19 protein-coding genes and 3 pseudogenes (1 of these 22 running past the window's edge) are annotated in these 57671 nt (G+C 71.9%); 12 read left to right on the top strand and 10 right to left on the bottom strand.

All coding sequences use genetic code 11. The annotated features are described in order from the left end of the window. From ACZ55A_RS35295 to ACZ55A_RS35310, 4 genes and pseudogenes are all read left to right on the top strand, one after another. Nucleotides 1-472: pseudogene (locus ACZ55A_RS35295) on the top strand (sugar ABC transporter substrate-binding protein); the annotation flags it as partial. Between the two features lie 52 nt (nt 473-524). Further along, the gene (locus tag ACZ55A_RS35300; RefSeq protein ID WP_468848985.1) at nt 525-1421 is read left to right on the top strand and encodes a carbohydrate ABC transporter permease; all 897 of its coding nucleotides are present in this window, start codon (nt 525-527) and stop codon (nt 1419-1421) included. Further along, nucleotides 1418-2290 (top strand): carbohydrate ABC transporter permease, encoded by an 873-nt coding sequence (locus ACZ55A_RS35305; RefSeq protein WP_468848956.1) that lies wholly within the window; start codon nt 1418-1420, stop codon nt 2288-2290. Before ACZ55A_RS35300 ends, ACZ55A_RS35305 begins: the two co-directional genes overlap by 4 nt. Before the next feature lie 261 nt (nt 2291-2551). Further along, nucleotides 2552-3019 (top strand): ATP-binding protein, encoded by a 468-nt coding sequence (locus ACZ55A_RS35310; RefSeq protein WP_468848958.1) that lies wholly within the window; start codon nt 2552-2554, stop codon nt 3017-3019. Between the two features lie 51 nt (nt 3020-3070). Here the strand turns inward: ACZ55A_RS35310 and ACZ55A_RS35315 are convergent, their stop codons facing one another. From ACZ55A_RS35315 to ACZ55A_RS35330, 4 genes and pseudogenes are all read right to left on the bottom strand, one after another. Next, entirely contained in the window at nt 3071-4936 is a 1866-nt protein-coding gene (locus tag ACZ55A_RS35315) for a peroxidase family protein (RefSeq protein WP_468848960.1), read from the bottom strand. A gap of 26 nt (nt 4937-4962) precedes the next feature. Further along, complete coding sequence (locus ACZ55A_RS35320) at nt 4963-5634, bottom strand: GMC oxidoreductase (RefSeq protein WP_468848987.1); 672 nt, start codon at nt 5632-5634, stop codon at nt 4963-4965. A 135-nt stretch (nt 5635-5769) separates the two neighbouring features. After that, nucleotides 5770-6957 (bottom strand): annotated as a pseudogene (locus ACZ55A_RS35325) (GMC family oxidoreductase N-terminal domain-containing protein); the annotation flags it as partial. Beyond that, nucleotides 6900-7343 (bottom strand): hypothetical protein, encoded by a 444-nt coding sequence (locus ACZ55A_RS35330; protein ID WP_468848962.1) that lies wholly within the window; start codon nt 7341-7343, stop codon nt 6900-6902. The gene ACZ55A_RS35330 and the pseudogene ACZ55A_RS35325, both read right to left, overlap by 58 nt. A gap of 232 nt (nt 7344-7575) precedes the next feature. Between ACZ55A_RS35330 and ACZ55A_RS35335 the strand changes: the two genes are divergently transcribed. Beyond that, nucleotides 7576-9024 carry a trypsin-like serine peptidase gene (locus ACZ55A_RS35335; protein WP_468848964.1) on the top strand — a complete coding sequence of 483 codons (1449 nt, stop codon included), beginning with the start codon at nt 7576-7578 and terminating at the stop codon, nt 9022-9024. Then, a complete protein-coding gene (locus tag ACZ55A_RS35340; RefSeq protein ID WP_468848966.1) occupies nt 9024-9620 on the top strand; it encodes a hypothetical protein in 597 nt (198 codons plus the stop codon). Before ACZ55A_RS35335 ends, ACZ55A_RS35340 begins: the two co-directional genes overlap by 1 nt. Before the next feature lie 21 nt (nt 9621-9641). Here the strand turns inward: ACZ55A_RS35340 and ACZ55A_RS35345 are convergent, their stop codons facing one another. Next, nucleotides 9642-10139 carry a hypothetical protein gene (locus ACZ55A_RS35345; protein ID WP_468848968.1) on the bottom strand — a complete coding sequence of 166 codons (498 nt, stop codon included), beginning with the start codon at nt 10137-10139 and terminating at the stop codon, nt 9642-9644. Between the two features lie 214 nt (nt 10140-10353). After that, nucleotides 10354-10572, bottom strand: coding sequence for a DUF5988 family protein (locus ACZ55A_RS35350; RefSeq protein ID WP_468848969.1), 219 nt, complete (start codon nt 10570-10572; stop codon nt 10354-10356). A 315-nt stretch (nt 10573-10887) separates the two neighbouring features. Here ACZ55A_RS35350 and ACZ55A_RS35355 point away from each other — a divergent pair. Further along, nucleotides 10888-11424, top strand: a pseudogene (locus tag ACZ55A_RS35355) (4'-phosphopantetheinyl transferase family protein); the annotation flags it as partial. A 192-nt stretch (nt 11425-11616) separates the two neighbouring features. On the opposite strand, the gene ACZ55A_RS35360 reads toward ACZ55A_RS35355, so the two are convergent. The 3 genes from ACZ55A_RS35360 to ACZ55A_RS35370 form a co-directional block, all read right to left on the bottom strand. Continuing rightward, nucleotides 11617-14496: an ATP-binding protein gene (locus ACZ55A_RS35360; RefSeq protein WP_468848970.1), complete on the bottom strand. Its 2880-nt coding sequence runs from the start codon at nt 14494-14496 to the stop codon at nt 11617-11619. 592 nt (nt 14497-15088) lie between these two features. Then, entirely contained in the window at nt 15089-15826 is a 738-nt protein-coding gene (locus ACZ55A_RS35365) for a helix-turn-helix transcriptional regulator (RefSeq protein ID WP_468848971.1), read from the bottom strand. Between the two features lie 446 nt (nt 15827-16272). Beyond that, nucleotides 16273-19095 carry a helix-turn-helix transcriptional regulator gene (locus tag ACZ55A_RS35370; protein ID WP_468848972.1) on the bottom strand — a complete coding sequence of 941 codons (2823 nt, stop codon included), beginning with the start codon at nt 19093-19095 and terminating at the stop codon, nt 16273-16275. A gap of 1026 nt (nt 19096-20121) precedes the next feature. On the opposite strand from ACZ55A_RS35370, the gene ACZ55A_RS35375 reads away from it, so the two are divergent. Next, nucleotides 20122-20844 carry a FadR/GntR family transcriptional regulator gene (locus ACZ55A_RS35375; RefSeq protein ID WP_468848974.1) on the top strand — a complete coding sequence of 241 codons (723 nt, stop codon included), beginning with the start codon at nt 20122-20124 and terminating at the stop codon, nt 20842-20844. Between the two features lie 48 nt (nt 20845-20892). Next, entirely contained in the window at nt 20893-21531 is a 639-nt protein-coding gene (locus ACZ55A_RS35380; RefSeq protein WP_468848976.1) for a TetR/AcrR family transcriptional regulator, read from the top strand. A 43-nt stretch (nt 21532-21574) separates the two neighbouring features. Here ACZ55A_RS35380 and ACZ55A_RS35385 read toward each other — a convergent pair whose 3' ends face one another. Then, a complete protein-coding gene (locus ACZ55A_RS35385) occupies nt 21575-22987 on the bottom strand; it encodes an NDP-hexose 2,3-dehydratase family protein (RefSeq protein ID WP_468848977.1) in 1413 nt (470 codons plus the stop codon). A 369-nt stretch (nt 22988-23356) separates the two neighbouring features. On the opposite strand from ACZ55A_RS35385, the gene ACZ55A_RS35390 reads away from it, so the two are divergent. The 3 genes from ACZ55A_RS35390 to ACZ55A_RS35400 all read left to right on the top strand — a co-directional run. Further along, the gene (locus ACZ55A_RS35390) at nt 23357-36205 is read left to right on the top strand and encodes a type I polyketide synthase (RefSeq protein ID WP_468848979.1); all 12849 of its coding nucleotides are present in this window, start codon (nt 23357-23359) and stop codon (nt 36203-36205) included. A gap of 46 nt (nt 36206-36251) precedes the next feature. Next, entirely contained in the window at nt 36252-51170 is a 14919-nt protein-coding gene (locus tag ACZ55A_RS35395; RefSeq protein ID WP_468848981.1) for a type I polyketide synthase, read from the top strand. A 268-nt stretch (nt 51171-51438) separates the two neighbouring features. Next, a protein-coding gene (locus ACZ55A_RS35400) for an SDR family NAD(P)-dependent oxidoreductase (protein ID WP_468848982.1) crosses the window boundary here: on the top strand, nt 51439-57671 show its 5' portion. The gene runs 5551 nt beyond the window's last position; only the first 6233 of its 11784 coding nucleotides appear in the window; it begins with the start codon at nt 51439-51441; its stop codon lies off the right edge, out of view.

Here is a 57671-nt window from a genome sequence, read left to right on the forward strand (position 1 = left end):
GGTCGGCTATGCGCCGGCGCCGGTGGAGCGCACCCGCAACGCGGGCTGGCTGTACACCTGGGCGTGGGGTGTGCAGAAGGCCAGTACGCACCAGGGGGCGGCGTGGAAGTTCATCCGCTGGGCCTCCAGTGCCTCCTACGAGCGGCTGGTGGGGCGGGAGTTGGGCTGGTCGAGGGTGCCCGGTGGCAAGCGGGCCTCGCTCTACCGCAACCCGCAGTACATCAAGTCCGCCCGCGCCTTCGCCGGTCCCACCGAGCAGGCGATCCGCTCCGCCCGGCCCGACGACCCGGGCGTGCAGCAACGGCCCGCGCCGGGGATCCAGTTCGTCGGCATTCCCGAGTTCGCCGATCTGGGCACCAAGGTCTCGCACGAGATCAGCTCGGCCATCGCCGGCAAACAGAGCGTGGCCGCCGCACTCCGGCTCGGCCAGCGCCTGGCGGAGGAGGTGGCTCGTGCCTACACAGGCCACTGAGGGTTCGGAGCACGGTACGGACGATTCCCGGATCCGCAGCCGCGCGGCCGCCATGGACCGGGTCAAGGCGCGGGCCCGTCGCGCTCCCCTCCTTCCCGCGCTGGTCTTCCTCATCGTCGTCACCCAACTCCCGTTCCTGGCGACGGCGGTGATCTCGTTCCTCCGCTGGAACGCGCTCGCACCCCAGAACCGCGGCTTCGCCGGCTTCGACAACTACCGGGCGGTCTTCACCGACCCCGCACTGCGTAGCGCGGTGACGACCACGATCGTGCTGACGGTGACCGTGGTGCTGGTCAGCCTGCTGCTCGGCCTCGGTCTCGCGCTGCTGCTCGACCGGAGCTTCCGCGGCCGCGGCATCGTCCGCACCGTGCTCATCACACCCTTTCTGATCGTGCCCGTCGCCGCGGCCCTGCTGTGGAAGCACGCCCTGTTCAACCCGTCCTACGGCCTCCTCAACGGCGGGCTGACCTGGCTGTGGAGCCTGTTCGGCAGCGACAACCCGCCGCAGCCGGACTGGTTGACCAGTGCCCCGCTGGCCGCCGTGGAGGTGTCGCTCATCTGGCAGTGGACGCCGTTCATGATGCTGATCCTGCTCGCGGGGCTCCAGAGCCGGCCCGCCGACGCCGTCGAGGCAGCGCTGGTGGACGGTGCCTCCGCCTTCGACATCTTCCGCTATCTGACCCTGCCGCATCTGCGCCGCTACCTGGAACTCGCCGCCCTGCTCGGCACGATCTACCTCGTCCAGAACTTCGACGCGGTGTTCACCATCACCTCCGGCGGGCTGGGCACCGCCAACCTCCCCTACACCATCTACCAGACCTTCTACCAGGCCCATGACTACGGACGGGCAGCCGCGCAGGGCGTCGTCGTGGTGCTGTGTTCGCTGGTCGTGGCCCTCTTCGCGCTGCGCACCGTCTCGTCCCTGCTGCGCGAGGAGGGCCTTCGATGACCCGCAGGATGCGCGCGCCGCACCGGCTCCCGGCCGCCGCCCGCCGCCGGCGTCGCAGGAACGCGTATCTGGGCCTGCTGGCCTGGCTGTGCGGGCTGGTCTTCTTCGTGCCCGTCGGCTGGATGGTGCTGACGTCCTTCCACAGCGAGACGGACGCCGCGACCAACCCGCCGAGCATCGGCGCCCCGCTCAGCCTGCACGGCTACCGCGAGTTCTTCGGCGCCGGCAGCGGGGCCAGCCCCTGGCCACCGCTCCTCAACTCGCTGACCGCCTCGGTGGTCTCCACGCTCCTGGTCCTCGCCCTGGCAATCCCGTGCGCCTACGCACTGGCCATCAAGCCGGTGCGCAAGTGGCGCGACGTCCTCTTCTTCTTCCTCTCCACCAAGATGCTGCCGCTGGTGGCCGCCCTGCTCCCGATCTACCTGGTCGCACAGAGCGCCGGGCTGCTCGACAACATCTGGCTGCTGGTCATCCTCTACACCGCGATGAACCTGCCGATCGCGGTGTGGATGATGCGCTCGTTCCTCGCCGAGATCCCGGTGGAGATCCTTGAATCGGCGGCGATCGACGGTGCGGGGCTGACCACCACGCTGACCCGGATCGTCGCCCCGGTCGCCCTGCCCGGTATCGCCGCAACGGCGCTGATCTCCTTCATCTTCAGCTGGAACGAACTGCTCTTCGCCCGGGTACTCACCGGTGTCGTCGCCGGCACCGCGCCGGTCTATCTGACCGGCTTCGTCACCAGCCAGGGCCTGTTCCTTGCCAAGGTCTGCGCCGCCGCCACCGTCATCTCCCTGCCCGTGCTCATCGCCGGGTTCGCCGCCCAGGACAAGCTCGTCCAGGGCCTCTCGCTCGGCGCCGTGAAATGACGGTGAGCGGCTGACCGGGAAGCGTCGCGCCAGTGCGTACCGTGACGAAGTCCGGCCGTATCTGCTCGTCTGAGCAGTATTCGCTCAAGTTTGAAAAGAGCCTCCCCAAACCATTGACATCCCACTTTGCAAATCTTTAATGGGAAGTAATTGCATATATGAGCTGAGAGTGCTCACCTGAGCAAAAGTTGAGCGGAAGCTGCACCTGCGGCCGTGTTGATGGCGCGCTCGCTTGCTTGAAGGGTTAAGGAAATGACTGCTGTGGCTGAATTCGCCATCCCCCGAGATGTCGAACTTCCCTCTGTCTCGCTCACGTTGCCGGCAGTCCTGCCCTCCGCAAGGCAAGCCCGGACCTTCACCACCGAGTCTCTGCGGCGGTGGGGGGAGAGCGAGGAATTCATCGAAGCGGCCGTGCTGATCGTCTGCGAACTGGCCACCAACGCCATTCGGCACGGCGCGCGCCTGCTCGCCGGACGCGGGCGCGAACGAGGGCCCGATGCCGCGGTCGCGCTGAGGCTGGCGCTGGAACCCGAGGCGCTGCACATCGAGGTGTGCGACGGGTCCGCGGTGCTGCCCGTTCAGCGTACGGCCGGCCGTGACGAGGACTGCGGACGGGGGATGATGATCATCGCTGCGCTCGCCGAGTCCTGGTCCTGCGGCCGGTGCCCGGACGGCGGCAAGTGGGTCCGCGCGACCCTCTCGCGTACGTCCGGCACCGTTCCGGACTGACGGAGCCGACGGCCTCGGCCGTGCCGCGTGCGGCGGGCCGAGGCCGGGTGCTCAGGCCCCGGTCGGGCCGCCCCGGGCCGTGTGCCACGGGACGAATGCGTTGTTCAGGCCCGCGAGGGCCGTGCGCAGTTCCGGGTGGTGGCGCAGCAGCACGGTGACCATGGAGTTGTCGTCGATCCAGGCCATACCGGCCTTCGAGTAGACCTCCGGCGTGTAGTACTCGGTGAAGAAGCGGTCGCTGTTCAGTCGCCGCGAGGCCATCAGGATGAAGATGCGGAACGCCGTGTCGCTGAAGGCGAAGCCGGCCGGAAGTTTCTCCGCGTACATCCCGACCGTCAGATCGACCTTCTCGATGTCGCCCTCATAGAGCCGCTCGATCTCCCTGGCCCACGCCGGGTCGTCGGTCAGCTCCTCGAAGCTCTCCGCGGGCTTCAGCCGCAGCAGCCGCCGGAAATCGTTGTAGCGCGGGACGCCCAGCTCCCGGCTGCGCAGGATGTCGGTGGCGGCGAGGTCCTGGAGATGCCCGTCGGGACGCTCGTACTCCTGAAGGAACTTGGGGAAGTTGTGCAGGGTGACCAGACCGGGGTGGAGGGTGCCGAAGCTGTAGAGGAGATCGGCCATGGGTGTGGTCGTGAGGACCTTCAGCGCCGCGGGTCCGGCGATATCGCGGAAGGTGCACTCGCTCAGCGTCTCGTTGTCGGCGGCGGAGCGCAGATGCCACTCGTCGCGGATCAGGGGGTGCATCCGGTACACGGCCACGAACTCCTCGGTGAGGGCGTACGGGATGCCGTAGTGGTCGGTCCTGCCGCCGGGGATGCCGCTGATGACCTCACTCTCGCTGATCCGGCCGAAGAGATTGTGGACGCGCTCGCCCGCGATGCCCCACCAGTTGGCGCGCAGGGCCTTGACGGTGGTGGGGTGGCTGATCACGGCGGGCGTCCACTCCACGGTGTGGATCTTGGCGAGCAGCGCGGCATTGACGAGCCGGGCGCGCTGGAAAAGCTCCTCGTCTCCCCAGGACGGGTAGGCGGTGTGCAGATGGTCGCAGATCGCGTTGTGCTCGTGGGTGAACAGGTTCTGCATCATGGCGAGGCCCAGCCAGAAGCCGGGTATGCGGGAGGGGTCGTTGGCCGGGTCCTGGAAGAACGGCGACCGGTCGTTGTGGTTGTTCCAGATGTGCAGCTTGCCCAACTCGCCCGTACGCAACTGGCGTTGTTCCTCTTCACTGGTCCCGTAGAGCTGCGACGCGTCCCACCAGTGGGAGGAGACATTGACGCGGGTGTCGGGCGTCCCGGCAGGCGCGTGGGGGTCCCGGGTCGGGTCGTCCGGTGTCCGCATGATCCGCATCGGGCGCTCCGGCCACGGATCGTCGTCCATGAGCGGCACGTCCCAGGGCCGGTCCTCCGGGCTCGTACCGTGGCTGAACCAGTCGCGGATCATGAACTGGAGCCAGGCGGCGACCAGGGAGTTGACCGACTCGGCAGCGGTCAGCTCGTGGCGGGTGAGGAGCGCGCGGCTGACCTCCCGCGGGTTCGGCCTGGACAGCACCGATTCGGGCGTGGCCGGGACGATGCGGTCCAGGGGGATGTTACGGCCGAAACGGGTTCCCGCCATGCCCATGCGCGGCTCGGCGAGGTCGTTGTGACTGCCGTCGGCGGTCCGGTTGACCTGGTGGCTCGCTGACGGCGGTGCGGGATCGGGAAGATTGACGGACGGCAGTACGCCGGTGTCGTGGAGGTTCTGCTGCCGGAGCCGGACGCGCAGCCCGAGGAGGGTCAACAGGCCCGGAATGACGGGCAGTTTGTCCCAGCCGAGGCGCCGGTCGAGGTACGTGGCGATGTCGGTGACGATCCGCCAGGGGAGGGAGGTGCGGTAGCCGGAAGGGGATCGCCGGGGGGTGCGTCGGTGCGTGCTCATCGCAGTGCTCCTTGCGTCGGTCCTGGTCATGTCGCCTGGAGCGACGGGGCCGTGCCGGTACCGGCACGTGCCGCGTCGCCGAGGATCACGTCGCTCGCCTTCTCGCTGATCATGTAGACCGGGACGGCGATGAAGAATCCGGGAATACGCGGGAAGACCGAGGCGTCGACGATCCGCAGGCGGTCCACACCGCGCACCCGGAAGCGGCTGTCCACGACGGCCGAGGGGTCGTCGGCCCGGCCCATCTTGCAGCTGCACGAGGCGTGGTGCCCCCATGCCTCGTCCCGTACGAAGCGGCGCAGATCCGCGCGGCCGCCGACCTCCTCGCCGGGCCACAACTCCTTGAGGATCACGGAGCCGGCCCGCCGGTTCATCCCGCGGACGAACTCCACCGCATCGGCCATCGCCTCAAGATCGAGGCCCTTCCGGTCCGTGCCCTCGGTGAAGTAGTGGAAGTTCACCAGCGGGGTGTCGCGGGGATCGGTGGAGCGCAGCCGCACCGTACCCGCCGTGTTACGGGTGCGGCTCTTGAGGATGGCCCAGGTGAAGCGGTCCCGGTGCCGTGTCAGGTCCTGCGCATAGCCGGGACGGTAGCCGCGGAAATCGAAGGGGCCGCCGAAGAGGAACAGGTCGGGGGCGTCCAGCTCCGGGCGGGACTTACGGGTGATGCCGACCACGGCACCGTTGGTCGTGTACACCCCCTCGCCCCGCTGCCACTCCCGGTAGCAGCGGTCCGGAGCGCGCCCGGGCTCCGGTGCGTGGAAGTCGCAGTCCTTGAGGACCGGGAACGCGCGGTCCATCTGGCTGACCACGCCCACTTCGTAGCGGTCCTGCAAATTGGCGCCCACACCCTGGAGATCGGCCCGCACCCGGATGCCGTGCCGCGCCAGCTCCGCACGCGGTCCGATACCGGAAAGCATCAGCAGCTGGGGCGTGTTGAAGGCCCCCGCGGCCAGGATCACCTCACGGGAGGCGAGCACCCTGCGCCGGGCCGGGGGCGGCAGGTCCTCCCCGCTGCCGGGGTCGGCCCGGTAGGCGTGCGCCTGGTCGAGGTAGTCGACACCGGTCGCCGCTCCGCGCTCGTCCAGCACGACCTGGGCCACCAGGGCGTTCGTCCGTACGACCAGGTGGTCCGGGTGGCTGCGCCGGACGGCCTCGACGCGCTCGCGGGCGGCGCTGCGCCGCCCGTCGGCCGTGGACAGGGGGATCTGCCACAGCCCTTGCAGAGCGTGGGTCTGCACCCGCCAGTCATTGGGATCGACAAAGGAACCGAACCCCTCCAGCGGGGACAGCGGCCGGCCGAGGAAGTCGGCGAGGGAGTCCTGTGCGGCGCCGAGGATCACCTTCAGCAACTGCCGGTCCTGGACGACCAGTTCGGGATCGGCGAGGGCGGTCGGCAGCCAGCCGTCGAATCCGTGCCGTGCGTCGTTACGGTAACGGGCCGAGACGAGGGGCAGATGCGTCAACAACGCGGCCAGCAGCGGATGCCGGGGCGGCTCCTTGGGCCGGGGACGGTACGTACAGCGCTCCAGCCGCTCGAAGTACCGGCGCATGGCCGTACTCCGCCAGGAGGCATCGCCGGTCTCCCTGGCGATGTCGTCCCAGTCGGCGTTGTACGGATAGACGCTGATCAGCGCATGGTGCGCGGTACAGCCGCCGAGCGCCCCGGCACGCGGATAGAGAATGCCCTCGTCGGGCACGAGCTTGCTGTCCCGCCGGTGCTGCTGCTCGTCCGCGTAATGCCGTACGAAGTAGTCCCAGCGCTGGACGGGGTCCTCGGAGGCGTCACCGTGGAAGGCGGGCACCACATAGTTGTCGTTCTCCTCGGCACCGCCCGCGTCGAGCAACAGCACCCGTCTGCCCGCGGCGGCGAGGTTGGCCGCCAGCGGTCCGCCGCCGGCGCCCGCGCCGACGACGACGTAGTCGAAGCCCGTCTCGACCGGGGGAGCGCCGGGCTCCGCGGTCACGTCCGCTTCCTCTTCCCGAAGGAAACCTTCCTGGAACACGCCTTCCTGGAGCACGCCTTCCCGAAGTCCGCGCCGGTGGCGGCCAGGACCGTATTGGTCGCCGAAATGAGCGTGGTGAGGACGGCGGTGCGCGGCGGCACTTGACCACGGATGCCGAGCATCGCCGCCGTGGCGGTGTCGCTGCCGTGGATGAGGACGCCCTCACGCAGGTCTTCCCGCAGCCGCTCGCCGCGGTTGGTCAGCAGATCGAGGCCGAGCAGGACCGTACGGATCCCGAAGAGCCGGAAGGCGTAGACGGCCGCCGGACTGAGCTCACGGCCGGGATCGAGACGCCGGATGAGCAGGGCGGGCGTCAGCAGGCCGGTGACCCCGTTGAAGAGCCGTACCCCGGCCAGTGCGTAGACCGAGGCAGGCCGGCGGGCCGCGCGTGGCTTGGCCATGGTGGGTCTCCTCGCGGGTGCTGCGGCCTCCGCGACGCTGCGAGGCCCCCTCAGCATCCGCACGTAGAGCGAGTTCCCCCTGCTAACACGTTATTCGGACGCCCGGGCACCCGCACCTCGGGGCCAGGACCCCGCCACCCGATTGCCCCCCTCCCTGTCGCGCCGTGCCTCCCGTTGCCTGCCTGCTGGAGAGGAGTGCAGGCGCAGGCGAGGACGGGAGCGGTGGGTTGCCATGGGAGTGACCGGTAGCACGAGCGCGGAACGACAGAAGCAGGCCGAGGCCGCCGCCGAGCGGTACCGCCGGACCAGCACCGAGCGGCGGACCGTCGAGCGGAAGCAGGACGAGGGGGTGCCGTTCCCGGACTCGCCGGATGCGATCGCCACCCGGGCGGCACGGCTGCTCGACCGCCACGGGGTGCCCGCCGCGGCGGCGGTGGAGAGCATCCGCGAAGCACCGCTGGCAGCGCCCGAAGCGTACGAACGCATCCTCGGCCTCTCCAAGGAGCTCCAGGCATGGAGCTTCCTGCCGCGCGGCACACGGGCGGCACGCACCGTCGCCCGGATCTCGACCCGGGAGAACGGCCGCGAGCTGCCCCTCGGCACCGGCTTCCTGGTGTCGCCGCGCCTGCTCATGACCAACCACCATGTGCTGTCCGACGAGGCGACCGCCCAGCAGTGTTTCGTCGAGTTCGACGCCCAGGTCACCATCGACAACGTCCCCGGTCCGGCCGTCCGGCTCGAACTCGACCCCGGCACCTTCTTCGTCGCCGACGAACGGCTCGACTTCGCCCTGGTCCTGGTCCGCCCCCTCAGCGACAACCGGCCGCCGGGCGAGGCCTTCGGCTGGAACAGGCTCAGCGTCCAGTTCGGCAAGCTGGTCATCGGTGAACCGGTGAACGTCATCGGTCACCCCATGGGCCACCTCAAGGAGATCGCCGTCCGTGACAACGCACTTCAGGTGCGGCTGGACGACTTCCTGCACTACAAGACCGACACCGAGCCGGGGAATTCGGGTTCGCCCGTCTTCAACGACCAGTGGGAAGTGGTGGCGCTGCACCACAGCGGGGTGCCGGAGAAGGACACCCAGGGCCGTACGCTGCGCAAGGACGGCCAGGTCTGGCGCCCCGGCGACGGTGACGACGCCATCAACTGGGTGTCGAACGAAGGCGTACGTATCAGCGCCATCCTGAAACACCTCGCGACCCTGCCGTTCGATCCCGCGCGCCGCACGCTCCTGGCCGAGATGGGCGCGGACTCCGGCCTCCAGGAGACGGTGACGGCCGGGCCACCGGTCCCCGCACCGCAGGCGGCGGCACCCGCACGCCTCGCCACCGCTGCACCGGCCCGCGAAACCGCCGCGGTACGCGCCGGCCTCAGCGCCAGGAAGACGGCCTTCGGCGGGAACCGGCACCTGGTCTTCCTGCACGGCAGGAGCCAGCAGGGCAAGGACCCCGAGGAGCTGCGCCGCACCTGGGCCGCAGGGCTCAACCACGGGCTGACCCGCGCCGCCCTCACCCCGATCGATCCGGCGGACGCCTGGTTCCCGTACTACGGCGACCGGCTCGTCCAGGCCATCCAGCCGCACGAAGCCGCCCCCGGCCCGTCGAGGCGATGGCCGACGGGTCGACGGCGGAGGCCTGCGCACCCGCCGGTCCGGCCAGAGGCACGTACGAGCAGCTGATGGCCGAAGCGGCGGAAGCCGCGGGAATGCCGCGCCAGGACCAGCTCGCCACCGAGCGCTTCGGCGGCTCCCTGGTGGGAGCCCTGCAACGACAGCTGAGCTGGCTGGCTGCCAGGACCGACCTGGACGAGCTGGTCATCGCCACGACCCTCCGGGACGTCGCCGCGTACCTGGACGATCCCGGCGTCCGCGACGCGGTCCTGGATGCCGTGCTCGCCTCGATGCCCACCTCCGGTGAACTCGTCCTCGTCAGCCACAGCCTGGGCACCGTGGTCGGCATGGACCTCATCGAACGGCTCGCGCAGGAACTGGACTTCGCCCTGCTCGTCACCGTCGGCAGCCCCCTCGGCCTGGACAGCGTGTACAGCCGGCTGCTGGCCGGCGGCCCCAAGCGTCCCGAGCGGGTGAACCACTGGCTCAATGCCTGGTGCCCGACCGACGCGGTCGCCATCGGATGTCCGCTGGGCGACAGCTGGCGCGGCGAACTGACGGAGCTGGCCGTCGCCAACGCCCGCGACCGGGCCCACAGCATCGAGGAGTACCTGTCCCACCCGGAGGTGGCCGGCACGATCGGCCGCACCGTCAGCCGCCCGTGACGCGTCCGGGGCCGCCCTGCGTCACTTGTAGGTGATGTCCCAGTGGCTGCTCTCCCGGGCGTAGATGTTGGCGCCGGACTTGTACATCGGCGCACCGTCACCGCGCCTGCCGACGTACCGGAAGGTGCGCTTGATGTACTTCGTGACGCACGGGGTCGGAGAGATGTCGACCTTGTAGCCGTTCCAGTGGCTGTACCGGCCGGCCGCATGACCGGTCTCGGTGCCGCCGGTGATGGTGACCGCGCAGTGGCCGGCCCGCTTGAAGGCGATGATCCCCTTGACCGTACCGGAGTTGATGCGGGTGAAGGAGGTGCAGCGGGGGTTGTTGCGGTTCGAGCAGTGACCGCTGGAGGTCCAGTGGATGCCGGCCGCCCGGAGCCTGGCGGCGGCCTGGGCGTGGGTCAGCTTCGAGCCGCTGGCGGCCGCGGCGTCGGCGGTGAGGACGGGTGCGACGACCGCGGCCGCGGTCAGCGCGACGGCGGCGAGGGTGCTGCGGGCGGACAGGTGTGTGGACACCATGGAGTTCCCTTCGTGACGACGGCTCGAGGTGGGCCGGCCTCGTGTGCCGGACCGCCGGTGCGGGCCGTACGTCGCGGCCCACCTCGCCGCCGAGCATTGCGACGGGCCGGCTGCGGGGGCACCGCCGTCGTCCGGGACGGGAACGCGTGGGACGTCATGGGCGCTGAGCTGCTGGGACGCCCGGACCGCTGAGGCGGTCGTGGGACGCCGGACGCTACTCGGCCACGTAGGTGCAGCCGGTCCACACGAACACCTGGAGCGTGTGGCCGTCCTGCCGGACCCGTTCCGACGTCGGCTCGAAGTGCTCATAGCGGTTGCCGCAGAGCAGCTTGATCGGGGAGGTCATGTCCGGTACGTAACGGACCCTCTCCTCGTCCGGGACGTAGGTGGAGGGACCTCCACGCAGCAGTGCGTTCATTTCGTTCATCAGCATGGCCAACTGCCCTTCTGCGAGCCCGCTCGACTGCGTAACGACCGGTGTGCGGGAAGCCGATGCGCTGCACGCCATTGGACCAGGGGCGCTGTTCGGGAATCCCCTAAAGGGACTGCGGCTTGCCCGGGTCCGACCGCCCGGAGAACGGCACCGGAAAGTCTGGTTGTTTCCCCGGTAGTTGGGGTATGAGGCCTGCTTCGGTGGTTCCGTCCGTGAACGCGTCCTAGTCTCAGCCCGTACAACACCGTGGGGTGTTGTGCTGCGCCGCCGACGTCCGGCGACGGGCGCGCAGGTGCACGGACAGGAGATACCGCAATGATCGACGCGTTACTGCCGGAGACGGTCTCCGCGGCCGAGCTCTTCGGCGAACCGCCGGCCGATGCGCTCCTGCCCGAGGAACGGCCCGTCGTCTCCCGCGCGGTCGACAAGCGGAAACGGGAATTCGCGGCGGGACGCTGGTGCGCCCGCCGGGCGATGGCGAAGCTCGGGGCGCCGCCCGTACCGGTCCTGCCGGGGCCACGCGGGGAACCGCGGTGGCCGTCCGGGCTCGTCGGCGCCCTCACCCACTGCGAGGGCTACGCCGCCGCCGTCGTCGCACGGTCGGCCACGGTGCTCGCCCTCGGCGCCGACGCCGAACCCGCGGAGCCGCTTCCGGACGGTGTCCTGGAGGCCGTGGCGCTGCCCGGGGAGCGCGCCGCACTGCCCCGGGCCGGGCGCGGCGCACCGCCGTTGCCTTGGGACCGGATCCTGTTCAGCGCCAAGGAGTCGGTGTACAAGGCGTGGTACCCGCTGACCGGGCGCCGGCTGGAGTTCGAGGACGCGTTCCTCTCCTTCGAGCCGGACGAGGGGACGTTCACCGCACGGCTCCTGGTGCCCGGATGGCGGCTCGGCGACACCCTGCTGACCGGCTTCCAGGGGCGCTGGGCCGTACGGTCGGGCCTGGTCGTCACCGCGATCGCGGTACCCGCCGACCCGGGCCCCCGGAGCGTGCCGGGCACCGCCCGACAGCCTGCCTCCCGCCCGGGCGGGGGTGCGGCCGGAACGTCACCGCGCGGCCCGGCCGGCGCCGAAGAACGTACCGAGTCCCTGGCGCCCGGACACCCCCAACTTGCGGTAGACGGCCGTCAGATGCTGCTCGACCGTGCGCTGGGTGACGAACAGCTCCTCGGCGATCTCCCGGTTGGTCCCGCCGGCCGCGGCCATCCGCGCCACCTGGGCCTCGCTGGGCGTCAACGACTCCACACCGCTGGAGGTGACCCGGCGCGGACGGGCACCGGTGGCCAGCAGTGCGTCGTTGGCCTGGGCGCGCAGCCGGGCGGCGCTCAGCGAGTACGCCAGATCGAGTCCTTGGCGCAGGGTCTCCCGGGCCGCCTCGGTGTGTCCGCGCGCATGGAGCGCGGAGCCGTAGTCGACCAGCACATGCGCCCGTTCCAGCCGCGCCGGGGAGCCTTCGAGGACGGACAGCGCCTCCTCCAGGATGCCCAGCTTCGCGGGGACGCCCTCGGTCTCCGCGAGGAGCCGCAGAGCGGCGCCCAGCGCATCCGTCAGCGCCCCCTTCCGGGCCTGCTCCACGGCCTCCTCCGCGAGCTCCCTGGCGGGGGCGACGGCACCGAGGGCGAGGTGCGCACGGGCCGCCCACGCCCACCAGGACGACACCGCAGGACTCGTCCGGGTCCACTGCCGCTGCCGTTCCCCGGCCTCCAGGAGGTCCACCAGCGCCGCCTTGGGATCCTGGTGGACGAGGGACAGCCGCCCTCTCGCGCACAGGAACTCGTTCCACTGCCAGGTGTCCAGGATCGTCGAAGGAAAGGCCTGCGTGGCCGCCGCATCGGCGCCGGCCAGATCACCGGAGTCGATCAGCGCATGGATCCGGGTCGCGACGGGCAGCGCGAGCGTGCGGCCCCAGTGGCTGGGCGGCACCACATTGAGCGCCGAGCGGGTGGCCGCCAGCGACTCGGACAGCGCCCCCAGCCGGTACTGCGCCTCGGCCCGCAGCGCCTGGCACAGCCCGTACAGCAGCAGGCGCTGGCTGCGCCGGGTCGCGTCGAGGACCCGCTCGTAGGCGGTGTCCGCCTCATCCGTCAGCCCCGCGTACAGCAGCGCCGTCGCCGCCGTGGTCAGGAAGAACGGCGAGTCGATGCCGGGCACGCTGCGCCTCAGCATCCGGCGGGCCGCCTCGGCCGACTCCTGCGCCCGGTCGGCGCGCACCGAGCAGAGGCCGACGCCGGCGGCGATCAGGGCCCGCTCACCGGGGGTGTCACCGGGCAGAGCGATGTCGAACGGGTACTCCCGCAAGGTCACCGCGAAGCTCTGGAGGTCCTCGGCCGACGCCATCAGCCGCTGCCCCTCCAGAAGGCGCTGGAGATCGGCGTCGAGCACCGTCGGCGCCTGTTCGGCGAGCAGCCGCACCGCCTGGAGGGACTGCCCGCAGCGGAGCAGACCGCCGGCCAGTGCACTGAGCAGCCGGAAGCGCAGGGTCGGTTCCCGCACATGCTCCAGCGCCGCCTGGAGATGCCGGACGCTGGCCTGTGGGTCCACCCCCGCTTCGGCCAGGCCCAGTTCCACGAGGAGAGACGGGTCCTCCGGCGCCGGCCCCTCGTCGGGCAGACAGTGCCGCAGCAGATCCACCGCCAGTGCCGGGGCGCCACGGAACGACGCCTCCCGGGCGGCCTCCCGCAGCACGGTGACCGCCCAGTCCTCGGTGGCCGGCAGCCGCGTCATCAGCAGATGGCCGGCCACCTGCTCGGCGCGCGCCCCCGCGTCCAGCAGCAGGCGGGCGGCGCGCTGATGCGCCTCGGCAAGCTCCTGGGACGCCATGTCCGCGAGGATGACTTCTCTGATCAGCCCGTGGTTGAAGGCCCAGCTCCGGCCGTCGTCGACATCCGCGACCAGACCGTTGGACCGTAGGGCCCGCATCGCGGCGCAGTGGGTCGCGTCGTCCAGTCCGGCCAGCCGTGCGCACACCTCCGGCAGCGCGTCGTCGCCCATGACGGCCAGCGCGCGGGCCGCCGCCGCGGCTGTCTCGGGCTGGCGTCGCAGCACGGAGCGGACCGCCTCGTGGAAGAAGGCACCGTCGTTCGCGGTGACGTACTGGAGGGCGTCGACGGTCGGCGGAGAGCCGGCGAGCCGCAGCACGGTCAGCAGCGAGTGGACGAGCAGGGGATTGCCGCCGGTGATCGACATACACGCGGCGTGGAACCCGTCATCGGCCTGATGGCCGAAGACGGTCTCCACCAACTGGCCGATCCCGCCGGCGGTCAGCGGACCGGGCCGCAGAACCCGGCACAGCGGCTGGCCCGCGATATCGCCGAGGAGCACGGCGTCCGTCGCCTGGTCGCCGGTGCGCTGGGACAGCACCAGCAGGACGGGCAGGCCCTCGATCCGGCGGGCGAGGTGGGTGAGGAAGCGCAGTGAGGCCATATCGGCGCAGTGCGCATCGTCGACCACGATCAACAGCGGTTCCTCGGCCGCCAGATTGCAGGTGAACCAGTACAGCCCGTGCAGCACCGCGTACGACATGTCCTCGGTGGGGAGCACGGCGTCGCCCGGGAGGGTTTCGCTGCTGAGTGCCTGTGCGGCGGTGCGGGCGCTGCCGGTCAGCAGCCGGTCGAGCTGTGCTTGGTCGAGGCCGGCGAGCAGCGGTGCGAAGAGCTGGCGCACGACGCCGAACGGGAAGTCGCGCTCCAGGGCGTTGCCGCGCGCTTCCAGCACCCGCAGCCCGTCGACGGAGGGCCCGGTCGCAAGCCGGTGCAGCAGCAGGCTCTTACCGATGCCGACGACGCCTTCGAGCAGCGCGATTCCGCCGGATCCGGCGCGGGCGTCCTGCGCGAGGGCGGAGAGGGAGGAGAGCTCCTCCTCCCGGTTGACCAGCTTCAACCGGTCCCGTTGGCATTCGAACGCGTCGGTCGGTATCGCGTCGGTCATCGGGAGTCTCCTCTGTCCGCACCCGCACCCGGCACGGTTGTGCCGGGCAGTCCGCCGCGGGCAGGGACGCAGCGTGCGGGAGGCTGCCGACCGGCGGCCGGTCCGGCCCCGCGCAGGCCCCGCAGGGGACGCGGCGACGGCCTGGTACGCCGGGATACCGCGTGTCCATGACTACGTCCTTGCCCTCTCCCCGTGGCGACGCTTTCTCCTAGTTTCTCCTATATGGAATGAACGGGAGGCCTCCGAGGGTTCCCAGCAGGCGAACCTTGGACGAAGATCGCTCCCCGGGGGCCGTACCGCCCGTGCCGGAGCACGCCATCCGGCCGGTCCCCGCGCCGGCAACCGGATGAGAGCGCTATCAGCAGGGTCGACTCTAACCGGACCGTCGGCCGGTTTGTGAGACCTCTGCACCGCCGGGGGCGAGGTCGAAGGGAAGTGACGCACCATCAACTCTGCTTCGAGTGGGGTGAAATGGGAGCTGGGTCCGGATCGCGAGCTCTCCGGACGTCACTGCGGTTCCCCGGAAGGGGGAGCACGAAAGCGGGGCGTCCCCCCGAGGACGCCCCGCTGCACTACCGGTTGAGCCAAAGCCTTATGACGCCCGGGAGTTGGGCACACCCGGCGCGGTCCGTGTGCCGGGGACGGCCGACGAGGCGCGAGACGCCGCACTCTCGGAGCGCGGTCCCACGGGGCGCTGCCGGGGCGTGCCGGTCCGACGGCTGCGGCTGCGCGGATTGTCGGAGTCCTTGACGAACTCGGGCAGGACCCTGGGCGGCCAGCTGCCGATGGTGAGCATCCCCATGGAGTGCGCCCGGGCGACCAGCGCGGCACGGTTGGGCGCCTTGAGCCTGCGCAGCATCAGGCCGACGTGGTACTCCACGCCCTGCCTGCTCAGGTAGAGCCGGCCGGCCAGTTGCACCGTCGAGGCACCGCTGGCGACGCCTTCGAGGATCTGCGCATCGAGTTCGGTGAGCAGCTGACGGCGGCCGGACGGGGCATCGTCCTGCCCGGTCAGTGTTGCCGACTCGTCGTCGGGCCGGACCACGACGACGAAGGACGGGGCCTGTTCGCGCTCACTTCGCACGGCGATGCCGGTCAGTTCGCCGGAGAACGGCCCTTCCTGGTCCCGGATTCCCACCATCCTCTCCACGAACCGGGCGCGCTGACCGTCGGCGAGCCGGGCGAAGTGCCGGTTCAGCAGTCCGGGAGCGCTGGGGTGGAGAAGCGAGTAGAGGCTGCGTCCACACGCTTCGGTGGAGTCCTGGCCGAAGAGCCGGAAGAAGTCCGCGTCGGCGGCCACTATCGCCAGTGAGGCATCAAGGCTCGCCATACAGGTCTGTTGGTGGTCGGGTGTGCGTCTTCCCGTCACAGGCACGGCCTGGTCGGACGCACGCGGGGGGTGGGGGGTGGCGTGGTGAGGGGTCGCCGCCGGATCGGCGTAATGCTGGGATGTCAAGGGAGCTACCGTCTTTCTGCGGTCGACGCACCGGGAAATCCGGGCGTCGAATGAGGCATTGGTCGTCCCCGCTCCTTCGGTCTACGGAGCGAAGTGCCCTTCTTTGCATTGGTATTCCGCTGACCCAGAGCCTAGGAACGCCACAACCCGGCAGTCAACGCGGCAAGTGGCAAATAGCAAAACACTGTGGTGTCCCGGTGCGGTGGTTCGGTGTCAATACGGTGCGGTAGCAATAACTCTTTGTCATAGCCGGATTGCCCAAAGAGGCAGAGGTCGCTGGGCGACGCCGCCCGGAGACCGTAAAAGAGGTGGACGCCGCGTCAGTAAGGCGCCGCCGCGGGCAAGGGGCCGGGCTGCCCTTCGAGTTCATGCAATGCGTCGGCGAGCTGCGCCCTTCCGGGAATTGACATCTTCCGGTAGCAATTCGTCAGATGCTTTTCCACGGCCCGGCACGTGATGTTCAACTCGTCGGCGATCACCTGGTTCGTCAGCCCGGAGGCGGCCAGCTCGGCCACCTTCCGCTCCGCCGGGGTCAGTTGACCGCGGGCCGCCTCGGGGGCCGGCGGCGCCTTGGCGAGCAACTCCTCGGCGCGGCGGGCCAGCCACGGGAGGTCACACTCCACCGCTTCCGTATGGGCACGGCGCAGCGCCGCCCGCCCACGGGAGTCCGCCGCGCCGAGCCGCTCCCCGTGATCCAGCAGGGCCTGACAGAGCTCGAAGCGGTTGGCGGACAGCTGAAGCACCTCCACCGCCTCCGCCAGCACCTCGGTGCCGCCCCGGCCCTCGACCATCTGACCGTGGACTCGCAGCGCCCGCCCGAGCGGCCCCGGCGCGCCCCAGGTCCGGGCCCGTTCCACCTCCAGGGAACTGAGCTCGACGGCCTGCTTCCGCTCGCCGAGGTAGAGATGCAGATACGCGGCGGCCGAGGCCCAGGGGAGCAGCGCCGGATTGACCCATCCGCACTGTTCAAGACGGCGCCCGGCGTCGAGGAAGCAGGCCAGCGCGGACTCCAGATCGCCCTTGTGCGCCACGCTCTGCCCCTTCAGCATGGACAGCACCGACCAGACATACGGATCCTCCTCGGACCGGTACTTGACCGCGAGCAGCCGGTCGGCGAGCTCATGGTCCCTGGTCAGGATCGCGACCGAGGCCAGCGTCATCGACGAGACCGTGAAGACCTCCTCGTGCTTCTCCCCGGCCAGTTCGAAGGCCGTGAGCGCCTGCTTCTTCGCATCCGTCAGACGGCCCCTGGCCAGCGAGACGAGCGCCCGCTCGGTGCCGATCAGCGCCTGTTCCACACGGTTCTGCCGCCCCGCCGCGTTCTTCTGGACCGCATCGAGCCACGCGCTCAGACCGTCGACCGAGTCCGCGGCCACCAGGCTGGCCACCACCAGCGGCAAGGTGGTGTGCACATGCCCGGGAAGGGCCGGCTCGTGCTCCAGGACGCGATTGGCCAGCGGCGCCACCTCATCGGCGGGCAGCGCGTTGGCGAAGGTCGCGGCGCCGAGCAGCGGGGCGAGCAGTTCCCGCTCGGCCACGGTGTCGGTCTTCGGCTCGGGCCCCAGATCGACGAGCCGGGCCACCGAGTCGGTCAGTTGCTCCGGGTCCGGCAGCGCCGACTGGCGGAGCCGGGCCTCCAGCCGCAGCGCCAGCTCACGGTCAGACCCCTGGAGGCGATCTTCGGGCCCGAGCGCGTCCGCAGCCTCCCGCAGCAACTCGTCGACCGGCAGCAGCGTCGAGGCGAACGCGCTGGGCGCCAGCCGGACCACGGCCCGGGCGCGCTGCACCGGACCGTCGAGCAACAGCACGGCCTGGGCGATATGCCGTACGGACGCGTACGGGGCGAAACTCCGCTCCGACGTGGCCAGGTCCACCAGCAGCTCCGCCCGGTCGCCGTCCGGCGGGCTGTCCGTCAGCGCCCGCCGCAGATAGCGCGCGGCGACCTCGGGGGCGCCCCTGCGCTGCGCGGCGCGGGCCGCCGCGCGCAGCACCTCGGTCGCCCAGCCGTACGTCGGTGCGGTCAACGCCATCAGATGCCGCGCCACCTGCTCGGGCGGCCGCCCGGCGCGGTGCAGCAACTCGGCCGCCAGGGCATGCAGAGCGGTCCGCTCCTCCGGGGGCACGCCCTCCGCCACCGACGCCTGCACGAGGGGGTGGACGAACCGGGGGCGCTGTATGCCGATCGTCAGACCGAGATCCGCCAGCTGCCGCAGGGCCTGGTCCCGCCGGGCGGGGGCCAGTGCGGCCATCGTGCTCAGCAGCTCCGGGGCGGTGTCGTCGCCGAGCACGGCCATGGCCCTGGCGACCTTCCTGACCTGCTCCGACTGTGCGTCCAGGCGCAGCAGCAGCCGGCGTTGCAGGGAGACCGGGCGGAGCGCCGCGACCGCTTCCGCGTTCTCCGCGGTTGGCTCGATGTTCCGCGGCGCAGCGTCCGCCAGCAGACATCTCAGAAGCAGCGGATTGCCGCCGGTGGCCCGGTGGCAGACCGCGGCGAAGGCCTCGTCCACCGATGCCCCGTAGTACCGCCGGACCAGCTCGCGGGAGTCGTCCGGAGCGAGGTTCCCCGGGCGCAGCACGTGCGTGGCGCGCTCGACGACGCCCTGGACGTCCGGATGCCCGGCGAAGGTGTCGCCCTCGCGGACGGCACACACCAGCAGCACCGGCATGCCCGTAAGCCGCTCGCTCAGGTGCCGCAGCCACCGGAGGGTCACCGGGTCCGCCCACTGAAGTTCGTCGACCAGCATCAGCACCGGCTGGTCGTGGGCCATGTTCCCCAGGAGCGCGGTGAGGCCGTCCAGGGCCTGCTCGGCCGGTTCCGCGCTGCCGCCGGGCCAGCCGGCGTCCAGGGCGTTGCGGGCGCGGCCCGCGGCTCCCGAGGTCCAGCGTGCCCTCTTCTCCGGCGGTGCCTGCCGCAGCGCCGGCTCCAGGAGCTGGCGGGCCACCCCGAGGGAGAAGTGCCGCTCCATCGGCGCCGCGCTCACCCTCAGGTGCTGCGCCCGCTGCGCCGTGCCGAGTTCGCCGATGCCGTCGAGGAGGGCTGACTTGCCGACCCCCAACGGACCGCTGACCAGTACCAGAGCGCCTGCTCCGGTTCTCAGGGCGGAGGCTGCCAGGTCCAGTTCAGCCTCGCGGTCCAGCAACATCAGGTTCAGATCCCTTCAGACCGCGAGACGTGGTCGCAGCGGCGGGGCGGAGGGTGCCGCACATTCTGTGAGTACCGGGGAGGCGGCCGGGGGATTTCCCGGGGGCACCACCGTGGGCGCGCAGGGTGCGCACGGATACCGACAGACCACCGCGAGGGCGCTGGAGGAGGGGCAGGAAGCGCAAAAATCCGGCGGGGCCGCGCGGTCAAGGCAGCCTGTCGGGTATTCGCCGCTCACGCCGAGCGCCCGGCGTGTATTGCGGTTAGCTGGTTTCTGTTGTCACTTCCTGACGGCGTTCACCTTCCAACGGCGGTGCGGGGCACGGGAATTTCGTCATTCCCCGTAACAAGGTTGCCACATCGCTCCGGGAAGCCTTCGACGGCCCCTGAGCGGTGTGCCCGGACGGCAATGCGAAGGTGGCTCTCGTGAACCACGGAAGAAGCGTAAGGAAATACTCGGCAGTAGGGTGCCGTGCGGAGCGGATGTAGCTACGAACGGCTTCCGTCACGAATTTCCTTGTGGGGGTCTCCGGCTCGGTACGGGTTTTGCTCCGAGCGGCACCGGCACCATGGATCACACGGTGACGGCACAGCAGAATTCAGCTTCGAGGCTGCCGAGTCGCAACGATGTGACCAATGCTACGCACCCATCTCGGGTGCACTGCGAGGCTCTTGAGGAGAATCTGAGGCTTCGCATGTGCCGGCGCTGCCGGCTTGTGGCCGGGCCGGGCGGTTGAGCCGGCCGCCTGTCGGGGGGTGGTGAACGGGCGGCCGCACCCTGAACCTCTCAGTCGCGCCTGTCCGGCTGTCTGACAAGTTCAGACGCATCGTGGAACTCCAGGTGAGGGGGTGTCAACCAAAGCAACCACCCGTATTGCGCCGCAGGACGTCCTGAATCGTATCCACGCAGGTCACAGCGGGTCTGACGGCCTCCGGGCGGGCTTGTTCGGCCACTCTTCTAGGGAAAATCACAGACCTCACCCGGGATCATTGACCCCTTCCGCGAGGTCGCCCCAGGATGCGACCCATGGTCGAGCTGGACAGCAGGGCAGCAGGGACACCGTCGCGGCGCGTCAATGCGATGGAGGCCGTGCTGAGTCATCTGCGGGGCGCCATCGAGCGCGGCGACTATGCGGTCGGGGACAAGCTCCCGTCGGAAGCGGAGCTGAGTCAGCGGTTCGAAGTGAGCCGCTCCGTCGTCCGTGAGGCCCTACGGGCCGTACAGGCGCTGGGGCTGACCGCCTCCCGTGCCGGCAAGGGCACTTACGTCGCCTCGTGCGGTGCCACGGACGACCCCACCTTCGGTGCGTACTCCTCACGTGACCTCGTCGAGGTCCGCCGGCATGTCGAGATCCCTGCCGCCGCCTACGCCGCCGCCCGCCGGACCCAGGACGACCTGGATGTCCTCGAACGGCTGCTGGAACGGATGGAGCGGCAGACCGACACCACGGCCTGGGTCGCCCTGGACACCCTGTTCCACATCTCCCTGGCGCAGGCCTCCGGAAACCCCGTGTTCCGCAAGGTCATTGAGGAGATCAGGGACGCCCTCGCCCGGCAGTCCACCTTCCTCGACCAGCTCGCCAGGGACCGCCGCGAGGAGTCGAACCAGGAGCACCGTGCGATCGTCGAGGCGGTCGTCGAGCGCTCCGAGGAGGGGGCGGCCAAGGCCATGACCGCCCACCTGGAGCATGTCGAGTCGGCGCTGAACATCATCGTCCGGCCGGCGAGCCCCGACGGCCTCGCACCGTAGCCGTCGGCCGGACTGCCGCCTCTTGCTTGCTTATGCTACTTTTTGCTCGTGAGTGCGAAGAGGGCGGTCGACCAGGGCGGAAGCGGCGGGCGGACCTTCACCGAGGAGGCCAGGCGCGCCCAGATCGTGCGGGCGGCCATCGACGCGGTGGCCGAGTACGGCTATCCGAACACCTCGTTCAGCAAGATCGCCCAGCGGGCCGGGCTGAGCAGCACCGGCATGATCTCGTACTACTTCGCGGGAAAGGCCGAACTCTTCGCCGAGGTGGTCTCCACGGTCCTGCGCGCCGCCGAGGAGTTCGTCGGACCCCGTCTACAGAGCGAGCAGACCTACCGGGGCAAGCTCCGCGCCTACATCGAGTCCAACCTCGACTTCATGGCCAAGTACCCCGGGCACACGCTCGCCCTGGCCGAGATCCTGCTCGGCACCCGTGACCGCGACAGCCTCCCGGTCGGCGCCATCAACCAGGCCACCGCCTCCCTCGACACCCTCGTGGACTTTCTGGAGAAGGGGCTGGCCGCGGGTGAGTTCGAGAACGTGGAGCCGCGCGTGATGGCCGTGGCCATCCGCGGAGCCATCGACAACACCATGCGGCACCACATGCTCACGCCGGACATCGACCTCGAAAGCTACGGCAGTCAGCTCGCCGACATCTTCGACCGCGCCACCCGCCCGTCCGCCTCCTGAACGGCGCCGCACAGCGCCGTTCAGGAGCGCACGGCCGGCCCGCCTACGGAAGCGTCCGCATCCCCGCGACCAGGGTCCTGGCCTGCACATTCAGCTGATGGCTGTACTTGAGCAGCTCATTGACCTGACGCAGCGTCACCCAGTGGAAGTCCTCCGGCGTCTCCGTCGGGAAGTCCTCGTCCACCTCGATGACCAGATAGCGGCTCCGGGCGTGCCGGAAACGGCCGCCCTCCTCCGACAGCACGGCATCGAACAGCGTCCGCTCCGGACTGCGCTCCAGCACCACATCGAGATAACGAGGCCGGTCCTCGGCGGGCAGATGGGCGTAACTGGCCGGAGTGCACTGCACGGTGGGCCCGAGCTCCACCACATCGTGGAACCCCGGCTCGACCCGTGCGCTCAGCAACGCGTGCGGCACCCCATGGATCCGCTTCACCAGCAGCGCGGCCGTCCCCAGCCCATGCGGTTCGAGCAACGGCTGCGACCAGGCCGGCACCTCACGGCGGTGTGAGCTGACATCGACGGCGACAATGCTGAAGAAGCGCCCACTCTCATGCGAGATCGCGTCCTCCGAACGCCGCCAGCCGTCCGTCTCCCGCAGCGGCAGCGGATCGGTGGTGATCTCGTGCCGGGCCCGCCGCCCGGTGAGCCAGCTGCGGATCTCCGTGGCGGAGTGCAGACCGGCATGCGCCGTAGCGGAGCCGACCCGCCAGTCCGGGAAGCAGGAGAGCACCGTACGGGCATCCATATTCACCAGATCGGGACAGCGCAGCAGCGCACCGAGCTGGCCCAGTGTGAGCCAGCAGAAATCCTCGCCCGCCTCGACCTCGGGGCCCACCTCGACCACCATGTTGCGGTTGCGCTTCCGGAAGAACCACGAGCCCTGCTCGGACTGGAGCACATCGGCCACCACCCGACGCGGATCGGCATCGATGAAACAGTCCATGTACGGCACCGCGGAACCACCGTGCACCCGCGTGTAGTTGCTCTTCGTGGCCTGCACCGTCGGGGAGAGCTGCACACCGTTGATGTTCCCCGGCTCCGGCTTGGCCTGCATCAGACAGTGCAGCATCCCGTCGATCTCGCGGACCGCGATCCCGAGCACACCGATCTCCGGCTGGTGGATGATCGGCTGGCACCAGGCGCGGACCGGACCGTAGTCGGAGCGCACCCGGACACCCTCGACGGAGAAGAACCGCCCGCTGTCATGCCGCAGATTTCCGGTGTCGGGCGCGAAGTTCCAGCCCTTCAGCTCCCCGAACGGGATCCGGTCGACCCGGAGCGCATGGCGGCGCTGCCGCTCCTCGAACCACGCGTGGAACGCCTCATTGCTTAACACCCCGCCCTCGGTGGCCAGCGCGGACACGGCCAGCCGGGCCGACAGTGGCACAGCCCGCCGGGACGACAGTGCGCCACCCGATGTACGCAACGGCTCCGCGATGCTGTCCCTCTGCATTACTGCGCCCTTCCACGCCGAGTTGAGTAGGGAGGTGCGTACGGCCCGCTACGGCCGACCCCTCCCCTCGCAGCCTGCACCGCGGAGTCCTGGCATTCACCTAGTCTCTGCGGCTTGTCCGCCAAGGGCAGTGCGGCTATGGAGACGCGAAGCCCGGACGGTCAGCGGTGGCCCGGAGCCGTGCGCCGCATGCCCGGGGCGGACGGGGCCCACCACGACGGAAGCCCTGCTCAGGGCGGTACGGAAGGCCTCCCCGGCGCGCCTAGGAGTTCCCCTAGAGGTGACCTCCGGCCCACCGTTCCGGGCCCACCGCTGTGGAACGGTGAACTCAAGCCGTGACGGTGTGACTTCGGGTTGGGAGTGCGATTGATGAACGGGTCGGAAACCGCGGGCCCCACGATCCCCTCGCCACACGGCGAACCGATCGCGGTCGTCGGCCTTTCCTGCCGCCTGCCCGGGGCAGCCGATCCCGACGCCTACTGGGACCTCCTCCGCGAAGGCCGGAGCGCCGTCACACCGGCGCCGGCCGACCGAGGGACCGCGGAACTCCTGGCACGGTCAGGAACATCCGCCCCCGCACACGGCGGATTCCTCGACGACGTCGCCGGGTTCGACGCCGCCTTCTTCGGGATCTCCCCACGCGAGGCGCAGTCGATGGACCCCCAGCAGCGACTCGCCCTGGAGCTCGGCTGGGAAGCCCTGGAGAACGCCCGTCTCCGCCCGGCACGGCTCACCGGCCACCGCACCGGGGTGTACATCGGAGCCACCGTCGAGGACTACGCCGTACTCGTGCACCGGCAGGGCCCCGCAGCGCTCGACCACCACACTCCCACCGGCCTCAACCGCGGACTCATCGCCAACCGTCTCTCCTACCACCTCGGCCTGCGCGGCCCCAGCATGACCCTGGACACCGCACAGTCCTCCTCGCTCGTGGCGGTCCAGACCGCGTGCGACAGCCTGCGCAGCGGAGACTGTGACATCGCCCTGGCGGGCGGGGTCCACCTCAACCTCGCCCCCGAGACCACCCTCGCCATGGCCCGCCTCGGCGCACTCAGCCCCAGCGGCTTCTGCCACACCTTCGACGCCCGCGCCGACGGCTTCGTACGCGGCGAGGGAGGCGGCCTCGTCGTCCTCAAACCACTCGCCAGGGCCGTGGCGGACGGCGACCACGTCTACTGCGTGATCCGCGGCGGAGCGGTCAACAACGACGGCGGCGGACCCGGCCTCACCACCCCCGACGCCTCCGCACAGGAAGACGTACTGCGGCTGGCCTGCGCACGCGCCGGTATCCACCCCGGCGACATCGACTATGTGGAGCTGCACGGCACCGGCACCAAGGTCGGCGACCCCATCGAGGCGGCCTCGCTCGGCGCCGCACTCGGCACCGACCCCCGGCGCTACACCCCCCTGCGGGTGGGCTCGGTCAAGACCAACATCGGACACCTGGAGGGCGCCGCCGGCATCGCCGGCCTGCTGAAGGTGGTCCTGTGCCTGGAGCACGGCCACCTCGTCCCGAGCCTGAACTTCGCGACCCCCCCTCCCGCCATCCCGCTGGACAGCCTGAACCTGCGCGTGCAGACGGAGTCGGCGGCATGGACCGCGCAGGAGGGGCGCCAACTCCTTGCGGGTGTCTCGTCGTTCGGTATGGGCGGGACGAATGCGCATGTGATCGTCGAGCAGGCTGAGGGAGTGGGGCGGGCCGAGGGGGAGGGGACTGGTTCCGCTCGGCCGTCGGGTGCTGATGTGGGTGTGGTGGTGCCGTGGGTGGTGTCCGGGCGCTCCGGTGAGGCGTTGGTGGCGCAGGCGGAGCGGTTGGCGGCGTGGGTGACGGACGCGGGTGCGGGCGCGGGTGCCGGTGCCGGCGGTGGTGGTGTGTCGCCGGTGGACGTGGGTTGGTCGTTGGTGGCGTCGCGGTCGGTGTTCGAGCACCGGGCGGTGGTCGTGGGCGCGGATGTGGGCGAACTGGCGTCGCAGCTACGGGAGTTGAGCTCAGCGGGTGCGGCGGGTGCGGCGGGTGATCCGGGGCGGACGGTGTTTGTGTTCCCGGGGCAGGGTTCGCAGTGGGTGGGGATGGCGGTGGAGTTGCTGGATTCTTCGCCGGTGTTTGCGGCGCGGTTGGCGGAGTGTGAGGCGGCGTTGGGGCCTTTCGTCGACTGGTCGTTGGGTGCGGTGTTGCGGGGGGTTGAGGGCGCGCCGGGGCTTGACCGGGTGGATGTGGTGCAGCCCGTGTTGTGGGCCGTGATGGTGTCGTTGGCTGAGGTGTGGCGGGCGTATGGGGTGGAGCCCGCGGCGGTGGTGGGTCACAGCCAGGGGGAGATCGCCGCGGCGTGTGTGGCGGGCGGGTTGAGTCTGGCGGATGGTGCCCGGGTCGTGGCGCTGCGGAGCGAGGCCCTCCGGGCGTTGTCCGGGCGGGGCGGGATGGTGTCGGTGGGGCTGTCGCCCTCCGACGTGGAGGAGCTGATCGGGCAGTGGCAGGGCGGCAGCCGGATCTCCGTAGCCGCCGTGAACGGCCCGTCGTCGGTGGTGGTGTCGGGTGATGCGGATGCGCTGGATGAGCTGATCGATGAGTGCCGGGACCGTGACGTGCGCGCCCGACGTATCGAGGTGGATTACGCCTCGCATTCGGCGCATGTGGAGTCGCTTCGTGCGGAGTTGGCCGAAGCACTGGCACCAGTGACGCCGCAGACCTCGTCCGTGCCGCTGTTTTCCACGGTGACGGGGGACTGGCTGGACACGGCGCAGATGGATGCCGATTACTGGTTCACGAACCTGCGGCGGACGGTCGAGTTCGCGCCCGCCGTGCACGCTCTCGCGGCCGCTGGTCACCGCACGTTCGTGGAGGTCAGCCCGCATCCCGTGCTGACCGTTCCGCTGGAGGAGACGGTCGAGGCCGCGGGCGTCGAAGCCGTAGTGACCGGGACCCTGCGGCGGAACGACGGAGGACTCTCCCGCCTCTACGCCTCCCTCGGTGAGCTGTACGCACACGGTGTGGACGTGGACTGGTCCCCGGCCTTTGCCGCTCACCGTCCCCAGCTCGTCGACCTGCCCACCTACGCCTTCCAGCGCGAGCGGCACTGGATACCGGATGCCGTGGAGCAGCACCCCGGCCGGCTCACCGCCGACGAGCCGGTCCCGCCCGCCGAGGCCAGGACCGGCGGCTCCGCTACGCGCCGGCCGACGCTCGACCTTGTGCGGGAGAACGCCGCGGTGGTGCTCGGCCATCGGGACCCGTCCGCGATCAATGCCGGGTGGACGTTCAAGGACCTGGGCTTCGACTCGGTCACCTCGGTGGAGTTGCGTAACCGGCTGAACCGCGTGCTCCCGGTGCGGTTGCCGTCCACGGCGCTGTTCAACCACCCCTCGCCCGCTCGCCTGGCCCACTTCGTCGACACCGAAGTCCTCGCCGGTACCGACGCCGTCGACCACCCCACCGAGCACCCCACCGGACACGCCATCGAGCGCGGGCACGGACCAGCAACCGACCCCGACGAGCCGATCGCCATCGTCGCGATGGCCTGCCGCTACCCCGGGGGCGTGCGCTCGCCCGAAGAGCTGTGGGAGGTCCTGCGGGGCGGGGTGGACGCGGTGTCGCCGTTCCCCACCGACCGGGGCTGGGACACCGACGGGCTGTACGACCCCGATCCAGGACGGTCGGGCACCAGCTATGTGCGCGAGGGCGGCTTCATCGACGCCGCCTCCTTCGACGCCGGGTTCTTCGGGATCTCCCCGCGCGAAGCCCTGGCCATGGACCCCCAGCAGCGGCTCCTCCTGGAGACCTCGTGGGAGGCGCTGGAGCGGGCAGGCATCGACCCGACCGGGGTGCGCGGCAGTCTGACGGGTGTGTTCGTCGGTGCCATGGCGCAGGAGTACGGCCCGCGTCTGCACCAGGCGGGCCACAACATCGAAGGCCATGTCCTGACCGGAACGGCCGGGAGCGTCGCCTCCGGACGCATCGCCTACACCCTCGGTCTCGAAGGGCCCGCCGTCACCGTCGACACGGCGTGCTCCTCCTCCCTGGTGGCGCTGCACCTCGCCGCGCAGGCGCTGCGCGCCGGAGAGTGCACCCTCGCGCTGGCCGGAGGGGCGACGGTGATGTCCCGCCCCGGCATGTTCGTGGAGTTCAGCCGGCAGCGCGGCCTCGCACCGGACGGGCGGTGCAAACCGTTCGCCGCTGCCGCCGACGGCACGGCATGGGGTGAGGGCGCCGGGATCCTGCTGCTGGAGCGCCTGTCGGACGCGCGCCGTAACGGCCACCCGGTGCTTGCGGTGATCCCTGGGAGCGCCACCAACCAGGACGGCGCCTCCAACGGTCTCAGCGCCCCCAACGGCCCTTCGCAGGAACGGGTCATCCGTGCCGCGCTCGCCACGGCCGGACTACGGCCGTCGGACGTCGATGCGGTCGAGGCGCACGGGACCGGGACGACGCTCGGCGACCCCATCGAGGCGCAGGCGCTGCTCGCCACCTACGGGCGGGAGCGGGAGGCGGAACGGCCGCTGTGGCTCGGCTCGCTCAAGTCGAACATCGGTCACACCCAGGCCGCGGCCGGTGTCGCCGGAGTCATCAAGATGGTGCTCGCCCTGCGCCACGGCGTCCTGCCGGGAACGCTGCACGTGGACGCGCCCTCACCGCATGTGGACTGGTCGGCGGGCACGGTACGGCTGCTCACCGCGGCCCAGCCGTGGGAGGCGAACGGTCAGGTTCGCCGGGCCGGCGTCTCGTCGTTCGGTATCAGCGGCACCAATGCGCATGTGATCGTGGCACAGCCGCCGGCGGACGCCTCGTACGACGCCGAAGGGGTGGGCGGCGCCTCCGACACGGCGGTGGTGCCCTGGGTGGTGCACGGTCGGACCCCGGAGGCCCTGCGCGCACAGGCAGCTGCGCTCGCTGCCCATCTGGCCACCCTCCCGGACGCCGCACCGTTCGACGTGGCGCACTCCCTCCTCACCACCCGCGCCGCACTGGAACACCGCGCCGTGGTCATCGGCGAGACCCGCGCCGCGCTGCTCGCGGACCTGCACGCCGTGGCCGAGGGAGACCCCGGCCCCCGTACGGCCACCGGCTCCGTACCCACCACCCCCGGCTCGGGACCGGTGTTCGTGTTCCCGGGCCAGGGTTCGCAATGGCTCGGCATGGCAGTGGAGTTGCTGGACTCGTCGCCGGTGTTTGCGGCTCGGTTGGCGGAGTGTGAGGCGGCGCTTGAGCCGTTTACCGACTGGTCCTTGAGTGCGGTGTTGCGTGGGGTGGAGGGCGCGCCGGGGTTGGACCGGGTGGATGTGGTGCAGCCCGTGTTGTGGGCGGTGATGGTGTCGCTGGCCGAGGTATGGCGGGCGTATGGGGTGGAGCCCGCGGCGGTGGTGGGTCACAGCCAGGGCGAGATCGCCGCGGCATGTGTGGCCGGCGGGCTGAGCTTGGAGGACGGCGCCCGGGTCGTCGCGCTGCGGAGCAAGGCTCTCCGCGCGCTGTCGGGGCGGGGCGGAATGGTGTCGGTGGCGCTGCCCCGGCCCGACGTGGAGGAGCTGATCGAGCAGTGGCAAGGACGGATCTCGATAGCGGCGGTCAATGGGCCGTCCTCGGTGGTGGTCTCCGGTGATGGTGATGTTCTGGGCCGGTTGGTGGAGGAGTGCCGCCGGCGTGAGGTCCGTGCGCGACGTATCGAGGTGGATTACGCCTCGCACTCGGCGCAGGTGGAACAGATCGAGGAAACGCTGAGGGAGGTTCTGGCACCGGTCGCTCCACGGCCCTCGTCCGTGCCGCTGTTCTCCACGGCCACCGGGGACTGGCTGGACACCGCGGACATGGACGCGGAGTACTGGTACGCGAACCTGCGGCGGACCGTGGAGTTCGCGCCCGCCGTCCAGGCTCTCGCGACCGCCGGTCACCGCACGTTCGTGGAAGTCAGCCCGCACCCCGTCCTGACCGTCCCGTTGCAGGAGACCGTCGAGGCCGCGGACATCGACGCGGTGGTCACCGGGACCCTGCGCCGCGACGACGGAGGACTCTCCCGCCTCTACACCTCCCTCGGCGAGCTGTACGCACACGGCGTCGACGTCGACTGGTCCCCCGTGTTCGCCGCCCGCCGCCCGCGGTGGGTGGAACTGCCGACGTACGCATTCCAGCGGCAGCGCTTCTGGCCGGCGCCGGACGCTCCGGCCGTGGCCGCGTCCCCTGAGGAAGCGGCGTTCTGGACGGCCGTCGGGGACGAGGACGCGGAAGCGTTGGCGGGCACCCTCGGGCTGCCCGGTGCCGAGGCGCTGAACGAGGTGCTCCCCGCGCTCTCGTCGTGGCACCGGAACCGGCGGCAGCGCGATACCGCGGACGGCTGGCGCCACCGCATCGTCTGGCGGCCCCTTACGGAGCCGCCCGCGCGAGGCCTAGACGGCACCTGGCTCCTGGTGATCCCGGCCGGCTACGAGCAGGACGCGCTGGTGCTCGCCGCACGCGACGCGGTGGAGAAGGCGGGCGCGCGCACCTGCTCGCTGACGGTCGACGACGGCACCGGGCTCGCGGAGCGGCTGCGCGCCGAGACCGGTCCGGTCGCGGGAGCGGACGATGGCCCGTTCGCGGGGCCGGTCGACGGCCCGTTCGCGAGGCGCGTCGGGGGAACGTTCGACGGTGTGCTGTCGCTGCTGGCCCTGGACGACCGGCCGGACCGTGCCCATCCCTGCGTTCCCGCCGGCCTCTCGCTGTCCCTCGCACTGCTCCAGGCGCTCGGCGACGCCGGGATCGATGCCCCGCTGTGGTGCGTCACCCGCGGCGCGGTCGCCACCGGCCTCACCAACGACGACTCCGCCGCCCACACCCTCCATGGCTGCGGCGACGAGGACGGCGCCCCCGCGAACCCCGACCAGGCCGGCATATGGGGCCTCGGCCGGGTCGCAGCACTGGAGCACCCGGAGCGCTGGGGCGGCCTCATCGATATGCCCACCGACGGGGCCGTTGACCGGTCAGCGGAACTGCTTGCGCGCACCCTGGCGGCCAGCGGCCTGGGCAACGGCGACCAACTCCCCGGCCTGGGCGACGAGGACCAACCCCCCGGCCTGGGCGACGAGGACCAACTCGCTGTCCGGGGCGGCACCCTGTACGGGCGGCGGCTCATCCCCGCACCGCTCACCGGTAAGTCCCCGCGGCGCTCCTGGCGGCCTCGCGGCACCGTGCTCGTCACCGGTGGCACGGGCGCACTCGGCGCCCATATCGCCCGCTGGCTCGCCGCCAACGGTGCACAGCATCTCGTCCTCACCGGCCGTCGTGGAGACGATGCCCCCGGTGTGGCCGGGCTGCGCAGCGAGCTGCGGGATCAGGGCGTTCAGGTCACCGTCGCTGCCTGCGACATCGGCGACCGGCAAGCGGTGGCGGAACTGGTACGGCAGACCGAACGGGACGGGGAGCCGATCCGGGCCGTCGTGCACGCCGCCGGGGTCAGCGCCCTCGGCCCGCTGGCGGAGGCCGGCCCGGATGACCTCGCGGCGGCGCTCGCAGGCAAGGTCGCCGGAGCCGACCACCTCTCCCGCGTACTCGATCCCGCACAACTCGACGCCGTCATCTACTTCTCCTCCATATCCGGCACCTGGGGAGTGGCCGACCACGGTGCGTACGCCGCAGCCAACGCGCTCCTCGACGCCCGTGCGGAACGCGGCCGGGCCGACGGAGTACCGGTGCTGTCGATCGCCTGGGGACCATGGGCAGGCGGCGGAATGATCGCCGACTCGCTCCATGACGTGCTGCGCCGCCGCGGCGTCCCCGTCATCGACCCGGACACCGCGCTCACCGCCCTCCAACAGGCGCTCGACCACGACGAGACAACCCTCGCGGTCGCCGATGTCGACTGGCAGCGCTTCGCGGCCGTCTTCACCTCCGTACGGCCCAGCCGGCTGCTCGCAGAGCTCCCACACCTGACGGCTGACGGAGACGGAGGCGGAGACGGCGACAACCTCGGGACGGAGCGGGCGCCCGCCCGGTCGGCGCTCGCCGTGCGGCTCGCCGGACTCGACATCCGGCAACGCACCACCGCACTGCTGGACCTCGTCCGCGAAAAGGTCGCCTCGGTGCTCGGCCACGACAGGACCACCCCGGTGGACCCCGAACGCCCCTTCAAGGAGCTGGGCTTCGACTCGCTGACCGCCGTCGAACTCAGCAACCGGCTGAGCCGGGCCACCGGGCTGCGGCTGCCCACGACCGCTGTCTTCGACCACCCGAGCCCGGCCGCGCTCGCCGCGTACGTAGGCGACCGGATCAACGGCGAGCAGGAAGACCGCGCCACGCCGCAGCCGGCCGCGGCGCCCGCTTCCGCCCCCGCGGACGACGACCCGATCGCGATCGTGTCCATGGCCTGCCGCTATCCCGGCGGCGTGCGATCGCCGGAGGACCTGTGGCAGCTGGTCCGGACCGGTGTCGACGCGGTGTCGCCCTTCCCCACCGACCGCGGCTGGGACCTGGACGGCCTCTACGACCCCGACGCCGACCGGCCCGGCAGAAGCTATGTCCGGGAGTCCGGATTCCTGCGCGATGCAGGAGACTTCGACGCGGAATTCTTCGGCATCTCGCCGCGCGAGGCCCTGGCCATGGACCCGCAACAGCGGCTCCTCCTGGAGACCTCCTGGGAGGTCTTCGAGCGTGCCGGCATCGACCCCAAGTCCCTGCGTGGCAGCGGGACCGGCGTCTACATGGGTGTCACCGACCAGGAGTACGGCAACCGCCTGCGCGCGGCCGACCCAGAGCAGATCGAGGGATACCTCGCGACCGGGGCGGCGAGCAGCGTCGCGTCGGGCCGGGTCGCCTACACCCTGGGGCTGGAAGGTCCGGCCGTGACGGTGGACACGGCATGCTCATCGTCGCTGGTCGCCCTGCACATGGCGGTGCGAGCACTCCGCTCGGGGGAGTGCTCGCTCGCCGTCGCCGGGGCCGCGATGGTGATGGCCGACCCCGGGCCGTTCATCGGCTTCAGCCGTCAGCGCGGGCTGGCCCGGGACGGCCGGTGCAAGCCGTTCTCCGCGGCGGCCGACGGCTTCGCGCTCTCCGAAGGCGTCGGCGTCGTACTGCTGGAACGTCTGTCGGATGCGCGGCGCCATGGCCATCGGGTGTTGGCGGTGTTGCGTGGTACGGCGGTCAATCAGGATGGTGCGTCGAACGGTCTGACGGCGCCGAACGGTCTGTCGCAGCAGCGGGTGATCAGGGCGGCGCTGGCCGATGCGCGTCTGTCGGCCGGTGAGGTCGATGCGGTGGAGGCGCACGGTACGGGTACGACGCTGGGCGATCCGATCGAGGCGCAGGCGCTGATCGCTGCGTACGGCCAGGAGCGGGATGCGGACCGTCCGCTGTGGATCGGCTCGGTCAAGTCCAACATCGGGCACACCCAGACCGTTTCCGGTATGGCCGGCGTCATGAAGATGGTGCTCGCGATGCGGCACGGCGAACTGCCCGCGACCTTGCATATCGATGAGCCGTCGCCGCATGTGGAGTGGTCGGCGGGCGCGGTGGAGTTGCTGACCGAGGCCCGGACCTGGACGGCGGAACCCGGGCGGCCGCGCCGGGCCGGCGTCTCCTCGTTCGGCATCAGTGGGACGAATGCGCATGTGATCGTCGAGCAGGCCGATGGGGAGGGGCGGGCCGATGGGGAGGGGGCCGGTTCTGGTCCGTCGTCGGGTGTTGATGCGGGTGTGGTGGTGCCGTGGGTGGTGTCGGCACGCTCTGGTGAGGCGTTGGTGGCGCAGGGGGAGCGGTTGGCGTCGTGGGTGATGGGCGAGGGTGCGGGTGCCGCTGCCGACGGCGGTGTGTCACCGGTGGATGTGGGTTGGTCGTTGGTGGCGTCGCGGTCGGTGTTCGAGCACCGGGCGGTGGTCGTGGGCGCGGAGGCCAGTGAACTCGTCAAGCAGATGGGGGAGTTGAGCTCGCCGGGCGCGGTGGGCGATCCGGGTCGGACGGTGTTCGTGTTCCCGGGGCAGGGTTCTCAGTGGGTGGGGATGGCGGTGGAGTTGCTGGATTCTTCGCCGGTGTTTGGGGCGCGGTTGGCGGAGTGTGAGGCGGCGTTGGGGCCGTTCGTCGATTGGTCGTTGGGTGCGGTGTTGCGTGGGGTGGAGGGTGCGCCGGGGCTTGATCGGGTGGATGTGGTGCAGCCGGTGTTGTGGGCGGTGATGGTGTCGTTGGCCGAGGTGTGGCGGGCGTATGGGGTGGAGCCTGCGGCGGTGGTGGGTCACAGCCAGGGGGAGATTGCCGCGGCATGTGTGGCCGGCGGGCTGAGCCTGGAGGACGGTGCCCGGGTCGTCGCGCTGCGGAGCAAGGCCCTCCGGGTGCTCTCCGGACACGGCGGAATGGTCTCGGTGGCCTTGCCCCGGCCGGACGTGGAGAAGCTGATCGGGCAGTGGCAGGGACAGATCTCGGTAGCGGCGGTCAATGGGCCTTCGTCGGTCGTGGTGTCAGGTGATGCGGATGCGCTGGATGAGCTGATCGATGAGTGCCGGGACCGTGACGTCCGCGCCCGACGTATCGAGGTGGATTACGCCTCCCATTCGGCGCATGTGGAGTCGATCGAGGCGACACTGCGGGAAGTACTCGCGCCGGTTGCTCCGCAGACGTCGTCCGTGCCGTTGTTCTCCACGGTGACGGGGGAGTGGCTGGACACGGCGCAGATGGATGCCGATTACTGGTTCACGAACCTGCGGCGGACGGTCGAGTTCGCGCCCGCCGTGCACGCTCTCGCGGCCGCCGGTCACCGCACGTTCGTGGAGGTCAGCCCGCACCCCGTGCTGACCGTCCCGCTGGAGGAGACGGTCGAGGCCGCCGGTGTCGATGCCGTGGTGACGGGCACGCTGCGGCGGAACGACGGAGGGCTGAGGCGGCTCTACGCCTCCCTCGGTGAGCTGTATGTACACGGCGTGGACGTTGACTGGTCCCCGGCCTTTGCCGCTCATCGCCCCCAGGTCGTCGAGCTGCCCACCTATGCCTTCCAGCATCGTCGCTACTGGCTGGAGTCCGGTCGGCCGTTGCTGGGCGGTGCTGGTGGGGTGGATCCGGTGGACGCGCGGTTCTGGGAGACCGTTGAGCGGGAGGATCTGGAGGGTCTGGCGGCGACGTTGGGGGTGGCGGATTCGGGGGCCTTGCGTGAGGTGTTGCCGGTGTTGTCGTCGTGGCGGCAGGGGCGGCAGCAGCGCAGTACGGTCGACGGCTGGCGCTACCGGATCGTATGGCGGCCCCAACCCGACCTCGAACAGGGCCAGTTGGAGTTGGAGGGGAACTGGCTCGTCGCTGTGCCTGCCGACCATCTGGACGACGAGCTCGTACAGGCGGTGTCCCGCGGGCTCGGCGACCGGGCCCGCATCATGCCCGTAGCGGCAACGGCCGGCCGTGCGGAACTGGCGGCTCAGCTGACAGCCCTGCGCGCTGAACTCGACACCGGCAGCGAGCGCGGAACCGACGTACCGCTGCACGTGATGTCGCTGCTCGCGCTGGACGACCGGGACGTCGACGGGCACCGGGGCGTGCCCAGCAGTCTGTTCAGCACCATGGCCCTCACCCAGGCGCTCGCCGAGACGGAGCAGCCTGCCCGTCTGTGGGGGATCACCCAGGGCGCCGTCTCCACCGATGCCTCCTCCGTACAGGAGCCGGAGTCCCACCCGGTCTCCGACCCGGTACGCAACCCTGGCCAGGCGGCCATCTGGGGCCTGGCCCGCGTCTTCGGGCTCGACCACCGTGAGCGCTGGGGTGGTCTGATCGACCTGCCGGCCACCCTGGACGAGCATGCGTTGCGCCGCTTCCTGGCGCTGCTCAGCGTTGCCGGCGGGGGAGAGGACGAGTACGCGGTCCGTGCGTCCGGGGTGTACGTCCGGCGTATGGTGCGGGCGCCCCTCGACCCGGCAGCGCCGGCCGGGGCATGGCAGCCGCGCGGCACAGTCCTCATCACCGGCGGGACCGGGGCGCTCGGCGCTCATGTGGCGAGGGCGCTCGCGGCCGGCGGTGCGGAGCATCTGGTGCTCGCCGGACGGCGCGGCCCCGACGCCCCGGGCGCGGCCGAGTTGTCCGCCGAACTGACCGCACTGGGAACCCGCGTCACGGTGGCCGCATGCGATGTGACCGACCGGGCCGCAGTCGCCAAGTTGCTGGACTCGCTCGCCGACGAGCCCCCGCTGACCGCGGTGGTGCACACGGCGGGCGTGGTCGGCGAAGCCCGTCCGCCGGCCGAGACCTCCCTCGACGACGCCATGGCCGCTGTACACGCCAAGGTCTCCGGTGCCTGCCACCTCGACGAGTTGCTGGCCGATCACCCGCTGGACGCGTTCGTACTGTTCTCCTCCGGTGCCGGAGTGTGGGGCAACGGCGGCCAGGGGCCCTACGCAGCCGCCAACGCCGCCCTTGACGCGCTCGCCGAATGGCGCAGGGCGCAGGGCCGCCCCGCCACCTCCCTCGCCTGGGGTGCCTGGGCGGGCGGCGGCATGGTCGACGAGGCCGTGGCCGGACAACTGCTGCGCCGTGGCGTCCCCGGGATGGATCCCGATCTGGCGGTACGCGCTCTGCGGGAGGCCGTCGACCAGGGGGAGACCACACTCGTCATCGCCGACATCCGGTGGGACCGCTTCCTCCCCGCCTACACGGCACACGGGCCCAGGGCGCTCCTGGACGAGCTCCCGGACGTCAGGCAACTCCGCGCCGAACAGCAGGAGGAGAGGCAGGGAGCGGCGACGACGGAAGAGGCCGAAGGTCAGGGGTCGGAACTGACCGCCAGGCTCACCGCCCTGCCCGGGCCCAAGCGCCGGCGCATGCTTCTGGACCTCGTCCGCTCCCATGCCTCGGCCGTACTGGGGCACTCCTCGACCGACGCGGTCCGGCCGACACGGGCTTTCCGCGAGCTGGGCTTCGACTCGCTGACCGGGGTGGAGCTGCGCAACCGGCTCAACAAGGCCACCGCGCTGACCCTCCCCGCCACGCTGGTCTTCGACCACCCCACACCGACCGCGCTCGCCGAGCATCTACAGGACGCACTCCTGCCCGCGGCACCGCACAGCGGGAGCGGGCCCTCCCTGCCCCCCGAGCTGCAACAGGTGGCGAGCGCCCTGCACAGCGCCACCGACGACGAGACCCGGCGAGCGCTCACCGAGGGGCTGCGCGGTCTGCTCGCCGAATGGGAGGGCCAGGCGCCGCCACCAGCGGAGGCCGTCGATGACGAACTCGCGGAAGCGAGCGATGAGGACATGTTCGACCTGATCGATCGGGAACTCGGGATCGGCTGAGCCGGTGCGTACACCGACCGCCGGTTTCTTGAAGGGCTGACGCTACATGGACAACGAGGACAAGCTCCGCGACTACCTCAAGCGGGTCACCACGGACCTGCGGCAGACCCGCCGCAGGCTGCACGAGGTGGAGTCGCGGGAGCAGGACCCCATCGCGATCGTCGCCATGGCCTGCCGCCTCCCGGGAGGAGTGGGCTCCCCGGAAGAGCTGTGGCGACTGTTGGCCGAAGGCGCCGACGCCATCGGGCCCATGCCGACCGACCGCGGCTGGGACGTGGACGCGCTGTACGACCCGGACCCCGACCGGGCCGGCCGCAGCTATGTGCGCCAGGGCGGCTTCCTCTATGACGCCCCGGAGTTCGACGCGGGCTTCTTCGAGATCTCGCCGCGCGAGGCCCTGGCCATGGACCCGCAGCAGCGGCTCCTCCTGGAGACCTCGTGGGAGGTCTTCGAGCGCGCGGGCATCGACCCGACATCGGTCCGTGGCAGCGGAGCCGGCGTCTTCGTCGGATCGAGCAATCAGGGCTACGCCGCTGCCGCCGACGGGAACACCGCCCCGGAGGGCGTCGAGGGCCATCTGCTGACCGGCGGATCGGCAGCCGTGCTCTCCGGACGGCTCGCCTACAGCTTCGGTCTCGAAGGCCCGGCGGTCACCGTCGACACCATGTGCTCGTCCTCGCTGGTCGCCCTGCATCTGGCCGTCCAGGCGCTGCGGCACGGGGAGTGCGAGATGGCGCTCGCGTGCGGCGCCACCGTGATGTCCTCGTCGCGGAACTTCGTGGAGTTCAGCCGTCAGCGGGGGCTGGCCCGGGACGGCCGGTGCAAGCCGTTCGCCGCAGCCGCCGACGGCACCGGATGGGGCGAAGGCGTCGGTGTCCTGCTGCTGGAGCGCCTGTCCGAGGCACGCCGTAACGGCCACCCGGTGCTCGCGGTGATCCGTGGCAGCGCCACCAACCAGGACGGCGCCTCCAACGGTCTCACCGCGCCGAACGGCCCCTCGCAGCAACGGGTCATCCGGGCCGCGCTGGCCAACGCCGGTCTGTCGGCCGGTGAGGTGGACGCGGTGGAGGCCCATGGCACGGGTACGACGCTGGGCGATCCGATCGAGGCCCAGGCTCTGATCGCGACATACGGCAAGGAGCGGGACCAGGACCGCCCGCTGTGGATCGGCTCCCTCAAGTCCAACATCGGGCACGCACAGGCCGCTTCCGGTATCGCCGGAGTGATGAAGATGGTGCAGGCGCTGCGCCACGGCGTACTGCCGGCGACGCTCCACATCGATGCCCCCTCACCCCACGTGGACTGGTCGACGGGGAACGTCCGTCTGCTCACGGACGCGGTGCCATGGCCCGAGACCGACACGCCGAGGCGGGCCGGTGTCTCGTCATTCGGCGGCAGCGGCACCAACGCGCATGTGCTGCTCGAACAGGCACCGGCACTGGCACCGTCACCGGTACCGGCATCACCGTCACCGGAGGACGAACCCTCCGACCAGCAGCCGGCAGAGGGCGCCCCCGCTGCGCTCCCCTGGGTGGTTTCCGGGCGCTCCGCGGCGGCCCTGCGGGCGCAGGCAGAGCGACTGGCCTCGTGGGCGGAGGCGGCAGCGGAGTCGCCGGCCGATGTGGGGCATTCGCTGGTGGCAACGCGTGCGGGCCTTGAACACCGGGCCGTGGTGGTCGGCGCTGACCACGACGCACTGATCGCCGGGCTGCGTGGCGTGGCCGAGGGGGAGACACCGGCCGGTGCGGTGGTGGGCGATGTGGGTGCGCTGGATGGGGACGCCGAGGTGGTGTTCGTGTTCCCGGGGCAGGGTTCTCAGTGGCTGGGTATGGCGGTGGAGTTGCTGGACTCTTCGTCGGTGTTTGCGGCGCGGTTGGCGGAGTGTGAGGCGGCGCTTGAGCCTTTCACCGACTGGTCGTTGGGTGCGGTGTTGCGTGGGGTGGAGGGCGCGCCGGGTCTGGACCGGGTGGATGTGGTGCAGCCCGTGTTGTGGGCCGTGATGGTGTCGCTGGCCGAGGTATGGCGGGCGTATGGGGTGGAGCCCGCGGCGGTGGTGGGTCACAGCCAGGGGGAGATCGCCGCGGCCTGTGTGGCGGGTGGGTTGAGCCTGGAGGACGGTGCCCGGGTCGTCGCGCTGCGGAGCAAGGCTCTCCGCGCGCTCTCCGGACGCGGCGGAATGGTCTCGGTCGCCTTGTCCCTTCCCGACGTGGAGGAGCTGTTCGGGCAGTGTCAGGGCGGCAGCCGGATCTCCGTAGGGGCGGTCAACGGCCCGTCGTCGGTGGTGGTGTCCGGTGATGCGGATGCGCTGGATGAGCTGATCGATGAGTGCCGGGACCGCGACGTCCGCGCCCGACGTATCGAGGTGGATTACGCCTCCCATTCGGCGCATGTGGAGTCGCTTCGTACGGAGTTGGCCGAAGCACTGGCACCAGTGACTCCGCAGACCTCGTCCGTGCCGTTCTTCTCCACGGTGACGGGGGACTGGCTGGACACCGCGCAGCTGGATGCCGACTACTGGTACACAAACCTGCGGCAGACGGTGCGGCTGGAGCCTGCGCTGCGTGCGCTGTTGGATGCGGAGCACCGGGTATTTGTGGAGGTCAGCCCGCACCCCGTGCTGACCGTTCCGGTGCGGGAGACCGTCGAGGCCGCGGGCGTTGATGCCGTGGTGACCGGGACCCTGCGCCGCGACGACGGAGGACTCTCCCGCCTCTACGCCTCCCTCGGTGAGCTGTATGTACACGGCGTGGACGTTGACTGGTCCCCGGCCTTTGCCGCTCATCGCCCCCAGGTCGTCGAGCTGCCCACCTATGCCTTCCAGCATCGTCGCTACTGGCTGGAGTCCGGTCGGCCGTTGCTGGGCGGTGGTGGTGGGGCGGATCCGGTGGACGCGCGGTTCTGGGAGACCGTTGAGCGGGAGGATCTGGAGGGTCTGGCGGCGACGCTGGGGGTGGCGGATTCGGGGGCCTTGCGTGAGGTGCTGCCGGTGTTGTCGTCGTGGCGGCAGGGGCGGCAGCAGCGCAGTACGGTCGACGGGTGGCGCTACCGGATCGTATGGCGGCCTCAACCCGACCTCGAACAGGGCCAGTTGGAGTTGGATGGCAACTGGCTCGTCGTGGTGCCCGGCGATCACCTGGACGACGACCGCGTCCGGGCCACACTCCAGGCCCTCGGGGACAGCGGTGCCGAGGCCGTACTGCTCATCCTTGAGGGTTCGCAGACCGACCGCACGGCTGTGGCGGATCAGCTGCGTACGTCCCTCACGACGGGCGGCCCCCGCGGGGTCATCTCCTTCCTCGCCCTCGATGAGCGGCCGCTGCCCGAGCGCCCCGAGGTCACCGTGGGACTCGTACAGTCCGTAGCCCTGATGCAGGCGCTCCTCGACACCGAAGTCGAGGCCCCGCTATGGCTGTTCACCACCGAATCCACGGCCACCGGCTTCTCCGACGACGCCGCGCGGCACCCGCTCCAGGCCGCCGTCTGGGGCCTCGCCCGGGTCTTCGCGCTGGAGCACCCCAAACACTGGGGCGGTCTGATCGATCTGCCCGCCGCGCTGGACGACCGTGGTGCGGCAGTACTCACCGGGGTCCTGGCGAGAGGCGGCGACGAGGATCAGCTCGCCCTCCGCGGCGCTGCGCTGTTCGCCCGCCGGCTGACCCGCGCCCCCCTCGACGGCGAGCCCGCCGCCCCCTGGCGTACGAGCGGGGCAGCCCTGGTCACCGGCGGTACCGGAGGTCTCGGTGCGCACACCGCGCGACTGCTCGCCCGAAGCGGCGCCGAGCACCTGGTGCTGACCAGCCGGCGCGGCCCGGACGCACCGGGCGCCGCCGCGCTGCGCGACGAACTGACCGCACTGGGCGTACGCGTCACCATCGCCGCCTGCGATGTGGCGGACGCCGACGCCCTGGCCGAGTTGGTCGCCCGGGTCGAGTCCGAGGGCCCGGCGATCCGCTCCGTCGTGCACACGGCCGGGGTCGGTCTGCTCGTGCCGCTCGCCGACACCACGCTGGAAGAGTTCGCCGAGGGTGCCCGCGCCAAGCTGCTCGGCGCGCGCAACCTCGATGCGCTCTTCGACCGCGAAGGGCTGGACGCGTTCGTGCTGTACTCGTCCGTCGCCGGCACCTGGGGCAGCGGAGACCACGGTGCCTACGCCGCATCGAACGCCTATGTCGACGCGCTCGCCGCACACCGCCGGGCCCGCGGACTGCCGGGCACCTCGATCGCCTGGGGCATCTGGAGCCCGGAGGGCGGCGGAATGGCCGTCGATGTCGTCCAGGAACAACTGCGCTGGCGCGGTATCCCGTTCATGCCTGCACAGCTGGCCGTCCTCGGACTTCAGCAGGCGCTCGACCACGATGAGACCTTCCTCGCCGTGGCGGACATCGACTGGGAACGCTTCGTCCCCGTCTTCACCGCCGCGCACCGCCGTCCGCTGCTGCACGAGGTCCCCGAGGTGCTCCAGGCCCTCGAAACCGACGAGGCCGACCCGAACGACGCCGAGGACACCGCCACCTCGCTCCGGTCCCAGCTCGCCGGGACGGCACCCGCCGAACGTGAACGGCAGCTCCTTGACCTCGTACGCAAACAGGTCGCGGCCGTCCTCGGATACGCGGACTCGTCGGAGGTCGAGGCCGGCCGTGCCTTCCGGGAGCTGGGCTTCGACTCCCTCACCGCAGTGGAACTGCGCAACCGGCTCAACGCGGCCACCGGCCTGAAGCTCCCCGCCACCGTCGTCTTCGACCACCCGAACGTGAAGGCGCTCGCCGGGCACCTGGGCACCACCCTGGTCGACGCCGTCGGCACCCTGCCCGCGCCCGTCCCGGGGCCGGCACCGGCTGCCGCCCCGGAGACCGCGCCCGCCGAGGACGACCCGATCGCCATCGTCTCCATGGCCTGCCGCTACCCCGGTGGTGTGCAGTCGCCCGAGGACCTGTGGCAGCTGGTGCGGGACCGTACGGACGCGATCTCCGACTTCCCCGCAGACCGAGGCTGGGACCTCGACGGCCTCTACGACCCGGACCCGGACCGCACCGGCACCTGCTACGCCCGCGAGGGCGGCTTCCTCGACGCGGCCGGCGACTTCGACCCGGAGTTCTTCGGCATCTCGCCGCGCGAGGCCCTGGCCATGGACCCGCAGCAGCGGCTCCTCCTGGAGACCTCCTGGGAGGCGATCGAACGCGGTGGCATCGACCCCAGAACGCTGCGGGGCACCGCGACCGGGGTGTTCTTCGGAGCCGCCTACCAGGGATACGGCAACGGAGAAGCCCCCGAAGGACTGGAGGGGCACCTCATCACCGGCACGGTGACGAGCATCGCCTCCGGCCGTATCTCCTACACCCTCGGCCTGGAAGGCCCTGCGGTCACGCTGGACACGGGCTGTTCCTCCTCGCTGGTGGCGCTGCACCTCGCCGTCCAGGCACTGCGCTCGGGCGAGTGCTCCCTGGCGATCGCCGGAGCCGCGGCGGTGATGAGCGAACCGATCGGCCTGGTGGGCTTCAGCCGTCAGCGCGGGCTGGCCCGGGACGGCCGGTGCAAGCCCTTCTCCGCAGCCGCCGACGGGATGGGCATGGCCGAGGGCGTAGGTGTCCTGCTGGTGGAGCGTCTGTCGGATGCACGGCGCCATGGCCATCGGGTGCTGGCGGTGGTGCGTGGTACGGCGGTCAATCAGGACGGTGCGTCGAACGGTCTGACGGCGCCGAACGGTCTGTCGCAGCAGCGGGTGATCCGGGCGGCGCTGGCCGATGCGCGTCTGTCGGCCGGTGAGGTCGATGCGGTGGAGGCGCACGGTACGGGTACGACGCTGGGCGATCCGATCGAGGCGCAGGCGCTGATCGCTGCGTACGGCCAGGAGCGGGATACGGACCGCCCGCTGTGGATCGGCTCGGTCAAGTCCAACATCGGCCACACCCAGGCGGCTTCCGGCGTGGCCGGCGTCATCAAGATGGTGCAGGCGCTGCGCCAGGGCGAACTGCCCGCGACCTTGCACGCCGACGAGCCCTCCCCGCACGTGGAGTGGTCGGCGGGCGCGGTGGAGCTGCTGACCGAGGCCCGGCCCTGGACGGCGGAAGAGGGCCGGCCGCGCCGGGCGGGCATCTCCTCCTTCGGCGTGAGCGGTACCAATGCGCATGTGATCGTCGAGCAGCCGGAGGGAGAGGCCTCAGGTGCTGCTCCGTCGACGCCTGCCGATACGGATGTGGTGGTGCCATGGGTGGTGTCCGGGCGCTCCGGTGAGGCGTTGGCGGCGCAGGCGGAGCGGTTGGCGTCGTGGGTGACGGATGCGGGCGCGGGTGCCACTGCCGACGGCGGTGTGTCGCCGGTGGATGTGGGTTGGTCATTGGCCGCGTCGCGGTCCTCGTTCGAGCACCGGGCGGTGGTCGTCGGCTCGGTGACCGACGAACTGGTGGAGAAACTAGGTGAGTTGCGCTCGCCGGGTGCCGTGGGCGATCCAGGTCGGACGGTGTTCGTGTTCCCGGGCCAGGGTTCTCAGTGGCTGGGTATGGCGGTGGAGTTGCTGGACTCTTCGCCGGTGTTTGCGGCGCGGTTGGCGGAGTGTGAGGCGGCGCTTGAGCCGTTTGTCGATTGGTCGTTGGGTGCGGTGTTGCGTGGGGTGGAGGGTGCGCCGGGTCTGGATCGGGTGGATGTGGTGCAGCCGGTGTTGTGGGCGGTGATGGTGTCGCTCGCTGAGGTGTGGCGGGCGTATGGGGTGGAGCCCGCGGCGGTGGTGGGTCACAGCCAGGGGGAGATCGCCGCGGCGTGCGTGGCCGGCGGGCTGAGTCTGGAAGACGGTGCCCGGGTGGTTGCCCGTCGGAGCAAGGCTCTCCGCGCGCTCTCCGGGCGGGGCGGAATGGTCTCGGTCGCCTTGTCCCTTCCCGAGGTGGAGGAGCTGATTGGGCAGTGGCAGGGCGGCAGCCGGATCTCCGTAGCCGCCGTGAACGGCCCGTCGTCGGTGGTGGTGTCGGGTGATGCGGATGCGCTGGATGAGCTGATCGATGAGTGCCGGGACCGTGACGTGCGCGCCCGACGTATCGAGGTGGATTACGCCTCGCATTCGGCGCATGTGGAGTCGCTTCGTGCGGAGTTGGCCGAAGCGCTGGCACCAGTGACGCCGCAGACCTCGTCCGTGCCGCTGTTCTCCACGGTGACGGGGGACTGGCTGGACACGGCGCAGATGGGTGCCGATTACTGGTTCACGAACCTGCGGCGGACGGTCGAGTTCGTGCCCGCCGTGCATGCTCTCGCGGCCGCCGGTCACTGCACGTTTGTGGAGGTCAGCCCGCACCCCGTGCTGACCGTCCCGTTGCAGGAGACCGTCGAGGCCGCGGGCGTCGATGCCGTGGTGACCGGGACCCTGCGGCGGAACGACGGAGGACTCTCCCGCCTCTACGCCTCCCTCGGTGAGCTGTACGTCCACGGCGTGGACGTCGACTGGTCCCCGGCCTTTGCCGCTCACCGCCCCCAGGTCGTCGACCTGCCCACCTACGCCTTCCAGCACCGTCGCTACTGGCTGGAATCACAGAAGTCCGCGGCAGGGCAGGCCACTTCGGGGGTGGTCGATGCCGGCTTCTGGGAGACCGTTGAACGCGAGGATGCGGACGCGCTGGCCGCGACGCTCGGGCTGTCCGACGATGGTGCGCTGCGGGAGGTGCTGCCCGCGCTGTCGCTGTGGCACAGGCAGCGGCAGCAGCGGAGCACCGTCGACGGCTGGCGCTACCGCATCGTCTGGCGGCCCCGGACGGAGCCCGCGCGCACCGGACTGGACGGCGTCTGGCTGCTCGTCGTTCCCGAGGACCGGCAGGATGACGCACTGGTCCAGGGAGTCGACCGTGCGCTGCGATCGAGTGGGGCGGACGTCAGGACCGTGCGTGTGGGGGCGTCGGACGCCGACCGGAAGCGGCTCGCGGGGCGGTTGCGGGACGAGCCCGGGGCGGCGGCCGGTGAGGTCGTCGGGGTGCTGTCCCTCGTGGCCATGGCGGAGGAGCCGTGGACTGCGGCCGGGACGCTGCCGGCCGGGCTGGTGTTGATGACATCGCTGCTCCAGGCGCTCGGTGACGCGGGGATCGACGCCCCGCTGTGGTGTGCGACCCGCGGTGCGGTGTCGGTCGGCCGCTCCGACGCCCTCGGGCAGCCGGTGCAGGCGATGGCCTGGGGGCTGGGCCGGATCGCCGCCTTCGAATACCCCCAGCGCTGGGGCGGACTTGTCGATCTGCCGGACGAACTGGACGAGCGGGCCGGCCGGCGGCTGGTCGCGTTGCTGGGCCAGGACCTGGGCGAGGACCAGATGGCGGTGCGTGCCTCCGGTGTCTTCACCCGCCGGATGCTGCGGGCCTTGCCGGCGGACCGCCCGGCCGGAGAGGGCTGGCGGCCGCACGGCACCGTCCTGGTCACCGGTGGTACGGGCGCCCTGGGCGGGCATATCGCGCGCTGGCTCGCCCGTAACGGTGCGGAGCACCTCGTGCTCGTCAGCCGGCGGGGCGCCGAGGCGCCGGGCGCCGCCGCACTCGTCGAGGAGCTGTCCGGCCTCGGCGTAGGGGCCACCGTCAAGGCATGTGACGTCAGTGACCGGGCGGCGGTGGCGGACCTTCTCGGCAGCATGCCGGACGCGCAGCCGCTGACGGCGGTGGTGCATACCGCCGGAGTGCTCGACGACGGGGTCATCGACCAGCTCGCCCCGGAGCGCGCCGCGCACGTATGGGAGCCCAAGGCGGGTGCCGCGCTCGCCCTGCACGAGGCGACCCGGCATCTGGACCTGTCGGCGTTCATCCTGTTCTCCTCGATGGCGGGCACGCTCGGCGGCCCCGGCCAGGGCAGCTATGCCGCGGCGAACGCCTGCCTGGACGCACTCGCCGTGCAACGCCGTGCCGAAGGACTGCCCGCGACCTCGATCGCCTGGGGTGCCTGGGGCGGCGGCGGTCTGGTGGGGGAGGAACTGGCGGCGCGGCTCCGTCGGGACGGTGTGCCACCGATGGATCCCGAGCTGGCCGTCTCCGCCTTGCAGACGGCGCTGGACGAGGACGAGACCTTCCTGGTCGTCGCGGATGTCGACTGGCACACTGCCGGCGCCCGGACGGTCACCGCGGTGAGTGAGCTGCCCGAGGTGCAGGCGCCGGGCGGTGCCGAGGCAGCGGCAGCCGCCGTGCGCGGTGACGAACCGGCGTTGGTCGCACGGCTGCGGGATCTGTCGCCGGCCGAGCGCAGGGCGGTGCTGCTGGACGACGTACGGGCCGCGGCCGGCGCGGTCCTCGGTTACGACCGGCCCGACGCGATCCCCGCCGACCGGGCGTTCCGCGAGCTGGGCTACGACTCGCTGACCGCCGTCGAGCTGCGCAACCGGCTCGCGGAGGCCACCGGACTGCGGCTGCCGGTGACCCTGGTGTTCGACCATCCGACGGCGGGGGCGCTGGCGGCGTTCCTGCACGACGGGCTGTTCGGGGCCGAGGAGCTGGCGGGCGCGGCGGCGCAGAGTGAGGGGGCGGCAGCATCCGTCGTCGCGGGCGAGGACGATCCGGTCGTCATCGTCGGGATGAGCTGTCGCTATCCGGGGCAGGCCGACTCGCCCGAGGAGCTGTGGCGGCTGCTCGACGAGGGCACCGACGCCGTCTCGGGCTTCCCCACCAACCGGGGCTGGGACATCGAGCGGCTCTACGACCCGGATCCCGACAAGCCCGGCACCTTCTACGCCCGCGACGGTGGATTCCTCTACGACGCGGACCACTTCGACCCGGCCTTCTTCGGGATCTCACCGCGCGAGGCGGTCGCGATCGACCCCCAGCAGCGGCTCCTCCTGGAAACCTCCTGGGAGGCGATCGAACGGGCCGGCATCGACCCGGACACGCTCCGCGGCACCGCGGCCGGGGTCTTCGTCGGCTCGAACTACAACGACTACGGCTCCCGTGCGCACACCGCGCCGGAGGGCATGGAGGGGTATTTGGCGACGGGCAGCGCGAGCAGCGTCGCCTCCGGCCGGATCGCGTACACCTTCGGACTGGAGGGGCCGGCCGTCACGGTGGACACCGCGTGTTCGTCGTCGCTGGTCGCCCTGCATCTGGCGGCCCAGGCGCTGCGGTCGGGCGAGTGCTCGCTCGCGCTGGCGGCCGGGGTGACGGTGATCTCGACCCCGCAGACCTTCATCGAATTCAGCAGACAGCGGGCGCTCGCTCCCGACGGGCGCTGCAAGGCGTTCTCTGCGGACGCGGACGGCGCCGGCTGGGCCGAGGGCGTCGGCGTCGTCCTGCTGGAGCGGCTGTCCGAGGCCCGCAGGCGGGGGCACCCGGTGCTGGCCGTCGTCAAGGGCACCGCCGTCAACCAGGACGGTGCCTCGAACGGTCTGACCGCCCCCAACGGCCCGTCGCAGCAGCGGGTCATCCGTCAGGCGCTGGCCCACGCGGGACTGGCCCCGCGGGACATCGACGCCGTCGAGGCGCACGGCACCGGAACCCCGCTCGGCGACCCGATCGAGGCGCAGGCGCTGCTCGCGACCTACGGGCAGGAACGGGATGCGGACCGGCCGTTGTGGCTCGGCTCGGTCAAGTCGAACATCGGGCACACCCAGGCCGCGGCCGGCGTCGCCGGAGTCATCAAGATGGTCCAGGCGATGCGGCACGGCGTACTGCCGCGCACCCTGCACGCCGAGCAGCCCTCGCCGCACATCGACTGGGCGGCGGGGAACGTGCGGCTGCTGAACGAGCCACAGGAGTGGACGCCGGGGGAGGGGCCGCGCCGGGCGGGTGTCTCCGCGTTCGGTATCAGCGGGACCAATGCGCATGTGATCCTGGAGGAGCCCGGACAGGCGGCCGAGGGCACCGACGCGGCGTCGCAGAGCCCGCCGGAGCGGGCCGATGCCCCGGCGCCCGTCGTTCCGTGGCTGCTGTCCGCGCGGGGGGCCACGGCCCTGCGGGCCCAGGCCCGTCGGCTGGCGGACCACCTCGCCCGCAACCCGGAGCTCGCACCCGCCGATGTCGCCAGGTCCCTCGCCACCTCGCGCGCCGCGTTCGAGGACCGGGCCGTACTCCTCGGCCGGGACTCCGCCGAACTCACCGCGGCGCTCCGGGCGTTCACCGAAGGACGGGAGCACCCCCGCGTCGCCGTGGGCCGCGCCCGCCCCGGCAAACTGGCCTTCCTCTTCCCGGGGCAAGGAGCGCAGCGCGCAGAAACCGGCCGGCGCCTCTACGCGACGTCCGACGCGTTCGCCGACGCGCTGGACGCGGTCTGCGCCCACCTCGACGGCCACCTCGAACAGCCGCTGCGCGAGGTGCTGTTCGCCGCACCCGGTACGGCCGGGGCGGAACTGCTCGACCGGACGGCGTACACCCAGGCCGGCCTCTTCGCCCTCGAAGTCGCCCTGTTCCGGCTGCTCGAATCCCACGGTGTGCACCCGGACCTGCTGCTGGGCCACTCCATCGGTGAACTGGCCGCCGCGCATGTCGCCGGGGTCTTCTCCCTGGCGGACGCCTGCCGCCTGGTCGCCGCCCGCGGCCGGCTGATGCAGGCCCTGCCGGCCGGCGGTGCCATGGTGTCCGTCGACGCGGCCGAGGCGGACGTGCTGCCGCTGCTCGCGCCGTACGAGGACCGGGTCACCATCGCGGCGCTCAACGGACCGGCCGCCACCGTCCTCAGCGGGGACGAGGACGCCGTCACCGACGTCGCCGGACAGCTGGCCGCCGCGGGCCACCGCACCAAGCGGCTGCGGGTCAGCCACGCCTTCCACTCGGCCCACATGGACGCCATGCTCGACGAATTCGCCATCGTGGCGGGCGAGTTGGACTACCGGCCGCCGAACATCCCGGTCGTGTCGAACCTCACCGGCCGCCCGGCCACAGCCGAGGAGCTGTGCAGCCCCGACTACTGGGTGCGCCACGTACGGCAGGCGGTCCGTTTCCACGACGGGACCCGGGCCCTGGAAGAGCTGGGGGCGCGGACCCTGCTCGAACTCGGCTCCGGTGTACTGACCGCCATGGCCGATGAGTGCCTGAGCACGGACGGGATCGCCCTGGTGCCGCTGCTGCGCCGGGACACCGACGAACCGGAGTCGGTCACCACCGCGCTCGCCCAGCTGCACCTGCACGGCCACCGTCCGGACTGGCACGGCTACTTCGCGCCCTCGGGCGCCCGGCGGGTACCGCTGCCGACCTACCCGTTCCAGCGCCAGCGGTACTGGCTCGACGCCTCCGCGGACCGCACGGACGTCGCCACCGCGGGACTGGAGGCGGCGGGCCATCCGCTGCTCGGTGCGGCCGTGCCGCTCGCCGGCTCCGACGGCGCCCTGTTCACCGGGCTGGTCTCGGCCGGACGGCAGCCATGGCTGGCCGACCACGCCCTGGACGGCACCCTGCTCTTCCCCGGTACGGCATTCCTGGAACTGGCCCTCCAGGCCTGTGCACGGACCGGCGCCGGTCACCTCGAAGAGCTCGCCCTCCAGGCCCCGCTGGTGCTGCCGCAGGACGGCACCGTACAGCTGCAACTCACCGTCGGCGCCGCGGACGCGTCGGGCCGGCGCACCCTCTCCGTGCACTCCCGCCCGTCGGGCACGGACGGCGAGGACCTGCCCTGGACGCGGCACGCCGAGGGCACCCTCGCCGACGGCGCGCCCGACGACGAGCCGCCCGCCGACCTCACCGCCTGGCCACCGCCCGGTGCCGAACAGCTCGACATCACCGACCTGTACGAGCGCACCGCCGCGAACGGCTTCGCCTACGGACCGGCCTTCCGCGGGCTGCACACCGCCTGGCGCCGGGGCGACGAGGTGTTCGCCGAGGTCACCCTGCCCGAGCAGTACCGCGACGCCGGCTTTGTGCTGCATCCGGCGCTGCTGGACGCCGCACTGCACACCGTCGCACTGGCCGCACCCGGCACCGAACGGGCCGTACTGCCCTTCAGCTTCCGGTCGGTCAGCGCGGCCCCGGCGGCCGGCCCGGACACCCTGCGGGTCCGCCTCGTCCGGCAGGCCGACGACACCTACGGTGTCACGCTGGCCGACACCTCGGGCGCCCCGCTCGCCGCGATACCGGCACTCGTACTGCGCCCGGTCGACCCCGCACAGCTGGCCGCCGCCGGACCACGGCCGGAGGACCTGTACCGGATGGACTGGGCGGAGCTGCCACTGACCGGGCACCCCGCCGCACCGTATGCGGTCATCGGCACGGACGACGTACCGCAGCCGCCCGGCGGGCACGGTGAGCGGTACGCCGATCTGTCCGCGCTGGCCGCGGCCGTCGACGCCGGGACCGAGGTGCCCGCCACGGTCCTGGTCGGCTGCCCGCACCCCGACGGCGATCCGGCCGAGGCCACCCGCCGGGTCGCGCACCACGCACTCGACCTGGCGCAAGCCTGGCTCCGCGACGAGCGGTTCAGCGGCGCCCGGCTCGTCCTGTGCACCCGCAACGCCGTGGCCGACCGGCCCGGCGCGGCGGTGCCCGGCCTGCCACAGTCCGCAGCCTGGGGCCTGATCCGCACCGCCAAGGCCGAGAACCCGGGCCGCTTCGCCCTGCTCGACCACGACGGCACGGCACGGTCCGCGGCCGCACTGCCCGCCGCGCTGGCCACCGGCGAACCCGAGATCGCCCTGCGCGAGGGCGCCGCCCGCGTCCCGCGGCTGGTACGGGCCCGCCCCACCGAGCCGTTCGCGGGCCTCGGTGCCGACGGGACGGTACTGATCACCGGGGCCACCGGCATGCTCGGCCGCCTCGTCGCTCGTCATCTCGTCGCGGCCCACGGCGTACGCAGTCTGCTGCTCGTCAGCCGCCGGGGGCCGGCCGCGGCAGGAATGCCCGAACTGGAGAAGGAACTGCGGGAACTCGGCGCGGAGGAGGTCGAGACCGTCGCCTGCGACCTCGCCGACCGGGCCGCCACCGCCCGGCTGTTGGCCGCCGTCCCCGCCGAACGACCGCTCACCGCGGTCGTGCACACCGCCGGTGTCCTCGACGACGGGGTGATCGGCTCGCTGACCGCGGAGCGGATGGACACCGTGCTGCGCGCCAAGGCCGATGCCGTCCTCCACCTCGACGAGCTGACCCGCGACCTCGACCTGAGGGCGTTCGTGCTGTTCTCCTCGCTCGCCGGGACCTTCGGCGGCGTCGGACAGGGCAACTACGCGGCGGCCAACGCCTTCCTCGATGCCTTCGCCCACGCCAGGCGGGCAGCGGGGCGGCCCGCCGTCTCCCTCGCCTGGGGTCTGTGGGCCGAACGCAGCGGTATGACCACCAAACTGGACGACGCCGATCTGCACCGGATGGCCCGGGGCGGTGTGCGCCCCATGCCGTCCGGCCAGGCGCTGGCCCTGCTCGACGCCGCGCTCGCCACGGGGGAGCCGTTCCTGGCCCCGGCCAGGCTCGACCCGGCGGCCTTGCGCTCTGCGGCCGGCGAGGTGCCGCCCCTGCTGCGGTCGCTGGCCGGACACCGGCCCCTGCCGCCGTCCGGCCGTCCGGACCCCGCGGCCGCCGCGGCGGCCGAGCCGCTGGGCACCCGCCTCGCCGCGCTGCCGGCCCGGGACCGGCGCCAAGCGGTGCTCGATGCCGTCCTGGAGCAGGCCGCGCTGGTCCTGGGCCATACCTCGGCCGACGCGATCGACCCCGAACGCGGCTTCCTGGAGCTGGGCTTCGACTCGCTGACCGCCGTCGAACTACGGAACCGGCTCACCACCGTGACCGGGACCAGGCTGCCCGCGACCCTGCTGTTCGACTACCCGGAACCCGGCGGACTCGCCGACCACCTGCTCGGCAGGCTCGCCGCCGAGGCGGACCGGCAGCCGGCGCACGCCGCCGCGTCCGACCCGCTCGACGCCTGGGAGGCACAGACCGAACGGCTCATGGACGACGCCGCGGCCAGGACCTCGCTGCGCACCCGGCTCCAGGGCCTGATGGACCGGCTCGACGGCCTGGAAGACCCCGAGGCCGGGGTGGAGAGCCGGCTGGAGAAGGCGTCGGACGACGAGCTGTTCGACTTCATCGAGCAGGAGCTCGGCGGGGCATGACCGGCTGACCGCCAACCCACCGGCTCCGGCCGCCCGTTGAGGGCCGCCGGAGCCGGTGCCGTATTCCGGCACGGCGGACCACGGGCCATGGCATGGCACGGCACCGGCAGTAGTCCCTAGGGGTTCTCTTAGAGTCACCGGCCGGCGCCCGGATCGGCCGCCCGGCGCCCACAGAATGTGATCAGCGAGTGCAGGATCCAAGCGTTGTGGTCGCCGGTGTGAGGCAGGCCGCCGGGCCGCCCAGCGGTCCGGGGAAGGGAGCTGAACTGTGAGCGAGGGAAAGCTCCGCGACTATCTGAAGAGGGTGACGGCGGATCTCCACCGCACCGGCAAGCGGCTCCGCGAGATGGAGGCCCGCGAACGCGAGCCCATCGCGATCGTGGCCATGAGCTGCCGCTACCCCGGCGGAGTGCGCTCGCCCGAGGGCTTGTGGCAGCTGGTCGCCGACGGCGCCGACGGCATCACGCCCTTCCCGGAGGACCGCGGCTGGGACGTCGAATCCCTCTACCACCCCGACCCCGCCAACCCCGGCACCTGCTACACCCGGGAGGGCGGCTTCCTCCACGACGCCGCCGACTTCGACCCCGACTTCTTCGCCATGTCCCCCCGCGAGGCGCTGGCCACCGACCCACAGCAGCGCCTCCTCCTCGAAACGTCCTGGGAGGCGTTCGAACGGGCAGGACTCCAGCGGCAGACGCTCAAGGGCAGCCCCACCGGGGTCTTCGTCGGCGTCATGTACAACGACTACGGCTCCCGGTTCACCGAGCCGCCCGCCGGCCTCGAAGGGCACCTGGGCAACGGCAGCGCCGCCAGCATCGCCTCCGGCCGGATCGCCTACACCTTCGGCCTCGAAGGCCCCGCGGTGACCGTCGACACCGCCTGCTCCTCCTCGCTGGTCGCCCTCCACCTGGCCTGCAACGCACTGCGCCAGGGCGAATGCTCCCTCGCCCTGGCCGGCGGGGTGACGGTGATGTCCACCCCCGTCACCTTCCTGGAGTTCAGCCGGCAGCGCGGGCTGTCCGCCGACGGCCGCTGCAAGGCGTTCTCCGACGACTCCGACGGCACCGGCTGGGGCGAGGGCGCCGGCATCCTGCTGCTGGAACGCCTCTCCGACGCCCGCCGCAACGGCCATCCCGTCCTCGGCCTCGTCCGGGGCACCGCCGTCAACCAGGACGGAGCCAGCAGCGGTCTGACCGCCCCCAACGGGCCGTCCCAGCAACGCGTCATCCGGGCCGCCCTCACGGCCGCCGGACTCGGCGCGTCCGACGTGGACGCCGTCGAGGCGCACGGCACCGGCACCACCCTCGGCGACCCCATCGAAGCCCAGGCCCTGCTCGCCACCTACGGCCAGGAACGGGAAGCCGGCCGGCCGCTGTGGCTCGGGACGGTCAAGTCCAACATCGGCCACACCCAGGCCGCGGCCGGCGTCGCCGGAGTCATCAAGATGGTCCAGGCGATGCGGCACGGCGTACTGCCGCGCACCCTGCACGCCGAGCGCCCCTCCACCCACGTCGACTGGAGCGAGGGCGACGTCCGGCTGCTCACCGAAGCCATGGACTGGCCGGACACCGGCCGGCCGCGCCGCGCCGGGGTCTCCGCCTTCGGCGTCAGCGGCACCAACGCCCACGCCGTCATCGAACAGGCCCCGCCCGCCGCGGACGAGCCGGAGACCACCGGCCCCGACACGGCACAGCCCGACCGGACCGCCGAGCACACCGCACCCACCTCCCCGTCCGCAGCGCCGCTGCCCGTCGTCCCCTGGGTGCTCTCCGCCCGCAGCGAGCCCGCTCTCAGGGCCCAAGCGGCACAGCTGCTGGACCGTGCCCGGGAGCTGCCCACGACCGCAGACCCCGCCGACATCGGCCTTTCGCTGGCCACCACCCGTACCGCCTTCGAGCAGCGCGCGGTGGTGCTGGGCGAGGACCGCGCGGAACTGCTGCGCCACCTCGCCCGGTTCGCGGACGGCGACGACACCGCGGCCCTCCGGGGAACCGCCGGCCGCGGCAAGACGGCCTTCCTCTTCGCCGGCCAGGGAGCCCAGCGGCTCACCATGGGCCGCGGCCTCCACCGTGCGTTCCCCGTCTTCGCGGAGGCCTTCGACGAGAGCTGCGCCCACCTCGACCCGGAGCTGCCCCAGCCGCTGAAGGACCTCGTCTTCGGCGAGGACGCCGAGGCGCTGAACCGGACCGGCTTCACCCAGCCGGCGCTGTTCGCCTTCGAAGTGGCGCTCTTCCGGCTCGTCGAATCCTGGGGCCTGATGCCCGACTTCCTCCTCGGCCACTCCATCGGTGAACTGGCCGCCGCACACGTCGCAGGCGTCCTGTCACTGCCGGACGCCTGCCGGCTCGTCGCCGCCCGCGGCCGCCTGATGCAGGCCCTCCCGGCCGGAGGAGCGATGGTCTCCCTCCAGGCCGCCGAGGACGAGGTACTGCCGCTACTGGCCGACGCCGGCGAACGGCTGGGCATCGCCGCCGTCAACGGCCCCCGGACGACCGTCGTGGCCGGCGACGAGGACGCGCTCGCCCAGCTCGTCCGGCGCTTCGAGCAGCAGGGCGGCAAGAGCAAACGGCTACGGGTGAGCCACGCCTTCCACTCCCCGCTGATGACCCCCATGCTCGACGCATTCCACGCCGTCGCAGCGGAGTTGACCTACCACCGGCCGCGCATCCCGGTCCTCTCCACGGTGACCGGCGAACCCGCCACCGACCTGGCATCCGCCGACTACTGGACCAGGCACGTACGGCAGACCGTACGGTTCGCGGACGGCATCCGCCGCCTGGAGGAGCGCGGCGTCACCCGCTTCCTCGAACTCGGCCCCGACAGCACCCTCACCGCCCTGGCCCGGACCTGCCTCGAAGCGGACCGCGACGCACTGCTCGTCCCCGCCCTGCGCAAGGACCGGCCCGAGGCCCACAGCGTCCTCGCCGCCCTCGGCGCCCTGCACACCCACGGCGCAAGCCCCGACTGGCAGCGGCTGTTCCCCGGCGCGGACCGCGTCGAGCTGCCCACCTACGCCTTCCAGCGCGAGCGCTACTGGCTGGACCCCGAGGCCGCCGCGGCGCCACGCAAGGGCGACCACCCGCTGCTCCCGACGGCCCTCACCCTGGCGGACCGCAGCGCCGTCGTCTCCACCGGACGCCTCACACCGTCCGCCCACCCCTGGCTCGCCGACCGGACCGCCGACGGCCGCACGGTGCTCCCCACGAGCGCCTACCTCGACCTGGCGCTGCACCTCGGCGCCCGCGCCGGCTGCGAGCACCTTGCCGAACTGACCGTGGACGCGCCCCTCGTCCTGCCCGAGCGGTCCGCCGTCGACCTCCAGGTCGTCGTCGGTGCCCCCGCCGACGACGACGGCCACCGGACCGTCACGGTGCACTCCCGCCCCGCCGACGAACACGACGACGAGGCGGCCTGGACCCGCCACGTCCACGGCGTGCTCACCCCCCGGCCACCGCAACGGCCCGCCCCCGGCCCCGGCACCTGGCCGCCCGCCGGCGCCCGGCCCGTGGACGCCGAACTGCTGCGAGCAGCGCAGACGGGCGACGGGACCCCGCACCACCCACCGGCCGAGGGGCTGCGGGGCGTATGGCGGCACAGGGACACGGTGTACGCCGAGGCCGCGCTGCCCGAGCCCTACCGCGCCGAGGCGGCCCGGTTCGCCCTGCACCCGGCGCTGCTCGACGCTGTGCTCCAGGCCCTCCCGGCAGCCGGGCACCCCGGCGCCGTCGCCCTGTCCTGGCGTGAGGCCGTGCTGCACGCGGTGGCCGCGGAAGCGGTGCGCGCCCGGTTCACGCCCGCCGACGACGGCGGAACGGACCTCCACCTCACCGACGAACTCGGCGACCCCGTCGCCTCTTTCGGCTCCCTCACCCTGGTGCCCGCCACCGACATCGAGCTGCCGGATGCCCCCGCAGGCCGCGACGACCTCTTCACCGTCGAATGGACCGAGCTGCCGCCGCCCCCCGCCGCCCCACAGCAGCCGCCTCCCCGCATCGTCGTCCTCGGCCGGGAACGCCTCGGCACCGACGCGACAGCAGACCAGCTCCGCACCGAACTGGACGCGCTCGCCACCGCGTTGGAGCACGGCGAAGACGCCCCCGACCTGGTCGTCATGCCCTGGCGGAGCGCGGAATCCGACGAACCGGCCGACGCCGCACACCGGTCGGCCGGCGACGCCCTCGCACTGCTCCAGAGCTGGCTGGACCGGCCGGCTCTCGCCGGCACCCGGCTGGCCCTCCTCACCCGGGGTGCCGTCGTCACCGGTCCGGCAGAGACCGTCGCGGACCTGCCCGCCGCAGCGGTATGGGGCCTGGTGCGCTCGGCGCAGTCGGAGAACCCCGACCGGTTCGTGCTGGTGGACACCGACGAGGACGCCACACCCGACGCGGCGGTCCTCGCCGCCGTGGGCGCGGGGGAGACCCAGCTCGCCGTCCGCGGCACACACCTGCTGGCCGCCCGCCTCACCCGGCTGCTACCGGACCCGCACACCACCCGGCCCCCGGCGCGGGCGGGCTTCGACGCACACCGCACCGTCCTGGTGACCGGAGCCACCGGAACCGTCGGCGCCGCCGTCACCCGGCACCTGGTGACCGCACACGGCGTGCGGCACCTGCTGCTGGCCGGCCGCCGTGGCGCGGCGGCACCCGGAGCGGAAGAGCTGGCCGCCGAACTCCGCGCGCTCGGCGCCCGGGTGACCCTCGCCGCCTGTGACGCTGCCGACCGCACGGCCCTGGCCGCACTGCTGGCCGACATCCCCCAGGACCACCCCCTGGGCGCGGTCGTCCACCTCGCCGGAGTGCTCGACGACGGTGTGCTCTCCTCCCTCACCCCCCAGCGGCTGTCCGCCGTGCTCCGTCCCAAGGCCGACGCCGCCGTCAACCTCGACCGGCTCACCCGGCACCTCGACCTGTCGGCCTTCGTGCTGTTCTCCTCGGCTGCCGCCACCTTCGGCGGCCCCGGCCAGGGCAACTACGCGGCCGCCAACGCCTTCCTGGAAGCGCTCGCCCACCGCCGCCGCGCCGAGGGCCGGCCGGCCCTGGCACTCGGCTGGGGCATGTGGACCGAGCGCAGCGGGATGACCGCCCGCCTCGACGACGTGGATCTGCGCCGGATGGACCGCGGCGGGGTGGGCGCGCTGACCACCGAGGCGGCGCTCGCCCTGTTCGACCGCTGTCTGGCCCAGGACCGGGCCGTGCCGGTCCCGGTCCCGCTCGACATCGCCGCGATCCGCCGCGGCGGCCCCACGGTGGCCCCCCTGCTGCGGCAGCTGGCCGGCCGGCCCGCCAAGCGGACCGCGGCCCCGGCGACCGGCGCGGACACCGGCCCGGCGCACACGCTCGCGGCCCTCCCGCCGGAGGAGCGCCACGCCCACGTCCTCGACCTGGTACGCACCGAGATCGCCGCCGTACTGGGCCACACGTCCAAGGGCCGGGTCGACGCCGACCGCGCCTTCGGGGACCTCGGCCTGGACTCGCTGACCTCCCTGGAACTGCGCAATGCCCTCGGCCGCCGCACCGGTCTGCGGCTGCCCGCCACCCTGGTCTTCGACCACCCCACGCCCTCCGCGGTCGCCTCCTACCTGCTGGCCGAACTGCTCGGCACCGCACAGACGTCCGGGGGCTCGGGGGCCGACCGCCCTACGGCCGGAGACCCCATCGCCATCGTCGCGATGAGCTGCCGCTTCCCCGGTGGCATCCGTACCCCGGACGAGTTCTGGGACTTCCTCGCCGCCGGCGGCGACGCCATCGGCGCCTTCCCCGACGACCGCGGCTGGGACACCGCCGCCCTGTACGACCCCGACCCGGAACACGAGGGGACGACCTACACCCGCCACGGCGGCTTCCTCACCGGCGCCGACCGCTTCGACGCCGGATTCTTCGGCGTCTCACCCCGTGAGGCGCTGGCCATGGACCCGCAGCAGCGGATCCTGCTGGAGGTCTGCTGGGAGGCGTTCGAGCGGGCCGGTATCGATCCGCACTCGCTGCGCGGCAGCCGTACCGGCGTCTTCGCCGGCACCAACGGGCAGGACTACACCACCCTCCTGGGCCACGCCACCGAACCCGTGGACGGCTATCTGGGCACGGGCAACGCGGCGAGCGTCGTCTCCGGCCGGATCGCCTACACCTTCGGCCTCGAAGGCCCGGCCGTCACCGTGGACACCGCCTGCTCCTCCTCGCTGGTCGCCCTGCACTGGGCGGTGCGCGCCCTTCAGTCGGGCGAGTGCTCGCTCGCGCTGGCGGGCGGCGTCACCGTGATGTCGACCCCAGCGGCGTTCCTGGAATTCAGCCGGCAGCGCGGGCTGTCCGCCGACGGCCGCTGCAAGGCGTTCGCCGACGGCGCCGACGGCACCGGATGGGGTGAGGGCGCGGGCGTGCTGCTCGTCGAGCGGCTCTCCGACGCCCGCCGCAACGGGCACCCGGTGCTGGCCGTCGTACGCGGCAGCGCAATCAACTCCGACGGCGCGAGCAACGGCCTCACCGCGCCCAACGGCCCCTCCCAGCA

This window comes from Streptomyces sp. NPDC034111 (assembly GCF_055575375.1).

What these genes read in the sequence shown, in the direction of transcription:
- ACZ55A_RS35385 (WP_468848977.1), bottom strand. Translation starts at nt 22,987, where the DNA reads ATGCAGAGGGACAGCATCGCGGAGCCGTTGCGTACATCGGGTGGCGCA.
- ACZ55A_RS35395 (WP_468848981.1), top strand. Translation starts at nt 36,252, where the DNA reads ATGGACAACGAGGACAAGCTCCGCGACTACCTCAAGCGGGTCACCACG.
- ACZ55A_RS35330 (WP_468848962.1), bottom strand. Translation starts at nt 7,343, where the DNA reads ATGGCCAAGCCACGCGCGGCCCGCCGGCCTGCCTCGGTCTACGCACTG.
- ACZ55A_RS35390 (WP_468848979.1), top strand. Translation starts at nt 23,357, where the DNA reads ATGAACGGGTCGGAAACCGCGGGCCCCACGATCCCCTCGCCACACGGC.
- ACZ55A_RS35375 (WP_468848974.1), top strand. Translation starts at nt 20,122, where the DNA reads ATGGTCGAGCTGGACAGCAGGGCAGCAGGGACACCGTCGCGGCGCGTC.
- ACZ55A_RS35360 (WP_468848970.1), bottom strand. Translation starts at nt 14,496, where the DNA reads ATGACCGACGCGATACCGACCGACGCGTTCGAATGCCAACGGGACCGG.
- ACZ55A_RS35335 (WP_468848964.1), top strand. Translation starts at nt 7,576, where the DNA reads ATGGGAGTGACCGGTAGCACGAGCGCGGAACGACAGAAGCAGGCCGAG.
- ACZ55A_RS35345 (WP_468848968.1), bottom strand. Translation starts at nt 10,139, where the DNA reads ATGGTGTCCACACACCTGTCCGCCCGCAGCACCCTCGCCGCCGTCGCG.
- ACZ55A_RS35350 (WP_468848969.1), bottom strand. Translation starts at nt 10,572, where the DNA reads ATGCTGATGAACGAAATGAACGCACTGCTGCGTGGAGGTCCCTCCACC.
- ACZ55A_RS35340 (WP_468848966.1), top strand. Translation starts at nt 9,024, where the DNA reads ATGGCCGAAGCGGCGGAAGCCGCGGGAATGCCGCGCCAGGACCAGCTC.
- ACZ55A_RS35370 (WP_468848972.1), bottom strand. Translation starts at nt 19,095, where the DNA reads ATGTTGCTGGACCGCGAGGCTGAACTGGACCTGGCAGCCTCCGCCCTG.
- ACZ55A_RS35305 (WP_468848956.1), top strand. Translation starts at nt 1,418, where the DNA reads ATGACCCGCAGGATGCGCGCGCCGCACCGGCTCCCGGCCGCCGCCCGC.
- ACZ55A_RS35300 (WP_468848985.1), top strand. Translation starts at nt 525, where the DNA reads ATGGACCGGGTCAAGGCGCGGGCCCGTCGCGCTCCCCTCCTTCCCGCG.
- ACZ55A_RS35315 (WP_468848960.1), bottom strand. Translation starts at nt 4,936, where the DNA reads ATGAGCACGCACCGACGCACCCCCCGGCGATCCCCTTCCGGCTACCGC.
- ACZ55A_RS35365 (WP_468848971.1), bottom strand. Translation starts at nt 15,826, where the DNA reads ATGGCGAGCCTTGATGCCTCACTGGCGATAGTGGCCGCCGACGCGGAC.